This is a genomic window from Phyllobacterium brassicacearum, from assembly GCF_003010955.1.
GTDB lineage: Bacteria > Pseudomonadota > Alphaproteobacteria > Rhizobiales > Rhizobiaceae > Phyllobacterium > Phyllobacterium brassicacearum.
Genome location: NZ_PGGO01000006.1, coordinates 225,596 through 268,156, shown reverse-complemented (window position 1 = coordinate 268,156; position 42,561 = coordinate 225,596). Strand labels below are relative to the sequence as shown.

Sequence of the window (42,561 nt, the reverse complement as noted above, 5' to 3'; positions counted from 1 at the left end):
CTTTGACGTATCCATACCAATTCGGATAATCTGGTCCACGGACGGTCTCCTTCGATTGAGCTTTCAACGAACTCATTCTGGCACATTTGATGCCGTTGGGAGCCGTCCACCCCAACACGGGAAGGACAGCCATAGGATAAGCGAGGTTTTCGAGACGTGGATAAATAGCCACGACTATTTTGATGCAAAGGCGCTGTGCGTGGGTCGACAAGCTCACCATGAGGGAAGTGGGTTTATTGCAGGGAGCAAGGGACAGCAAGGCTGGGTGCCTTTCGCGACACTAGCGAGGGACTGCAACGCTGATGCCAGTCAGGGCGCCACCAATTACAGTTCAGGCTGACAGCCTGTCGCGACGCCTCCAGTTATCGTGCAGCCCACCACTTCCCTGATGGTGAGCCTGTCGAACCACGCACAGCGCCTTGGCCAAAGTATTTGGCGCGCGAGAAAAGAGCCAACCCGAAAATGAATACGCCACCCGCAGGCTGCCCCGCGGGTGGCGCAATTTCGATCCATTCAGATCAATCAGATCAGACGTCGGACTCGACTGCCGCGCGACGCTTCTTCACTTCGGCAACAATGCTTGCCGGTGAGAGATCGTTCGCAGTATCCGGAGCGGTTGATGCAGCGGCATTTTCGTCTGCTACACGCGGCTCGCGTGGACGGGCAGGACGACGACCGCGCGGTGCGCGACGTGGCTTTGCTTCTGCAACGTCCTCGGCTGCTTCGGAACCGCTTTCAACAGCTTGAACTTCCGGCTGAGGCTGAGCCTGGCGCTGGCTTACCGTATCATCGTCATAGGCGACCTCGGCAGGAGTACCTTCGATGATGGGCTGTGGACCGCTGCCATTGATTGCCTGGTGCACCACACGTTCTGGCCGGTCACGACGGTCTGAACGCTCCTGACGCTCTTGGCGATCCTGACGCTCTGTGCGCTCTTGGCGCTCTTGGCGTTCCGGCTCGTTGCCGTTGTTGCCCTCGTCCTCGAAGCCGATATCCTCATCCTGATCGTCGCGATCATCGCGATCGTCGCGCTGATACTGGACAGGCGCCTGTGCCTGCGCAGCGAGAATGATTCGATTGTAATGTTCAGCGTGCTGGAGATAGTTTTCGGCTATCACCCGGTCGCCGCTGCTCTGTGCATCACGTGCAAGAGTGGTATATTTTTCGGCGATGTGCTGAGCATTTCCCCGAATTTTAACGTCGGGCCCGTTGCTCTCATAATTGCGGGAAAGTGGATTGGGACCTTTGCTGCGGTTATTGTTGTTACCGCGTCCGCGCATGCGCCTATTCTGCTGTACTGGCCTCATACTTATCTCTTTTCAGAAAATCAGGGGCGCTAATTGCTCACCGTTTGAGTCAAAAAGCTTCGCTTCTCAATTGCCGACCTGAAGCGCGCCCCGCGCTTCAATCGCATCCAAAGTTCATAAAACTTTTGTGCTTCCGCAAAAACCATTTCCCCAAAGCTATTTTCCGAGGGGAAATCAAACACCCGGAAATTTCCGTATCAATTGCTTGATAGGCAGAACCAGATTTGTTCGGTTTAAAGCGGTAAGGCGAAACTAGCCGTCTTCACGGCAAATTCCAAGCCTTTTTTCAATCTTTTTGCACTGACGCAAACAAAAGTGCCCTTTCGTGCCCGCCAATATCGTTCTGAACACCCTTCAGAACAAAATTTTCCGCCGCAAATATTGCCTCAATGTCAGCGCGTTGTCCAAAACCAATCTCCAATGCGACCGCACCGCCGGTTCTCAAATGATGCCGGGCATGTCCGGCAATGATTCGGTATGGGATGAGACCATCCGGTCCGCCATCCAGGGCCCTGATCGGGTCGTGTAGCACAACTTCGCGTTGCAATCCGGCTATCTCAAGCGACGGTATGTAGGGCGGATTAGAAACGATCAGATCATAGGCGCCGGTTACATTGGCAAACCAGTCCGACCTCAGGGCTGCGAACCGATGTGACACACCTGTCAAATGGGCATTGGTGCGCGCCGTATCAAGTGCGCCTGCAGAAACATCGACGCCAACGGCGCGCAACTCTTTGAACTGGTCAAGCAACGCCAGGGCAATTGCACCCGTGCCCGTGCCAAGGTCAATCAGATCAGCGACGCCATGTTCGGCAATGCGCTGGCGCAGGAACGGGATCACCAGTTCCACAAGCGCTTCCGTATCCGGACGAGGCTCCAGCGTGTCTTGAGACAAGGCAAGTTCGATGCCGAAAAAGGCGCGCTTGCCGATGATGCGATGCACCGATTCACCATTAATTCGCCGGCTAAGTATCTCGTTCAATCGCATCAGAACCACCTGTTCGATGGGACGATCAGGATTGCGGATCGCCTCAAGCCGGTCGTATCCAGTCACCCACTCAACCAGAAGGCGAGCATCAAGATCAGCTGTTTCAATTCCGGCGGCCGTCAGCCTGGCCCGCGCCTGCCTGTGAATGTCGGCAAGGCCATGCCCGGTCATGGCGATCAGAACCCTTCATTCATCTGCGCAAGGAGCGCCGTCTGGTAGTCGGAGATCAGCGCGCCGATGAGCTCGTCGAGGTCACCTTCCATGATGCGGTCGAGCTTATAGAGCGTCAGATTGATGCGGTGATCGGTCACGCGTCCCTGCGGAAAATTATAGGTGCGGATGCGCTCGGAGCGATCGCCTGAGCCGACCTGGCTGCGCCGCGCCTCCGAGCGATCGCTATCGGCCTTCTGCCGTTGCATGTCAAACAGCCGCGAGCGTAACACCTGCATGGCCCGAGCGCGGTTCTGGTGCTGCGACTTTTCCGCCTGCACGACGACGATGCCGGACGGGATGTGCGTGATGCGAACGGCTGAGTCCGTGGTGTTGACGTGCTGGCCGCCTGAGCCCGACGCACGCATCGTGTCGATGCGGATATCCTCGGCGCGGATATCGATGTCGATCTCCTCGGCCTCCGGCAGGACAGCCACGGTTGCAGCCGAGGTGTGGATACGGCCGCTCGCCTCGGTATCGGGCACGCGTTGCACCCGGTGGACGCCGGATTCGAACTTGAGCTTGGCGAAAACGCCCTTGCCCGAAACCATGGCGATGACTTCCTTGTAGCCGCCTGCTTCACCGTCACTGGCCGAGATCAGCTCGACGCGCCAGCCATTCCCTGCTGCGTAACGCTCATACATGCGGAACAGGTCGCCGCCGAACAGGGCCGCCTCCGAACCGCCGGTGCCGGCGCGGATTTCGAGAATGGCATTGCGCTCGTCGGCAACATCCTTCGGCAAGAGCAGGACCTGGATATCCTTTTCAAGCTCCTCGATACGCTCCCTGATCTCCGGCAATTCGGCTTCCGCAAGCTCGCGCATGTCCCTGTCGGTCGCTGCGTCGTCCAGCATGGACTTCAAATCGTCAGCTTCGTTGCGGGCGCTCGTCAGGTCGCGGATTTTGGCAACAACGGGCTCGAGTTCGGAATATTCCGAAGCGAGCTTCACATAGGTATCTGAATCGGGATTGCTCGCCATCTGCGTCTCCATCATGGAGAAACGCTTCAGCAGCTGATCCATACGATCCTGCGGAATGGACATAAGTTTAGCCTCTAGAGTGGGACGCCGGCTCGCTCTGCGAACTTGGTGAGAACGTGGCGCAACGAACCCGTTTCGCCGTGATTGTCGATCGCATCCTTCAACTGGGTGCTGAGCTCACCGATATCGAGCGTGCCGAGCATGGCCTTGACCGGGCCAATCGCAGCAGGTGACATGGAAATGGAGCGGAAACCGAGGCCGAGCAGGGCCATGGCCGAAAGCGGCTTGCCGGCCATCTCACCGCACAGCGTAACGTCGGTGTGGTTCCGCTCACCCGCCTCGGAGATCTGGCGTAGAACCCGCAGGAACGGCACCGAGAGATTGTCAAAGCGATTGGTGATCATCGAATTTCCGCGATCGACGGCCATGACGAATTGGAACAGGTCATTCGAGCCGACCGAAACGAAATCCACCACGGACATCAACTCGTCGAGCTGCCAGAGCAGCGATGGAACCTCGACCATCGCGCCGATCTTGACCCGAGTCGGCAGGTCATAGGCAAAGCGCGACAGGTGCTGAACCTCGCGATTGATGAGCTCGCTCGCCTTGCGCACTTCCGCCACTTCCGTGACCATCGGCAGCATCAGCCGCAGCTCCCGCCCGCCCGCTGCCTTGAGCAGAGCACGGACCTGAGTACGCAACAATCCCGGACGGTCAAGCGTCAGGCGGAGCGCACGCCAGCCCATGGCCGGGTTTTCCTCCTTCACATTGCTGCGAAAATAGGGAAGCACCTTGTCGCCGCCGATGTCGAGCGTGCGGAACGTCACCGGCCGGTCACCAGCGGCTTCCAGCACCGAACGATAAAGCCGCTCCTGCTGTTCGGCGCGCGGGAAGGTCGAGGCCACCATGAACTGCAATTCGGTACGGAATAGCCCGATACCGGCCGCGCCAGCTTCGGCCAGTTGCGGCAGGTCGACGAGCAGGCCAGCATTCATCAGCAGTGAAATGGAGATACCGTCCTTGCTCACGGATGGCTTGTCCCGCAATTCCCGGTACAGGGCCTGCCGCTTGGCGCGGAACCGCACCTTCTCCGAGTAAGCTGCTTCGACATCGGACTGCGGACGCAGATGAACCCGGCCATCATCGCCATCGACAATGACCGCATCATTGTTTTCCGCCATGGACACGACGCCCTTGACCTGACCGGCAACCGGAATGCCCATGGCACGCGCGACGATCACCACATGGCTTGTGGCAGCACCGTCCTCGAGCACCAGGCCGCGCAGTCGTTCGCGCGGATAGTCGAGCAGTTCCGCCGCGCCCATGGAGCGGGCGATGATCACCGCATCCTTGGCCAGTGAACCGGCCATGGTCTTGACATCGCGGCCCATCAGCTGGCGCAGCAGGCGGTTCGCTAGATCGTCGAAATCGCTCAGGCGTTCCCGCATATAGGGATCGGTCAGGTGCATCATGCGAGCACGGGTGTCGCTCTGTACCTTCTCCACGGCCGCTTCGGCGGTCAGGCCGTTGCGGATAGCCTCTTCGAGGCGGCGCACCCAGCCGGTATCATGCGCGAACATGCGGTAGGCCTCGAGCACCTCGCGGTGCTCGCCCTCGAATGCAACGTCGCGGCGCGACAGCATGTCGTCGATCGAGATGCGCAAGGAACCGAGCGAGCTTTCAAGCCGGTCGATTTCCGCATTGATGTCTTCATTGAAAAGATTGGTAACCACGATGCGTGGCTCGTGCAGCACGACGTGACCCAGCCCGACGCCATCATTGAACGCGCTGCCGCTGAAACTCATCGGCTTGCCGAGGTCGAGCTCGACGCCTGGACGCGCCAGCCGCGGGATTTCGCCGGCCGCCACCATTTCGGCGAGCACCATCGCGGTGGTCTCAAGCGCTTCGACCTCGTCCTCACGGTAGACGCGCTTGGTCCGGTTCTGGACGACGAGAACGCCAAGCGTGCGCCCTGCCCTAAGGATCGGCACGCCGAGGAAGGAATTGTAGATCTCTTCACCCGTCTCCGGCAGATAGGCGAAGGCCGGGTGGGTCTGGGCATCGGTGAGATTGAGCGGCCGTGCGCTCGCAGCGATGGTACCGACGAGACCTTGCCCGAGACGAAGTTGCGCCAGGTGAACGGCAGACGGGTTCAGGCCTTCGGTAGCATAGAGTTCGAGGACGCCATCGGAGCGCAGCACATAGAACGAGCACACTTCCGCAACCATGTTCTGCGCGATTTCGCGAACAATGCGGTCAAGCCTCTCCTGCGGCTCAAGGGCCTCCGCCATCAACTCGCGGAGACGCTTCAGCATGACACGAGGGCCACTTATCTGCTCGCGCGTGGGCACTTAGAGCCTTTCTCCATAACAATATTGGCAAGGCCGGAATGACCTCACCAAATCAGTCGATCCATCATGTCAGTCGGCGCACATGCCGACAAACAGAATCTCGTTTTGCTAATGCTTATCCAGACCGTAGACAGAATGCAAAGTGCGCACGGCAAGTTCCGCATAGGGGCCATCAATCAGGATGGAAATCTTGATTTCCGAGGTGGTGATGGCACGGATGTTGATCCCCTTGTCGGCAAGCGCACGGAAAGCCGTCGCGGCAACACCCGCATGACTGCGCATGCCGATGCCGATGACAGAGACTTTGACCATGCCAGCCTCCGACTGGATGACGTCGAAGCCGATATCTTCCTTGACCTTTTCGAGAACCACTAGCGCCTTGTCGAGGTCGCCGGAAGGCACTGTGAAGGTCATGTCGGTCTTCGATCCGTCCTCGGAAATATTCTGGACGATCATGTCGACGTTGATATGCGCCTCGGCCAACGGCCCGAAGATACCTGCGGAAATGCCGGGGCGGTCAGCAACGCGCCGCAACGAAATCTGGGCTTCGTCCTTGGCATAGGCAATTCCGGTGACAACCTGCTGTTCCACGATCTCTTCCTCGTCGCAAATAAGTGTTCCGGGCGGATTGATCAGATCACCCATGCCCGGCGCATCGGGGTCTTCAAAGCTGGACCTGACAAATGTGCGCACTTTGTGCACCATGGCAAGCTCGACGGACCGCACCTGCAGTACTTTGGCGCCAAGCGAGGCCATTTCAAGCATTTCTTCGAACGAGATGCGTGACAGGCGCCGCGCCTTCGGTTCGACGCGCGGATCCGTCGTGTAGACACCATCCACGTCGGTATAAATATCGCAGCGATCGGCTTTCACCGCAGCGGCGATCGCAACCGCACTGGTATCCGAACCACCGCGCCCGAGCGTGGAAATCCGGTTGTCCGGGCCGATGCCCTGGAAACCGGAAATGACGGCGACCTGCCCTTCCTGGAACCGCTCGATCAGGAATGAACCGTCAATCTCAAGGATCCGGGCTGCACCGTGCGCGTTGTCCGTCTGGATCGGTATCTGCCAGCCCTGCCACGAGCGGGCATGAATGCCCATTGACTGCAAGGCAATTGCAAGCAGACCTGCGGTCACCTGTTCACCGGAGGCGACGATGGCATCATATTCGCGGGCGTCATGCATCGGTGACGTCTGGCGTGTCCAGGCGACGAGTTCATTGGTCTTCCCGGCCATCGCGGAAACGACGACCGCCACCTCATGACCTGCGTCAACTTCACGTTTAACATGGCGGGCCACATTACGGATGCGGTCGATATCGGCCACCGAAGTGCCACCGAATTTCATCACAATGCGTGCCATGGGAAGGTACCGTTCTGGAAAGCCTAAAACTGTATCGGAAAAGGACTGTTTGAAATGAAGCGGCCCTTTGCCAAATGAATGCGGCCTCCATAACCAAATTATGACGTGACTGCAAGAACAGGGGGTGATTTGCGCCGAGGATTGTCCCTTCGCCCATGATTTCGAATGTTTGACTGGGGTGCTATGTTGAGGGAATGACGCGCGAGGCAGCCCTAGCGAGAGCACAGGCTTATTTTGATTCCGGTGCTTTTCGGGAGGATTTGGCACGTCGAGTGCGCATGCCGACCGAGAGTCAGAACCCTGACCGTGCGCCAATGCTCATCGATTATATCGAGACGGAGATCAAGCCGGCCTTCGTGGCGCTTGGCTTTAGCTGCCGCACATTGTTCGAGCGCGAATGGCCATTCCTTTTTGCCGAACGCATCGAGACGCCGGAACAGACCACGGTACTAGGCTACGGCCATGGTGATGTGATCCGCGGGCTGGATGACGGCTGGGAAGAAGGACTATCGCCTTGGGAGCTGATCGAGCGTAACGGCCGGTGGTACGGACGCGGCGTTGCTGACAACAAGGGCCAGCATTCGATCAACATCGGTGCGTTGCGAGCTGTGTTGGAGGCACGTGGCACGCTCGGGTTCAATGCCAAATTTATCATCGAAATGGGCGAAGAGAAGCTGTCGCCCGGCCTGCGCGAACTTGCCACCACTCACAGGGAATTGTTCCGGGCCGACGTTTTTATTGCGTCGGATGGGCCGCGGTTGTCGACCGGGCGGCCGACTGTCTTCCTCGGCTCTCGGGGTGCAATCAGCTTCGATGTCTGGATTGATGCGCGCAAGGGCGGGCACCATTCTGGCAATTGGGGTGGCCTCCTTTCCGATCCGGCTATTCAACTCGCACACGCACTGGCAAGCATCACCGGGCCGACGGGTCAGATTCACATTGCAGAGTGGCTCCCGAAGGGTATCCCGGACAGTGTCCGGCATGTTCTCGCCGACTGCGAAATGGACACCAGCGCCGATGAACCGAAGATTGACCCTGCCTGGGGCGAGCCTGGCCTAACGGCGGCAGAAAAGCTGTTCGCATGGAGTTCGTTCGCCGTGCTGGCTTTCGAGGCCGGCAATCCGAAGACACCCGTTGGTGCAATTCCTCCACGCGCCTGGGCCCGCTGCCAATTGCGTTTCGTCGTCGGGGTCGATGTCGCGGACGTGCTCCCCGCCCTTCGCCGCCATTTCGATCGCAATGGGTTCCAGAACGTACAGATTGCGCAAGCAGGCGATGAAGTTTTTTATGCAACACGGCTCGACCCGGAGCATCCCTGGGTCCGTTGGGCCGTGGACTCGATTTCTCGCACCACGGGTACGAAACCGGCGATCCTGCCAAACCTTGGAGGCTCCCTGCCCAATGACGTATTCTCGGACATCCTGCAACTTCCGACGATATGGGTGCCGCACTCCTATCCGGGGTGCTCGCAGCATGCACCAAACGAGCATCTTCCTCTCAGCATAGCACGCGAGGGCCTTGAACTGATGGCCGGGCTCTACTGGGATCTCGGCGAGCCGGGTGTCCCGGCATAGCGTTTTTATTATGACGAGAGGCTGCCGATGGTGGGCACTTCGCGCAAACGAGAGCAGGGTTACTCGAATCCGCGATCTTCCAGAACGTCCGCCGAGATGTTGCGGCCCGCCATAAAAAATGCCCAAAATCAGCACGGCATCCGATGTTACCGAGAAAGCGATGCTAGTACTACGCCTGTAGCCCACTATACGCACACCCTCCATGATGTCGTTACGAATTGTGCCGCGCTTTGGAAAGGCCGAAAAGCCAAGACAGAAGTCTTGAATCCCGGCCATGAACGACCGCGGCCTTTCCGGACTCGCGACGTCATGAATATAGTCGCGTAGTTCAACTAGCTCCTGCTCAGCCCGCGGGTGGAACAGGACCCTGTATTTCATTCCTCATTTTGCTTTCGAGGGACGAATCCGGGCCTCAAGGTTGGCGAAAACATGCTCTGCTGGAACAGCAAGTGCAGGATTCTCTCGAAGTTCCGTAAGCCGGTTGGGTATTTCTTTGCGCAACCAGCTTTCTCTGGCTTCCTCGTAGTCCTCGAGCATCCGCAACCCGGCCCGCACAACTTCACTGGCGTTGTTATAGCGACCGGATTCGAGCTGTTTCTTGATGAATTGTTCATAATGCTCGTTCAGTGCAATGCTTGTCATGGCGGACGGGCCCCGCGTCGGTTCCAATTGTAGAAATAATTCAGTCACTGACAATAGATACTAAAGGATAACAAAAGTTGATACAACGTATCGTCCCAAAATTCGGGCCTTGACATTCTTTGCCGGAAGAGGCCACTCGAAGCGCAACAATGAGGACAGGGCAATGGTGACCGCAGAACGCAGTACAATCGATGCCGCAGAAGTCGAGCGCTTTTCGCGCATGGCGGCAGAGTGGTGGAACCCGCAAGGCAAATTCCGCCCCCTGCACAAATTCAACCCCACACGTCTTGCCTACATCAAGGAAAAGGTCTGCGCCCACTACGGCATTGATCCGAACAGCCCAACCCCATTTGCCGGCCTGCGTCTGCTCGATATCGGCTGCGGCGGCGGCCTGCTCAGTGAACCCATGGCCCGACTCGGTGCCAGCGTCGTCGGCGCCGATGCCGGCGAAACCAACATCGAGGTTGCAAAGATTCACGCTGCGCAGAGCGGCCTCGCCATCGATTACCGTGCAACGACGGCGGAAGCATTGGCGGAAGCCGGAGAACAATTCGACATCGTGCTCAACATGGAAGTCGTCGAGCACGTCGCCGACGTCGAACTCTACATGTCCGCCTGTTCGCAAATGGTGAAACCGGGCGGCATGACCTTCGTCGCCACCATCAACCGGACATTGAAGGCCCTTGGCCTCGCCATCTTCGGTGCCGAGTATGTGCTGCGCTGGCTGCCGCGCGGAACGCACCAATATGACAAACTGGTTCGTCCCGAAGAACTCGAAACCGCGCTGACGCGCGCTGGACTTGATGTCGTGGAAAAGGTCGGCGTGACCTACAACCCGCTCGCCGACAGCTGGAACCGTTCCCGCGATACGGACGTCAACTACATGGTCCTGGCAACGAGGCCCTAAGCCGCCTTCGCTGCCATGCGCTGGGCTTTCGTGGTCATCAAAACGCCGATGGTAATGATGACAGCGCCAGCCCATGTCGCCACCTGATAGACCTCTCCCAGAAACAACGTCCCGGCGAGCAGCGCCACGGCCGCACCGACATAGCCGATCTGGCTGAGGTAGACTGGACCGCCAACGGCCTGAAGCCGGAAATACAGCGCAAACATGCAGGCCGACGCCACAACCTGGAAAAACACCAGCCATGGCACGCTACCCAGTGGCTCAACGGGAAATGTGCCGGTCATATAAAAAATGATCGGGATAAGCAGCAAGGCCGTCGTCAGGTGACTGCCGGCAGCAAGTTCGGTTGGGTCGGCACCTTCCGGCCAGTCAATGGTGCGATAAACGTTGCCCAAGGCGAGCAGCACAGGAATAAGCAGGCCAATGCCCACCCAGAGAGGATCGGCTGGCTGTCCAACCTGGCCCCGCGTGAATCCCACGAGAACTGCCCCGGCAAAGCCGACGAAAATGCCGAGAAGGCCGAGAAGATCGGGCCTGCGCATCTTGAAGAGAATCGAAAGCAGCAGGGTGAACACCGGCGATAGCGTATACATGATCCCCGTGTATCCCGAACCGAGATGCGGGATTGCCGACAGGGTCATCAGGTTGGGCACGGCATAGGAGATCAGTGCAGCAACGAGGTAGTAGCGCAGCATATGCGCATCGAAGCGAGGCCGCTTTCCCATTATGAGAAACGCCGCAAGCAGTACTGTACCGGCACCCGTTGAGATGATGAATGCCCATAGTGACGGCGCTATGCCCGCCGCGAATGCCAGCTTGCCGAATGGCAGCGTCAAACCGAGAAAAGTGCCCGTCAGGACGAGCAGCACGGCGGCAGAATTCAGAAATGACATGGAGAATCACCCGATGGGTTCAGTTCGGACTGAGTACCATAGAGATTGGCCTTATCCCCGCAAGATCAATTGTGGTCTTCCGGGAAGACCGGAAGCGGCATCACATCAACGCCGTCATCGAGCAGGGACTTGACCTCCTCGCCCGAGGCTTCGCCATAGATTCCGCGTTTCTCGACCTCGCCGAAATGGATCTTCCGGGCCTCCTCAGCAAAGTCGCTGCCGACATAATCGGCATTTTCGCGGACCTTCTTGGTCATTTCCTTGAGCTCGGTCACCATCTTGCTCATCGCAACGGCCATCTTTTCCTTTTGCCGCCCGGTGGTGACCGAAGGCGCCATCAGGGCCTTCTCGACCTTGTGCGAACCGCAAACCGGACACGTGACAAGCCGCTTTTCGGCTTGCGCGTCGAAGTCATCATTGTTTCGAAACCAGCCTTCAAAGTCGTGGTCGTGGTCACAATGAAGCGAGAACCGGATCATGATGCTGCTTCGAGGCGTGTCCTCTGGCCGTGATTTTCCACGACCAGTCCAAAGGGACGCGCATTCTTCAGGTTCGGCACCTTCGCCCGGGCAGCAGCGCTCAAGGCCGGATCGATATCCGCGACGATGACCGCCGGATCTGCATGATCGGCTTCGGCCAGCACTTCGCCCCATGGCGCGACAATCACCGAATGGCCGTGGGTCTCACGGCCGTCTTCGTGAACGCCACCCTGGGCGGCCGAGATCATGAATGCGCCATTCTCGATAGCGCGGGCGCGCTGCAGCACATGCCAATGCGCTTCGCCGGTCTGGCGCGTGAAGGCAGCAGGCGCCGTGATCACCGATGCGCCGGCCACGGCCTGGGCGCGGAACAATTGCGGGAAGCGGACATCATAGCAAATCGCAAATCCGAGCCGCGTGAAGGGAAGATCGATCACCACTGTGTCGGCGCCCGGCGCGTAGACAGCAGATTCGCGCCAGCTCTCGCCATTGTCGAGATCGACGTCGAACATGTGGATCTTGTCATAGCGGGTTAGAACCGAGCCATCCGGCCCAAAGAGGAAAGCGCGGTTGGCGATCTTGCCGTCGTCGCGGGCGATGGCGGTCGAGCCGATATGAAGATGAATTCCGTGCTTTGCCGCAAGTTCCGAAGCGGTGCGAACGATGACATCGTCGCTCTCGGCCTTCAGCACGTTCTGCAGCGACTTGCGATCGCGTTGCAGCGCACCGGTCATTTCCGGGGTCTGCACGTAGACGGCGCCCTTGCCGACCGCATCGGCGACATATCCGGCGAGATCGGCAGCATTGCGCCGCGGGTCTACGCCTGAGCGCATCTGGATGGCGGCTGCACGAAATGAACTCATGTCACAATCCTCAAACGAGTTCGCCGGTCTTCAATAAACTGTCGAGACGGCCCTGATTTTCCAGCGCATAGAGATCGTCGCAACCGCCTACATGCGTTGTGCCAATGAATATCTGCGGAAACGTCGTCCGGCCATTGGCGCGCGCCAGCATATCCTGCCGGACCGACGGCTCGATCGATGCATTGTGCTCGACAAAGCCCACGCCCTTTTCCGAAAGAAGGCCCTTGGCGGCTGTACAATAGCCGCAACCGTTACGCGTATAGATAGTCACATCGACCATTCGAATACTCCAGTTCGCCCTCTATATAGGCATCAAAACTTCAGGCGAAAAGACCCGTTCTTTGCGTGAGAACCACGTCACACAGACAATTCTTGCCCCAGAACCCGGCCAAAAGTGAGACATCAACCTTCGATGCGCCACCTCTCAGCAAGGCGCGCGATGCTGCCTTGACGGTTGCACCGGTTGTGTGGACGTCGTCGATCAAGAGAACGCTACGTCCGCGCACCTTGATCTCCTGTGCATCCGGCACCCTAAACGCGCCGCGCACATTGAGCGCACGCTCATTTGCGCCGAGGCCAACCTGCTGCCTGGTTTGCCTGACACGTTTCGGGGCATCCGGATCGAATGGCTTGCCGCTCAACCGCGCCAGATGACGGGCGAGTTCGGCCGATTGATTGAACCTGCGCAACCAGAACCGGCGCGCGTGCAGGGGCACCGGCACGATGATATCGCAATCGTTCAATAGTTCACTGCCGGCCCGCAGCATCCACCGCGCCATCCACGGTCCGAGGTCGGTGCGGTCATTGTATTTGAGACGGTGAACCATGTCGCGGATGACACCCTCATGCATGGCGACCGAACGGGCGCGGCGGAACGGCGGTGGATCGGCAATCGCCTCGGCAGACAAGATCTCAGCCCCTAGATCATGGCTGAACGGAATGCCGAGCACCGGGCAATAGGGCTTGTCGATAAAGCGCACTTTGGACCAGCAGCCGCCACACAGCGTTCCCGGCTCAGCGACGTGTCTGTCACAGCCTGCGCAAACCGGCGGAAACAGCGGCCGGAACAACTGATTGGTTGCTGCGCGCGTGAAGAGACGTGCAGTTGACCCGAGAGTTTTCATTGCAATTCGATCCAAGGCGACGCATCTACCTTAAAGAATATACATAGATCAGAGAAATTCGGAATGGATCAGCACCAGGTCTTCGACCGCAATCTACTGCTGGCAAGGCGCCTGCGCGCCCTCAAGCAGCATGGGAATTCCGCGGATTTCCTGCTTGCTCGCGCCGCCGACGATCTGGAAGAGCGCTTGTCCGCCGTCGAGCGCACATTTGATATTGCCGTCGACCTCGCCAGCCATACGGGGCTGGCGGCAGAGGCGCTGCAGCGATCTGGCAAGGCCGGCACGATCGTGCGTATTGAACAGGCGCGGCAGTTTCTGGGTAATGCGTTTCCGGCAATCGTCGCAGATGAAGAGATCCTTCCGCTCAAACCTGCAAGCATCGACCTGATCGTTTCGTTGCTCTCCCTGCACATGACCAACGACACGCCGGGTACGCTCTTGCAAATTCGCCGGGCACTGAAACCGGACGGCCTGTTTCTCGGTGCGATGGCCGGCGAAAACACGCTTGCCGAATTGCGTGAATGCCTACTTGCCGCCGAAAGCGAAATCTTCGGTGGAGCCTCGCCACGCGTCGCACCCTTTGCGGATGTTCGCGATGCCGGCGGACTACTGCAGCGCGCTGGCTTCACCCTGCCCGTGACCGATATAGAGACCTATACGGTGCGCTACGACTCGGCCTTCGCCCTGATGCGCGACCTGCGCGCCATGGGCATGCAAAACGCCCTCGTCGGTCGTTCGCGGCGGCCCATGACCCGGCACTTCTTCATGCGGGTCGCTGAAATTTACGCGGAACGCTTCAGCGATCCCGACGGCCGGGTCAGGGCGACTTTCTCGTTCATATGGATGTCCGGCTGGGCTGCGCACGAATCGCAGCAGAAACCGCTGAAACCGGGCTCGGCCAAAGCCTCGCTCGCGGATTTTCTCAAGGATGTGGAAACAGTCGAGAAGAAGTAGCCCTGAGCCCGCTCGAAAAGTCACTGCGGTGAGGCTCACCGCAGTGGAGTTTTCTCAGCAGTCGCCGGTCTTTGAGCCGTCATTGTCGATAATGCAGACAGCATTCGGTGACCGCTGCAGCACGCTGCGGCGAACCGTATAGGTCGACGGCGCCGGATCGGCCCTCTGGATCGAACCCGTGGCCATCTCGTCGATGGAGCGCCCGGTCGAATAGTCGACCACGGCTTGCGAACCGCGATCGGCAAGCGGCGCGATAATGAGGGCGAGTGCAATTGCTGCTGACCCGAACAGGAGCGTGATCCGCAACAGGCCCATCCCTGCGCCTGCAAGAGTTCTCGCAAGCGACAACTCACCGTCGCGATAATCGTTATTACGCCCCATGCCCCACCTGAAATACGTATTCAGAATTCTCTAAAAGTCGCTCAATCAGGTGAAGGAGTCATTAACAATTGGGAAAGAATGCAGTTTCCGGTTGAAACTCACAGGAGATCGATCAGGAAGGGAATGAGCGGGATATCCGCCGGCGGCATCGGATAGTCGCGCATGTCTTTCGGCTTCACCCATTTCAGCGTCTGACCTTCCATCGGACGCGGGATGCCTTCATAACGCCTGCAGATGAACAAAGGCATCAGGAGATGGAAGGTCTCATAGGTATGGCTGGCGAAAGTCAGCGGTGCGAGACAGTCCGGTTTGACCGTGATCCCCAACTCTTCGTGCAGTTCGCGGATCAGGCTTTCCTCGGGCGTTTCACCCGGATCGACCTTGCCGCCCGGGAATTCCCAGAGACCGGCAAGCGACTTGCCCTCCGGACGCTGCGTCAGCAGCACCCGGCCATCGGTATCGACCAGCGCACATGCGGTCACAAGCAGGATAGGATGCGCGCTCATGTGCCGGGCGCCTGCCTGTAAGCATAACGATACGCTTCGCGGAAACCCATGTGTTCGTACAGCTTGATGGCACCGGTGTTGGCGATTTCGACCTGTAGCCACGTCTTTTTGGCGCCGTGTTGCATGGCCCACTTCAATGCTGACTTGATGATGGTGCGGCCCAGCCCGGCGCGACGCCGGTTTTCCGCAGTCCCGATGTTGAACAACCCGGCAAGTGTGCCGTCATGCACGCAAATCGCGGTCGAGACCGGCACCGAACCCTCTTCGATGACGAACAGACCCTTGGACGGCCGGATGGCATTGATGACCTCGAACAGGCCTGGCTTGAGCGCGGAACTCTCACCCTGCACCTGCAATGCCGCATCAATGAACCGGCCGATATCCTTCAATGGTATCTGGTCGAGTGCGTTGGACAGATCGACTTGGGCGAGATCCGCAGTCATGACCATGGATTCGTCGAAACGTGCCCAGCCCTGGTTTTCCAGGTAGTCGTCGAGCGCCTTGGGGGCGAGTGGCGATAGCCGGAAAACCGGTGGCCTGCCATAGGCACGGAACCGTTGGGCGGCGCGTTCGACCCGCTGTTCCATATTGTCGGTATCGCCGGGATCGAGCGGATTGACGGAGTTCAGCCGCTTGGATGGGTGGCTCGCGGTCATGCGGATGGCCCAGCTTCCGTCATAGTGGACAGAGGAAGCCGGCCATGCCCGGAATCCGACCGCCTCAATCTGCCTGATCTGCGCTAACTGCATGCGTGATCCTTCGAAAGAGAATGGTTCAGCTGCGATAGTCGCCGTTGATCGCCACATATTCCTTGGTCAGGTCGCAGGTCCACACCGTTGCCTTGCCTTTGCCGAGACCAATATCGACGCGGATCTTGATGTCATCGTTCTTCATATAGGCAGATGTCGCTTCTTCCGAATAGTCCGGATCGCGTTCGCCGTCGCGCGCAACGCGGATGTCGCCGAACCAGATAGCCAGACGGTCGCGGTCCGCTGGCTCGCCGGCCTTGCCGACAGCCATGACGATACGGCCCCAATTGGCGTCCTCGCCAGCAGCAGCAGTCTTGACCAGCGGTGAATTGGCAATCGACAATGCGATGCGCTTGGCCGAGCGCGCAGACGTTGCGCCCGTCACGGTAATTTCCAGCATCTTGCGCGCGCCTTCGCCGTCACGCACTACCTGCAAGGCGAGGCTTTTCAACACGCGATCGAGCGCTTTGCTGAAGTCCTTCAGCCGTTTGTCCTTGAGCTTTGTCACCCGCTCAGCCCCGCGCTCGGCCGCCGATCCGGTTGCAAACAGCAGCAGCGTATCGGACGTGGACGTATCGCTGTCGACGGTTACCGAATTGAAGCTCTTGCCGACCGACTTCGACAGCAGCTTTTGCAGGACATCCGATTCGATCGGCGCGTCCGTGACGACAAAGGACAGCATCGTCGCCATGTCCGGCGCGATCATTCCGGCGCCCTTGGCGATTCCGTTGATCGTCACCGGAACCCCGCCTAAAAGCACGGTTTCCGTCGCGAACTTCGGAAATGTATCGGTCGTCATGATGGCGCCGGCGGCTTCCTGCCAGCGCTCCGGCAGCGCTGCCTTGGTCATGTCTCCAAGGAGATGGTTGAACTTTCCGGCATCGAGCGGCTCGCCGATGACGCCCGTCGAAGCGAGAAAAACTTCACCCGGCTTGCAACCCGCAGCCTTTGCCGCCGCAGCTGCCGTCATCCTGGTCGATTCCCGGCCCTTCTTGCCCGTAAAGGCGTTGGCATTGCCGGAATTGACGACGACGGCCCGCGCTTTGCCGCCCGCCAGGCTTTCGCGGCAAAAATCAACCGCAGCCGAGGGACATTTCGACTTCGTGAACACGCCGGCGACCGCCGCTGGCTTGTCGAAGACGATCATCAGCACGTCGGTCCGGCCCTTGTATTTGATACCGGCCTCGGCCGTCGCGATCCTTACTCCGCGAATTTCCGGCATTGCCGGATAATGTTTCGGTGCCAGAGGGGAGACGGCTGTCGACATCGGTTACCTCGAAAGAATGCTTCGCAACGTTGGGCGTGGATATGAAAGAAAAGGCCCGGCATCAATGCCGGGCCTTCGCAAGATTACTGCTGTGCTTCGGTGGCGGCCTTGATCGCCTTTTCCGTTTCCGGATCGGTGAACTCTACCTTCAGATCGCCACGGTCCTTCTTGACCAGCTCCATATAACGCTCACGGATAAGGATCGACTTCACCTGCTCCTTGACCTGGTCGAATGCCGGCGGCTGCTGAACGCGCTTGTCTTCCAGCTTGATGATATGGAAGCCGAACTGGGTCTGCACCGGCTCCTTGGTGTATTTGCCGATCTCGAGCGCCGTGGCGGCCTTTTCGAATTCCGGCACCATCTGGCCCGGGCCGAAGTAGCCCAGATCACCGCCCTGCGCGGCCGACCCATCGGTCGACTTTTCCTTGGCGACTTCCTCGAAGGATGCGCCGCCATCGAGCTGCTTGATGATTGCTTCGGCTTCTTCCTTGGTCTTCACCAGGATATGGCGTGCACGCACCTCATTCTGGGGAGGCATGGCCGCGATTTCCTTGTCGTAGCGGGCGCGGATATCGGCGTCGGTGATCTTGTCGACAACCTGCTGCTTGAAGTAGTCATTGTGCAGGGCGCGATCCCGCAGGAACTGCATGCGGGCCTTGAATTCCGGTGTCTGGTCCAGCTTCTCGGCCTCGGCCTTGGCTGCCAGCGACTTGATGTCGATGATCGCAGTCAAAGCGGCCAAACGCCGCTGGTCGTCAGGCAAGCGTGCAAACTGCGGGTCGAGGTCTGCGGAAATCTGGTCGACGTCCTTGACTGTGATCTTGGCGCCGTTGATCGTGGCGAGCACCTTATCAGGATCTACCGGGGCAGCTGCAGGGGCGGCCGGAGCGGGCTTGGCAGCATCCGTTTTGCCGGCGTCCTGGGCCATTGCCACAGAGGAAATACCGGTCAAAAATACAGCAGCAGTCATAAATGAAAGGGTTTTGCGCAATTGGTTCATGGGTCAATTTCTCCTTGGGAGGACCGGTACGGGCTATGATTACGGCAGAATTTTGCCATGAAGGAGCGATCAACTGCTTAGCGCTTCTACATTGACATCATTCGAGCCCCCTCTTATCTGTCCATCGGCTTTGCGTCCAGATAGCTTGGTAACAGATAAGCTAGGTCGTAAACTCATTATAGGATCGACAATGGCGCCTTTTCAGGCATTTTCATGCCAGGCATCGGATGCCTCAATGCCGGGCTATCCTGGCAAAACGAATTAGAGAGGACCAGGGATGGTCAGTTTCGGCGGCCTCGCCCGCAAGATTTTCGGCTCCTCCAATGAGCGCCGCGTCAAGAGCTTCAAACCCCGCGTTGATGCGATCAATGCGCTTGAAGCAGAAATTTCATCGCTTACCGACGAGCAACTGAAAGCGAAGACTGCCGAATTTCGTGCAAGTCTCGCCGAGGGAACGAAGCTCGATGATCTGCTCGTTCCGGCTTTCGCCGTCGTACGCGAGGCGGCCAAGCGCGTTCTTGGTATGCGCCCCTTCGACGTGCAGCTCATCGGCGGCATGGTCCTGCACAATGGCGGGATCTCGGAAATGCGCACCGGTGAAGGCAAGACGCTGGTTGCAACCTTGCCGGTCTATCTCAATGCGCTTGAAAGCAAAGGCGTCCATGTCGTCACAGTCAACGACTATCTCGCCACCCGCGATGCGCACTGGATGGGGCAGATCTACAATTTCCTCGGCCTGACCTACGGCATCATCGTCCATGGTCTCGACGACGAGGAACGCGCCGCCGCCTACAATGCCGACATCACCTATGCCACCAACAATGAGCTGGGCTTCGATTATCTGCGCGACAACATGAAGTATGAACGCGCGCAGATGGTACAGCGGCCGCATAACTATGCGATCGTCGACGAAGTCGACTCGATCCTGGTCGATGAAGCGCGCACGCCGCTGATCATTTCCGGTCCGCTGGACGATCGTTCCGACTTCTACAATCTCATCGATACGTTCATCCTGCCATTGGCGCCCGAAGATTACGAAATCGACGAGAAGCAGAAGACCGCGATTTTCACCGAGGAAGGCACCGAAAAGCTGGAGAACCTGCTCAAGGAAGCGGGTCATCTCAAGGGCGAGGGCCTTTACGACATCGAGAACGTTGCCGTCGTTCATCACGTCAACAACGCGCTGCGGGCCCACAAGCTTTTCCAGAAGGACAAGGACTACATTGTCCGCAATGACGAGATCGTCATCATCGACGAATTCACCGGCCGCATGATGCCTGGCCGCCGCTTCTCGGAAGGCCTGCATCAGGCGCTCGAGGCGAAGGAGCATGTGACGATCCAGCCGGAAAACCAGACGCTGGCTTCGATCACCTTCCAGAACTATTTCCGCATGTACAAGAAGCTCGCCGGCATGACCGGCACGGCCTCGACTGAAGCGGAAGAATTCGGCAACATTTACGGCCTCGAAGTCACGGAAATTCCGACCAATCTGCCCGTTCAGCGTTTGGACGAGGATGATGAGGTCTACCGGACTGCCGAGGAAAAATACAAGGCGATCATTCGCGATATCCGCGATGCAAGCGCCAAGGGCCAGCCGATTCTGGTCGGCACCACATCGATCGAGAAGTCGGAACAGCTTGCCGAACGCCTTCGCAAGGAAGGCTTCAAGGACTTCCAGGTTCTCAACGCCCGCTACCACGAACAGGAAGCCTACATCGTGGCACAGGCAGGCGTTCCGGGCGCCATCACCATTGCTACGAACATGGCCGGCCGCGGTACCGACATCCAGCTCGGCGGCAATCTGGACATGCGCATCAAGCAAGAGCTTGACGACATGCCGGATGGCGACGAGCGCAAGGCCAAGGAAGTTGCCATTCGTGAGGATATTGCCCGCCTGAAGGAAAAGGCGCTTGCCGCCGGCGGCCTCTACGTCCTTGCCACCGAACGGCATGAAAGCCGCCGCATCGACAACCAGCTGCGCGGCCGTTCCGGTCGTCAGGGCGACCCCGGCCGTTCGAAGTTCTTCCTGTCGCTGCAGGACGACCTGATGCGCATCTTCGGCTCCGAGCGCATGGACGGCATGCTGCAGAAGCTTGGCCTCAAGGAAGACGAGGCCATCGTCCATCCCTGGATCAACAAAGCGCTGGAGAAGGCTCAGAAGAAGGTCGAAGCGCGCAACTTCGATATCCGCAAGAACCTTCTGAAATATGATGACGTGATGAATGATCAGCGCAAGGTGATCTTCGAACAGCGCATCGAGCTGATGGACAGTACATCCTTGAGCGAAACCACCAAGGAAATGCGCGAGGACGTGATCGACGACCTGATCTCGCGTCATACGCCGGAAGGTGCGTACGCCGAGCAGTGGAACATCAAGCAGCTCGACGAGGATGTCCGCAACATTCTCAATCTCGACCTGCCTGTTACAGAATGGGCTCTCGAAGACGGCATCACGCCGGATGACATCCGCGAACGCCTGACCGAGAACGTCGAGAAAGCGGCCGCCGATCGCGCAGAACGCTTCGGGCCCGAGATCATGGCCTATGTCGAGAAGTCGGTCATTCTGCAGACGCTCGACGCCTTGTGGCGTGAACATCTCGTCAATCTCGATCATCTGCGCTCTGTCGTCGGCTTCCGCGGCTACGCGCAGCGCGATCCGCTGAACGAGTACAAGACCGAAGGCTTCGAGCTGTTCCAGACGATGCTGGTGAACCTGCGCCAGAACGTGACGACACAGCTGATGCGTGTCGAGCTCGTCCGGGAAGCAGCAAGTGCCCCCGAACCGGCGCTGCCGGTCATGGAAGCCCATCATATCGATGGCTTTACCGGCGAAGACGATTTCGGCGAAGGCAGCTTGGTCGCGGTGCAGGAGGATCTGCGCGTCGTTGACCCTGCAGATCGCGATCCCAACAATCCTCGCACCTGGGGCAAGATTGGCCGCAACGAGGCCTGCCCCTGCGGCTCCGGCAAGAAATACAAGCACTGCCACGGCGCTTTCGTTTGATTATCCAAAAGGCCGCGTGCACAACGCGGCCTTTTCTCTTGTTCCAGCAGCACGCCCGTTGACTTTTCGAACCGTTTCTAAAGGTTTACGGATTATGGGTCGAGCATTGGAAACGAGTGGAGCTGCCCTTGCGATTTTCTGCGGCGAGAACTGCAGACCGGTTTTTGCCGGATAGACTGTCACAGCCGCTTCGTCCCTGGCTCCTTCGCCTGGATCAGGTGCTCGACGGGTCAACGGAACACGCTGTTGCGCAACGGGTTTCCCTGATCGCTTTCCTCGTGCGCATCGTCAGTGCAGCAATCGCTCTTGTTTCCCAGGTCATCTTCGCGCGCTGGATGGGCCAGTTTGAATACGGCATCTTCGTCCTGGTATGGGTAACGGTCGTCATTCTCGGCAACCTGTCGTGCCTTGGTTTTCAGACCACCGTCATCCGGTTTGTGCCCGAATACCTCGAACGCCAGCAACTCGATCATCTGCGCGGTATCCTGTTTACCAGCAAGGCGTTCGCCCTCACTCTGACGACCTGCATCGCGATGACCGGCGCGGGTCTGGTCTATTATTTCCGCGACGGAATTGAACCCTACTATGTCGCACCCTTCATCATTGGCTTCATCTGCCTGCCGATGATTGCGCTCGGTGACACACTAGACGGGACTGCCAGGTCGCGGTCCTGGGCACTTGTCGCCCTGACCCCCACCTATATCATCCGCCCGGTTCTTACCCTGGTCGTGATGAGTATAGCCCACGTCGCAGGATTGCCTCCGACCGCCGTGGTCGCAGTCGTATCGGCAATCATCGCGACCTATGCGACCACACTGCTGCAATTGTTTGTCGTCAACCACCGGTTCAAGGCGGTCGTGGTCCCCGGAGCCAGGCAGATCCGCTTTGGCGAATGGTTCTCCGTCTCGCTGCCGATCTTCCTGGTCGAGGGATTTTTCTTCCTGCTGACCAATGCCGACGTTCTGATGGTTGGCCGCTACCTGGAACCGGACAAGGTAGCGACCTATTTCGCGACCGTGAAACTGCTTGCGCTCGTGCATTTCGTCTATTTCTCCGTCAAGGCCGGTGCCGCACAGCGCTATTCGGAACTGATGCACACCCATGACCATGACCAGCTGGCGCAATTTGCACGGGACACCGCGCGCTGGACCTTCTGGCCCTCGCTGGCGATGGCGATTGTCCTCCTCCTTCTCGGCAAACCATTGCTTTACCTGTTCGGCGCCCAGTTCACCGACGGCTATCCACTGCTGTTCATTCTGGTGATCGGCGTCGTCGCCCGCGCTTCGGTCGGCCCGGCGGAGAGCCTGCTGAATATGGCCGGCAAGCAGAAAATCTGCGCGACGGTCTATGCTGTCACACTGATTGTTAACATCTGTCTCAGCATTCTGCTGATACCGGTCTATGGTCTGGCAGGTGCCGCATGCGCGACAGCCTTCTCCATGGTGTTTGAGGCGATGACGCTGGCGGTGACCGTCTACAAGTGTCTGAACATCAACATGTTCGTATTTGCCGGCAGGACGAGTGCAAGACCTGCAGCGCATAACCCCGAAAATCTTCTTTGATTTTTGGTAAGGATTATACGCCATTAAAAGTGTTACTGCGTCCTTTGTGAGTCCCAAGGGACGCACGGCGCAGTAAGGAAGAAATCTGATGGCAGCCATACCGCTTCTCGAAGAATTGGCCGGAGGCCCCTCGGCGCAGATCCTTGCGCAACTTTCGGGATTCGATGCGTCACCCGATGCGGCCAAGCAGATTGAGGAATCCCTTGGCAATCGCGGCGTCCCGCGCAAACTGTCCGTCTATTCGGCCTCCGCCGGCTTCGAGCTGCTGCAGGAACTGGACTATCTGACTTACCGGACGGTCGAGCCCAATATCTTCTTCAATCCGCGCTTCCTGGCACCCGCCATGCCCCGTCTCGACGACCGGCAGGTCCGTTTCATGGTGATGCGCGATGAGAACGACATCAAGAGCCGTCTGCGCTTCCTCATGCCCTATACGATCGAGCGGCCGGGCTTCACCGTATCGGCATCGATCATCCGCGCCTGGGCGACACCCTTCGGGCCGCAGGGAACGCCGCTCATCGACCGCGATGACCCGATGGGCGTGCTCAATGACCTCTTCAATATGCTGGCACGCAAACATCTCAAACTTCCCGAAATCCTGGTATTACCGGACATGCTGCTGAACCGCACGGCGGCACAGCTCATCCGCACCGTTGCAATGGATCGCGATCTTCCGTTGATGACGGTGAACCAGGTCGAGCGCCCCTTCCTCGAAAGCGAAAAGGAAGGCGAGGACTATCTGGGCGAGGCTATCGGCACCCGCCACGCCAAGGAATATCGCCGGTTGTGGCGGCGTCTTTCCGACAAGGGCAAGCTGACCTACAGGGTGAGCCGCAGCGAAGACGATATCCGCGTCAAGCTGGAAGAGTTTCTTGCGCTTGAAGCCAGCGGCTGGAAGGGTCAGCGCGGTTCGGCGATGGCCGTCGACCGTTTTCGGGCCGCCTTCGCCCGCGAGGCCGTCAACAACCTCGCCGCCCGCGATCTGGCCCGCATCCACACGCTCGAACTTGACGGCAAGACCATTGCCGTCCTGGTCGTCTTCGTCGAAGCGGGGGAGGCATGGACCTGGAAGACCGCCTATGACGAGAGCCTTGCGGCCTATTCGCCCGGCGTTCTCCTGATGATCGAGATGCTGAAGAACCATCTGGATGATCCGAACATCGATCGAACCGACTCCTGCGCCGTGCCAGACCATCCGGTGGCCTCGCGCCTCTTTCAGGAGCGTGAATCGATCGGCACACTGGTGATCGGGTTGACGCCGGCCGCCGATCGCGCGGCGCGGCAGGCCGCATCACAACTTCACCTCTACCGGCGAACCCAGAATTTCGCGCGCATTGTCCGCGAACGGCTGCGGGACCTGACGCGGCGCAAGTAAACTTTTCGCGAATTTGCGCCTGACCGGGCCGGACGTGATAGGCTGTCCTGTCAGAAATCGACTTTTCATCATCATTGATGCGGTCCGCACGGATCCGGACATCATTGCTGGAGGGTTGAACCAAGATGCGTATCGCGCTGTTGGTGGCAACGGCATTGTTGGTGTTGGCTGGCTGCGCTTCGTCGGGAAACGTCAGCCCGCTGGTATTCTGTGATGCTCCCGGCGAGTTCAAGTCCACGGTCACCACCCATTGCACGCCAAGGCTCGGCCACAAATACTGAAATTTCCACTGCTGCAAATCCTGTTTGGAAAGGGTTGAACACATGACACGTATTGCGATGTTTTTGGCAGCTGTCCTGGCGATCCTTCCCGGCTGCACCTCGTCCGGCAACGTCAGTCCCCTGGTGTTCTGCGACCGGCCCAGCGATTACGGCGCCAAGGTGTTCACCAATTGCACGCACCGCGTGAACGAGTATTGAACTTCTCCATCGGACGCAGCTAATCGGGGGATGAACGGATGCGACTTCCCGCCAATGCAGGCGGGAGCGAGCTTCGGGCTCAGCGCCGTCAAGGAGCAGTTCGCCGAGGCCATCAGGAAACAACACGGGCAGTAAACGAACCTGCGGCTTCCGGTATGCCCCTAGCGGATGTACCGGAAGGACGTATACGCATGGTCGTCATTGAGAAATATGGGCTTTTTGCCCCGTTGTTGGTGCCCCCGGAAATCCGCTACTCTGCCACCTTCGGAGTCATTTCACACAACCGAAGGCAAGCCTGTGGAATTCCTGCACAATAGCGCTTCATTCATCGAACCATACATACAGCAATACGGGCTCTATGCGATCTTTGTCATCGTATATCTTGAATCGCTGGGAGCACCGCTTCCCGGCGAAAGTGCACTTGTCGCGTCATCGCTTCTTGCAGTACGAGGCGACCTCGCAGTCACCAACCTGTTTTTCACCGTCTGGGCGGCCGCCGTACTTGGCGACAGCACCGGCTATGCCATCGGGCATTTTGGTGGCCGGCCGCTCCTGCAGCGATATGGCTGGCTCGTCAAACTCACGCCGGAACGGCTTGAAGAGCTGGAACAACTGTTCCGGCGTCGCGGAGCCATCATCGTCTTCAGCGCGCGTTTTGTCGTTGTGCTGCGGCAGTTGAACGGGCTGGTGGCGGGTTCGGTGGGAATGCCATGGCACAGTTTCATCCTGGCAAATATCCTTGGCGCCGGGCTCTGGGCGGCTGTCTGGAGTTTTGGACCGTATTTTTTCGGGGGCATGTTCCATGCGGTCTCGCGTTAAATGCCGCTGAGACCAAGCGGACGCCCTTGGGCGCCCGCTTTAGTGCTTATCATTCGCCGGCACGACGCTCGGCGCTCATCTGTTTAACCTGCTGGACGAGCTGCTCAAGGTTATAGCTCGCAGGATCCTGCATTGGCGGGTAGTCGACATAGCTCTGGAGTTCCTTCAGCCAAAGAACTTGCCCGATCGGCAGCAGGTTCCAGTCATAGATGTATGCGGTAACCGGCCCGGCAGCGTTCCGCCCTGACCCATAAGCGTCTTTATCTGCTGTCCGACGACGTTTCGAACGGGTCGCGCTTGATATTGACGACCTGGGTCCAGTGATAGGGAACTACCCCATTAAGGAAGCCTTCCGGTGAATCAGACACCATCGCGAAATACATCTTCCAGTTCTTGTAGCGGACGGCAGATGGGTCCTTGCCGGAATAATAGAAAAACGTATCTCGGGCGGATTCATCCGATTTACCTTCAAGATATTCGCGCTGGTTGACACCGTCGAGCGTGGTCTTGACGATGCCGGGATAGGTTCCTTTTTCAATCTGTGCCTTCAGCTCATTAGCCTTTGGACCGCCGGCGATGTCGACGAGGGTGGGCAGCCAGTCGAGCGAGGCGAAGATGTCGTTCTTCACGGTTCCGGGCTCAATGTGGCCAGGCCAGCGTACGACCAGTGGTGCACGCATGCCGCCTTCCCAGGTGGTCAGCTTGCCACCCTTGAACGGGTGGTGCCGCCGTCGGGGAAGGTGATGGTCTAGGCCCCATTGTCTGTGGTGAACGCGATAATGGTGTTATCGAGCTGCCCCATCTCATCGAGTTTTTTCAGCACGTAGCCAATGTTATCGTCCATCTGCTTCATGCCGGCTTCGTTGACGCCCCAGTCCTTGCCGCCGGGTTCGCCCACCATGCCCATGTATTTGTCGTTCACGACGGTGGTGACATGCATGCGCGCGGGGTTGTACCAGACGAAGAACGGCTTGTTCGTCTTCTTCGGATCATTGCGGTCGAGGAAGTCGATGACATGGCTGGAGATCTCCTCGATCGATGCGGTGTTCTTTATTCTTGGAACGCTCTTCTATCGCAGCCAGCGCACACGTTTCTTTCGCCAGATCAAGAACGCCAAAAACGAACAGGCTGCGCTGCTCGCCGTTCAGGAGCAGTTCGGTCTGGATGAGGAGCCGCTCGCCGCCCGTCCGCAAGATCGGGCTTTGCTCTATCAATCCATCCTCGCGCTTGCCACGCATTCGCAGCCCGTTCGTATGCGCCTCACACGCGCAGACTTCATCTCGGCCTTCTGCGTCTTCGTTCTTGTAGCGGCAACCGCAGTTCCTGCCGTTATTCCGTTATTGCTGATTGAAAATTCGTTCCTTGCGCTTCGCACAAGCAATCTCGTGCTCGTGCTGCTGCTGTTCATCGTCGGTTATACATGGGCACATTTTACCGATGCCCGGCCGATCTACGTGGGGCTGTCGGTCATGGTGTTGGGAATTGTCCTGGTTGGCATCGCCGTCGCACTCGGCGGTTAGGTCAGCCAGGGCGGATCGTGCTGCCTTCCTGCCGGGGCCAAAGCAGCGTTGTCATGAAGATCGCATAGGCAATGGCCACCAGTATGTAAGTGACCCGGGTGGAGAAGGACTCAGCGGCAGACCCAGGAAGCGGTGACACGCCGGTTCCGAAGACGAGTTGGAAGATCGTCAAGGCGCCCGCGTAAAGTTTGGCTGCTGGCGCATGCATGGCGGCACGGCCGCCAAATACCAAACCGGCAAGCAGCACCAATAAAAAGAGGAAAATGAGGGACGGCCGCACCTGAAGCAGCCCGAATGCGACGGACGCAGCTACGCCTCCAGTGATATTGGTTATCACGATCCCCAAGGCCGCGCGGGTACTGGCCGCGGCGTCGAATTGTGAGAGCAGTGACACGACTGTTATGGGAATGACAATCGCCGTGGCCAGCCCTTCGCGTGTCAGACAGGCAACCACTGCGATCAGGAGTATGGCGGTGTTGGCGGCAGCGTAGTGTGCCGCACGCGGATAGGTGGCCGCCGTTGGCGCTTTAAGGGCGGGGCTACCTTTGTCCGGGATAAAAACATAGGCCGCCCACATCAAAAGCATACCGGTCACCACGCTCTGAACGAGGATCATAAGAATGGTGTCGCCGAGATCCTCGTTCAGAATTGTGAGGAGCGGCACCATAACCGCAATGACCAGGACAAGAAAGATTGTGGGGCCGCCCTTGCCATTGGCCTGCTGGTAGAAACATCCGAAATAAATCAGACCGAGCAGGAGCAGGAGGACGGGCGGTTTGTCGCCGGTCAAAACCGTTACGAATTGCAGAAGTGCTCCGACGACAAGGATCAGCACTGTGACTGCCAGCGCCTTTTGCAACGGCATAGGGCGGGAACTTGAGATCAGAAACTGTGCGGCAAACAATGGTCCAAGGAAAGGGATGATTGCGCCCGAATAGACCATCCAGGAAAAGCCGACAGCAACGGCGAGTGCTATGCGCAGACCCTTGCGCTTTACATTAGCGCGGTCCTCCTCGTACGAAAGATGCGTGTCAGCTGACATAGGTGAGGACCGACAGAATTCGGATCCAGATGCTGCCGAGCGCATTGGTGACCGGATGGTCCCCGGTGTAGATAACCACATTCGCCTGTGAACCATACCGCACGCCCTTGGGCCGCCCCTCGTCGAGAACCAGGCGGATGGGAAAGCTCTGCGGTGTTCTCACCCATCCCGTGTCCGTGGAAATCTTTGGCAAGCCTGTCGCTGGGTCAACACTTCCCTGAGCCACCCCCAACCCTACGCCTTCAACTGTGGCGGCGAAAATCTGACCGGGGAGAACATCGAAAAGCACCTCCGCACGGTCGCCTGCGGCAACCATCTCAAGGCTGTTTTCCTTGAACGCGGCCGTGATCCAGATCGTGCCGGTGTCGATGAAGGTCAGTGCACTCTCGCCAGCGCTGAGCATGCCACCGACGGAAAGCTGAAGATTGGTGACGACGCCTTCCGCCGGCGCTGAAACCGTGGTGCGCAGCAGGTCAAGCTGAGCGGTTTCGAGCGCCGCGAGCGCCTCCTTCAGCTGCGGGTTGTCCTTTCCTGCGGGTCCAAGCTCCTCCCGAGCCCGCGTGAGATCGGCTTCGGCGGCATCCACGCCTGCATCTGCCTGATCCAGCGCGGCCGCGGCCTCATCATACTTCGCTTGGGCGTAGATACCGCGCCTGACAAGTTCCATGGCACGGGTGGCTTGATCCTGGACGTTGACGCGGACTGCCTTCGTCTCAACCACCTTGGCCTGCGCGACATCGACGGACGCCGTCGAAGCGCCGATCGTCTGACCTACCCCTGCAAGGCGTGCTTCCGCCTCCGCAACGGCAAGCCGGTACTGTTCCGGGTCAAGGCGAAACAGCATCTGGCCGGGCGTCACCGCGCTGTTGTCGGTCACGCCCACTTCGATAACCCGCCCGGTAACCTCCGGAGCTACGCCGACCACATATGCACTGACGGTCGCCTGCGAGGAAGAAGGGGTGCGCCGCTCCATGAAAACTGTGACGACGAACAGAAGGAGAGCGACCAGGAGCACAGTAATTGCAACTGTACGCTGCGGGTTTTTCTCTTTCAGAGGCGCACCCGCTGTATTCGGAGCATCATGAGGGGCCCCAGTTGCATCCGACGCCATGACGTTCCCCCCCCAAGATCACACGGCCGTCGTGCCGGGCTCTCCCTGCGCCAGCACCTGCCTTGGAATGACAATTTAGTCCTAAGCTGTCGCCATCGCAACGGGCTCCGGTGCGATGCCTGGGTCCAAGGAATTCTCATAACCGCGCCAGGCCGAGGCCAAATCGGACTTCTCAAAGTGCCTGCCCGAGGGGCCGTCCAGCGAGCACTTTTGCGTCTGTCTTGCAGGAAGGCCGAAACAGGTAAATAATCGACCAAAATACCGAGCTACCTGGGAAATCCAGATTGGCTGGGAAGGGGGGCAACCATGGAGCCGAACGTGACAATCCCTGAGCGCGCGCCGTCGCTCTTGAGAATGCTCGACGCAGCACTTCAGATCGGACTGGTAGCTTTACTGATCTTTGCCTGTAGCCGCATCATATTGCCCTTTACTGGCATCCTGCTCTGGTCGGTGATCCTCGCGGTCATGCTCTATCCTCTGCACCAACGCTTGGTCGCCCGGGTCGGCAATCGCTGGTCGGCGACGTTAATCGGGTTGGTCAGCGTTGCGCTGATGCTGGTACCATTGGTCATGGTGGTGACGTCGCTTGGATCTTCCATACTGGAGTTCGTCTCGGGCTTGCAAGACAGCAGTCTGACGGTGCCGCCGCCGCCGCCATGGCTTGCCGATCTGCCGCTGGTCGGCCAGAAACTGACCGAGACATGGGCGCTCGTCGCGACAAACATGCCGGCGGCGCTTGCCAAGTACGGCAAGATGCTGGGTGGAATTGCATCATGGCTGGCGTCGTTCGCGGGCGGTTTGGCCGCTGGACAACTGTCGTTCGTGCTTTCGTTCGCAGTCGCTGCCGTGCTCATCGCCTATGGCGAAGGCGCCACCGATTTCGCCAGCCGCCTGTTGGAACGTATCACCGGCAGCAAGGCACAGGGCCCCCGGCTGGTTGCGATGACCGGCGCTACGATCCGCGGTGTGGCGGTCGGCGTAGTCGGCGTAGCTGTCATCCAGTCGCTGCTGATCGGGATAGGCTTTTTTGCGATAGGTCTTTCGTCGGCCGGTGTTTTGACGCTTGTGGTGCTGTTGTTTGCCATCGTGCAGGTGCCTGCGTTGCTGGTAACGTTACCTGTCATAGCCTATGTTCTTGCGACGGAAGCGACCACGCCGGCGATCATCTTTTCGATCTGGACCGTCATTGCCGGGCTCAGCGACAACCTCCTCAAGCCATTGATGCTCGGCCGTGGACTTGAGGTTCCGATGCCGATCATTCTCATTGGTGTGATTGGCGGCATGATCGCTGACGGGCTTCTGGGTCTGTTTGTGGGTCCTGTGCTCCTGGCCGTTGGCTACGTACTGCTCATGGAGTGGCTGCGGTACGATCCCATCGAGGGCAGGTCGCGAGTTGAAGATGCGCGGCCATGATCGCCGTGATTGCTCTCGAGTTGCTGGCGAACTGAACCAACACGGACAGCCACAACGCCCGTAAACCCGGGCTTTTTCAACATTCTGTGAATTGGGGGAAGTTCTTGAAACGCTCTGTTGGTGCCCCCTGCCGGAATCGAACCAGCACTCCTTTCGGAACCTGATTTTGAGTCAGGCGCGTCTACCAATTCCGCCAAGGGGGCTGCCTAAAGCGCGAGGTCAGGGAAATCCCGAGACCGTGAAAGCCAAATACATGCAGAGGCCGCCTTCGGTCAACACCAATCAGTCGTTTTCCTGACGATAACGCACTCGTGTGTTGCCGCGCCCGCACAACGCCAGTAGAGGCGACATTCGGCATCTCACGAAAGTGCGGACCGGATTGCAAAATTTGAGTGAAACGATTCCATTTGGATGCAGTTTGCTCTAAGAGGCCTTTTTGGAAAGTCGCTGCGGCGAGGCATATGGCGCGGTTTTTGAGACCCGGAGCGCAGCGTACATAGAGTACGTGAGCACCGGAAGCGCAGAAAACCTCGTCAGATGACCGTCGCAATAGAGTTTCCAGACGGTCTCTAAGGAACACCGGCTTTCCCGAATAATCTCCCCGACAGGAACCGATTAATGCTGCGCAGACTTTACGATTGGACGATGTCTCTTGCCGCACGCAAATCAGCGGAAGTCTGGCTCGCCATCATCGCCTTCGTCGAAAGTTCGGTGTTCCTCGTGCCTGCCGATGTGCTTTATCTGCCGATGGCCCTCGCACGGCCGGAGCGGGCCTATCGCTATGCGCTCGTGGCAACGCTCGCTTCTGTTCTCGGCGGCATTGCCGGTTGGCTTCTCGGCTATTATGCCTATGAAACGCTGGCCAAGCCCATCCTCGAAATGTATGGCAAGCTCGACGCCTTCGAGCAGCTGCGCGGTTCGACCAGCGCCGATGCCATCCTGCTTCTGCTGATCACGTCGGGCCTTGCGCATCTGCCGCCGATCAAGGTCGTCACTATTCTTTCCGGCGCCGCCGCGATCAATATCTGGGTCTTCGTCGTATCGGCGATCATCGCACGCGGCGCGCGCTTCTTCTTCCTTGCCTGGCTGCTTCGCCGTTATGGCGAACCCATTCGCCATTTCATCGAAAAGCGGCTGGGCCTGATCGCAAGCGCGGCAGCGGCTGTCCTAATTTTGCTCTATGCCGTGTTCCATTATTATCTGTAGACCAGTTCGAGAGGACGTCAGAACATCATGACCACGGCCAGCACTTCCGCCCATTTCAAGACAGCGACCTTTCTCGTGCTGGCCATGATCGTGACCGTCGGGTCCGCACTCGGCTTCCAATATATCGGCGGCTATCTGCCCTGCAAATTGTGCCTGGAACAGCGCTATCCCTATTATGCGGCCATTCCGTTGATGGCGTTCGCCGTCGCCTCGTCCAGCCTGAAGTGGCCGGCGGGCCTCACCCGGCTTTTGCTGGCGCTGGGTGGCGTTCTGATGCTCATCGGCCTCGGACTTGCCATTTTCCACGCGGGCGTCGAATGGAAGTTCTGGGCTGGCCCGACCGATTGCACCGCCGTCGCGATGTCGATCACCACCGATGCGGGCAGTCTCCTCAACGATCTCAACGCCGTTCACCCGCCCGCATGCGATACGGCGGCGCTGCGCGTCCTCGGCTTGTCCTTCGCCGGCTGGAACGCCATCGCCAGCCTCATTTTGATGGTCATTGCCTTCCGGGGCGCAGCGAAGGCGTAGGGAACCTCCATCACCGCTGTTGAGATCATCTGAGAATTCAGCCCGGTGAGTCAGCTGGTGCGGTGTTCGGGAACCGGAGCGCAGCGTACACATAGTACGTGACACCGGAAGCGCAGAAAACCACACCGGATGGCCATCGGGCTGAATTGGCAGAGGTCTCAGGGCTCGAGTTCGACATCCCAGTAAAGATAATCCATCCAGCTTTCATGCAGATGGTTTGGCGGGAAGAGCCGGCCATTATTGTGCAGGTCGTGCACGGTGGGTTGGTAGGGCCTCTGGCGGGGCCACATCTTCGCACGATCCGGCATCAGGCCGCCCTTGCGCAGATTGCAGGGTGAACAGGCCGCCACGACATTTTCCCAGATCGTTTCACCGCCAGCGCAACGTGGCACAACGTGGTCGAAGGTGAGGTCTTCTTCGGAACCGCAATATTGGCATTCGAACCGGTCGCGCAGGAACACGTTGAACCGTGTGAAAGCCGGATTGCGCGAGGGCTTTATGTAAGTTTTGAGCGACACCACGCTGGGTAGCCGCATGGCAAATGAGGGGGAAGAAACCTCGTGTTCGTACTCGGCAACGATGTTCACACGGTCGAGGAAAACCGCCTTGATCGCGTCCTGCCAGGACCAGAGCGACAAGGGGTAATAACTGAGCGGACGATAATCCGCGTTGAGTACCAATGCCGGTAACCCGTCCGGCGAGACGGCTATTGTCAAGGAATCAAACTCCCAATCCAACCATCAGGCCCCATTATTGTAAGCTGGACGTGACAGGAATGTGAAGCGAATTGCTGTCTTTGTTGAGGAAAAACCCCGTTATTTCAACTTCATGTAATCGGTGTGCCATCGCGGCCACGGGTTGCGGCGTAGTAAGCCCAGAAAAGCCGGGCCGCGACACCGCGCCAGGGCGACCAGCGCTCGGCAAACTGCCGCAGGGCCTTTGAGTCGGGTCGCACTGATTCGGCGAATGCATGGGCATAGGCGTGCTGCAGCGCCACATCGCCCGACGGAAACACATCGGCATGGCCTGCGGAAAACAGGAGATAGACTTCCGCCGTCCACGGGCCGATCCCCTTCACGCTCGTCATCGCGGCCATGGCTTCGTCGATTGGCTGCTCGCAAAGGCCGTGGAGATCGAGCTCTCCAGCGATGATGGCTTCGCTGATGCGCGCGAGTGTCGCCTGCTTGGCGCGCGACAGGCCGGCAAGACGCCAAGCCTCTTCGCCTGCCGCGAGATAGTTTTCCGGCGTCAAGGGTTCAATGAGACCGGCCAGCCGGTTCCAGATCGAAGCAGCGCTCGCCTTGGAAACCTGCTGTGACACGATCACCGAGGCAAGGCTCTCAAATCCCGGCTCCGAGCGGCGCAGCGGCAACGGCCCTGCCCTTGTCGCGATCGCGCCAAGCTCGGGATGGGTTTGCAGCAAGGCCTCCAGCCCCTCGGCAATGTCATCAAGCGTGTCTATCCTGCGCATATAGTTTGCCGCTCACTTTGCATCGTTTCGCAAACACCGTATCAATTGCTTCGATACCCACGCAAGAACGCCAGCTCACTCTCATGACAGCTCCTGTCTTCCGTTTCGCCCCCAGTCCCAATGGCCATCTGCATCTTGGCCATGCCTATTCGGCACTGCTGAATCTGCGGATGGCGCGCGCCATGAAAGGACGACTGCTGCTGCGTATGGAGGATATCGACCGTGAACGCTGTACGCCGGAGCTGGACCAAGCGATGCTGGAGGACTTGCACTGGATCGGATTAGATTGGGAATTGCCGGTTCGCCGCCAGTCAGAGCACTTTGCGGTCTATAGCGAGGCCCTGGACAAGCTGATCGGAATGGACCTTGTCTATCCGGCGTTTCTCAGCCGCGGCGATATCAAACGCGAGATCGAGAAGAGCGCCGGTGGCAAAGACAACTGGCCGCGTGATCCTGATGGCACGCTGCTCTATCCGAACGCCGACCGGCAGCTCTCACAGCGTGAACGCGACAGGCGAATCGGTGAAGGGCGCCTCTTTTCCTGGCGCCTGAACATGGATCGCGCGGTCGAGCTGTTGCGCGTACCGCTCTCATGGACCGAGTTCGCGCCGGAGCATACCGTCCTGGCCCGGCCGCAGGATTGGGGCGACATCATCATCGCGCGCAGGGACATGCCGACGAGCTACCATCTTTCCGTCGTGATTGACGATGCACTGCAGGGGATTACCCATGTCGTTCGTGGCAGGGACCTCCTGCATGCCACGAGCGTCCATCGCCTCCTGCAGCATCTCCTCGGCATCGAACCGCCGCTCTATCACCATCACACCCTGATCCTTGATCGCGACGGCCAGAAACTGGCAAAGAGCCGCAAGGACACATCCCTGCGGGATCTGCGCGAACAGGGAAAGACCCGTCAGGACATATTCGATCAGGTCGGATTGTGATCTATCGCCAGCGCCGATTCCGGTATAGACAAGCACCCGTTGCATCCCTCGACCCGGTTCCCCGCCATGCCCGTTCGTTATTTTCCCGCCCTGTTCGTTGTGCTCTGGGCCACCGGTTTCATCGGCGCCCGCTATGCCATGCCGTACATGGAGCCATTCCTGTTCCTGACGGCGCGGTTCCTGATCGCGGGGGCAATCCTTGGGGTCTGGGTGGTCCTTGCCGGCAATCACTGGCCGAGCAAGCGTGGTGCCATGCATGCGATCATCGCCGGCTGCTTGATCCACGGCGTCTATCTCGGTGCGGTATTCTGGGCCATCCACAATGGCCTGCCCGCCGGCATGTCCGCACTTGTGGTCGGGCTGCAACCCCTGATCACGGCGCTGATTGCCGGATTGGCGCTTGGCGAGAAAATCCAGCCGCGCCATTGGGCCGGACTTGCCGTCGGATTCTACGGCGTTGCCATGGTGCTCTGGCCCAAACTGTCGATCTCGGCGGACGGCATCACACCGGCGACAGTCTCCGCGTCGATCCTGTCGGTTATCGCCATCAGTGCCGGCACGGTCTGGCAGAAACGATTTGTCGGCGCAATCGACCTGAAAGCCGGGACAACACTGCAATATCTCGGCGCAGCGGTGCTAACGGGCGTGTTTTCACTGCTGTTTGAGACGCACGTCGTCATCTGGTCAGGATCGCTGGTATTCGCCATGTTATGGCTGGTCTTCGTCCTGTCGATCGGCGCAGTGCTGCTCCTGATGATTCTCATCAATCAGGGCGCCGTGTCGAAGGTGGCCTCATTATTTTATCTGGTGCCGGGCGTTACTGCCCTGATGGCCTATGCGCTGTTCGGCGAGACACTGACATTGTTCCAGCTGTTCGGCATGTTGATTGCCACGCTGGGCGTCGCACTGTCGACTGGTCAGAGGCGCTCCGCTGCCTTGCCTTCGCGGTAACGGATGATCGCCGCATTGATTTCAGCGCCGATGATGAAGATCGCCGCGATGATATACAGAAAGACGATCGCTGCCATGATCGAGGCAAGTCCCGCATAGGTCGAGACATAGGACGCGAAGGTTTCGAGATAACTGGCAAAGATTGCCGCGCCTGCGGTCCACGCGATCAGCGTAAGCACGATGCCGGGCAGGATGTCGACGAAGCGCCTGCGGCCGGCGGGCAGCCATAGATGCACCACCAGGAGGCCGATGATGAGCACTGCTGTCGCAATGCAATAGCGCCAGAAGCCGATCGTGCCCGAGACCAGCGTAATTTCGGGTATCCATCTTTCGGCAATGCGCACTGCCAATGGCGCCAGCACCAGCAGAAAGCTGATAGCCATGATGCCAATGGTTGCGACAACGACGTAGCCAAGGCTCTGCAGGCGGCAATAGATGATCGAACGTGTATCGATGACCCGGTAGGCCCGGTTGAGCGCAACGCGCAATGCCTCGATGCCGTTGGAGGCAAAATAGGCGGCTGCGATCACGCTGATCGTCAAGAGTCCGCCGCGCTGGACATTGAGAACATTGCGCACTTCATGGGCAATGGGCGTTGCGATCACCTCCGGCCAGGTATCGAAGATCACGTGCACGGCGGTGTCGGTGAACGCGCTGGCGCCGAGAAAACTGGCAAGCGCCGTAGCAAAGATGAGGAATGGAAATAGCGCCATCATCCCGGACAGCGCGACGTGGCTGGCCAGCGCCCAACCATCATCGGTCAGGAAATGCCCCAGCGCATCGACGGCAACACGCCGGAGAAAACCATATAGTTTACGCATCAAAGATGTTTTGCCCCCTTGATCCGCGAGATTGCAAGGCGTTGGCGAATATGTGAAGTCTTTTTATTCAATCGATCGATATGAAACACTCGGTAAGATGGCCAGTTCCAAAACGATTTTGATTACAGGATGTTCCAGTGGCATCGGCGCCCATTGCGCGCGGGCATTGAAGACAGATGGCTGGACAGTCTTTGCCACGGCAAGGCAGCCTTCGGATATCGACGCGCTGAGGGCGGATGGCCTGTCTGCCCATTATCTCGATTATCGCGAGCCGGACTCCATCGCCGCCCTTGTTGAAGCGGTGCTGAAGGAAACCGGCGGCACGCTCGACGCGCTCTTCAACAACGGGGCCCATGCCTTGCCGGGCGCCGTGGAAGACCTGCCGCTCGCCGGGCTACGGGAACAGTTCGATGCCAATTTCTTCGGCTGGCACGAACTGACACGCCAAGTCGTTCCCGTCATGCGCAGACAGGGTCACGGGCGGATCGTCCATTGCTCGTCGATCCTTGGCCTGGTGCCGATGAAATGGCGTGGCGCTTATGTTGCATCCAAATTCGCGGTCGAAGGGCTGATGCTGGTGCAGCGCATGGAACTGGAAGGCTCCGGCATTCATGTCTCGCTGATCGAGCCGGGTCCGATCGCGACGCGCTTCACCTTAAACGCGCTCATGCAGAGCAAAAAGTACATCGATGTTGAAAATTCCGTCCACCGTGACGCGTATCGCAGGCATATCGCGCGCTTGGCAGGCGGCGGATCCAAGTCGAAATTCAAGCTTGGCCCCGATGCAGTGTACGCCGTGCTCAGGGACGCATTGGAAAGTCCGCATCCGCGCCCCCATTATCTGGTGACGCGCCCGGCAAAAATTACCGATTTCGCCCGCAGATTTCTGTCAAAGCGTGCGCTATATCGCATGCTCGCCAGCCAATCATGATAAGATCAGCCGGGACAGACTTGAAAGACCGGCTGGTGGAACGGAATTTGACATTTGAGACCCACCTTGCAGCAACGCATGTGCTCAAATGTCCAAATTCAAAGTTCCACTAGAATTACATAGTTACCAATGGTCCTTTGATTCTGGCATTCGTAAAAGGGTCCTGCAGGATTGGGATACGAATGTCAGAATTGGACCATTGGTCTGAAAGGAAATACCCATGGATATCATCTTCAAGTTTCTGGCAGTCATCGCCATTGCCGCGGTGACCATCGTGCTTCTCGTTGGCCTGCGCAACATGATGAAGGGCGGCGACGCCAACTTCTCCAACAAGATGATGCAGCTGCGCATCTTCCTGCAACTGATCGCCATCATCCTCATCGTCGGCGCGCTCTATTTCCACCGCGCGGCCGGTTAGGGCGCCTCCAATGGTAAAGCTGAACAAGATCTACACACGAACCGGCGATGACGGCACGACCGGGCTAGGCAGTGGCGAGCGGCGGCTGAAGCACGATTTGCGCGTGGAAGCCTACGGCACTGTGGATGAGGCGAATTCCTGCATAGGCCTGGCCCGGCTCTACACGGAGAAGGATTTTCCCGAGCTCGACGCCATGCTCATGCGCATACAGAACGATCTCTTCGATCTTGGAGCGGACCTGTCGACGCCCGACACCGGCGAGACGCTTGCCTACGAACCACTGCGGATCATCGATACCCAGGTTCTGCGCGTTGAAGCTGACATCGACCAATTGAATGCCAATCTTGCACCGCTGCGCTCTTTCGTGCTGCCGGGCGGCTCGCCCGCATCCGCGGCGCTGCACCTTGCACGGACCGTTGCCCGCCGCGCCGAGCGGCATATGGTCGAACTCACGCAGAAGCCTGACGAGACGGTCACCCCAGCCGCTCTGAAATACATCAACCGCGTGTCGGATTTTCTCTTTGTTGCCGCCCGCGTGGTCAATGACAATGGCGCGAAGGACGTGTTATGGGTGCCGGGTCATAATCGCTAAATGCGAAGAATCACTGAGGCAGGGGACCGGCGCCGATGTTCATTCCATTGTACGACGCCAACCGTCTCAAACATGTCAGGCTGCAATACGTGACACTGTCTCTCATCGTCCTGAACGCCGTAATCTTTGGTCTGGTGGCGCTGTTTGACTACGGTGGACAGGCGGCATCTGTTGCATTTGGCTATATTCCCGCCGTCGCTCACGAACTGGTCGTGCGCCCGCCGCAATACGACTACATTCCCGAGGGCTATACCTACATTACCTACACGTTCCTGCACGGCGATATCTACCATCTTGGCGGTAATATGCTCTTCCTCTGGGTCTTTGGCGACAATGTCGAAGACGCGATGGGACATAGAAAATTCCTCATCTTCTATTTTCTTTGCGGAGCGGCCGGTGCCTTTCTGCACGGCCTCGTCTTTGCCGATTCACAAGGGCCGTTGATTGGCGCGTCAGGTGCGATTTTCGGCGTCGTCACGGCGTATCTCATGCTGCACCCGCGGGTATGGGTCTGGGTATTTGCCTTTGGCCGCATCCCCTTGCCGCTTCCCGCGGTCTATCTGCTCGCCCTCTGGATTGCCGAGCAGTTCTTGCTGGTGTTTGTGCACGGCGACGAACGCATCTCCTGGTCGGCGCACATCGGCGGCATCATTGCAGGCGCATTGCTGGTCGGCATTTTCAAACGCCGCAGCATACCTCTGTTCGATCGTCCGGTCGCCTCACCCAAGGCCGTTGTCGTCGACAATCAGCTCGGCAAGGATCCTTCGCGTGGTCAATGACAATGGCGCCGGGGACGTGTTATGGGTGCCGCGTCATAATCGCTGAGGCAGGGGACCGGCGCCGATGTTCATTCCGTTGCATGACGCCAACAGTCTCAAATACATCAAGCTGCAATATGTGACGCTGTCACTGATCGCCATCAACGTGCTCGTGTTCGCCCTGATGAGCATCTCGGGCGACTACGCAAAAGCTGCTTCAATAGGACTTGGCTACATCCCTGCGGTGGTTCACGACCTGGCAGTCCTGCCTGCAAACTACGATTTCGTTCCACCGGACTGCACGTACATCACCTACGCGTTCCTGCATGCCGACATCTTCCATCTCGGCGGCAACATGCTGTTCCTCTGGGTGTTTGGCGACAATATCGAAGATGCGCTGGGACATATCAAATTCCTGATCTTCTATCTCCTCTGCGCCGCCGCGGGAGCGTTTCTGCATGGCGTGATCCTGCCCGATTCCGACGCGCCGCTGATCGGGGCCTCAGGGGCCATTGCCGGCATCGTCTCCGCCTATCTTCTGCTGCATCCGCGCGTGAAGGTCTGGGTGCTTGCTTTCGGACGCATTCCCTTCCGTATACCGGCGCTCTATCCGCTTGTGCTTTGGGTCGTGACGCAATTCGCAATGCTTGCATGGGGCGGTGACGAGCAAGTGTCGTGGCCGGCCCATATCGGCGGCATCATTGCCGGCAGCTTGCTCATCGTCATCTTCAAGCGCCGGAATGTGCCCCTGTTCGACCGCGCCATCGTTTCCCCGCGCGCCGTCGTCGTGGACAACCACCCCGAACCAGCGGCACCGGAAACAGGGCCCATCAAGTGGGGACGATAGGCTCCGGCCATTCAATCGGTTGAAGTTTCCATAAGACATGACTCGCGCATTGACCTTTACGTCAACCATAATTACGGTCCCGCGCAACTCAGACACCCATGTGTCGTTTTTTTCACCTCAATGTCGGCATCCGGCAAGCGGGTGCTATAATGAGGCAGTTAAATCTGCCTTTCGTTCATAGAGAGGGAGTCCCCCATGAAAGTCCTCGTACCGGTAAAGCGGGTAGTCGATTACAACGTGAAGATCAGGGTAAAAGGCGACGGCTCCGGCGTTGAACTTGCCAACGTGAAAATGTCGATGAACCCGTTCGACGAAATCGCGGTCGAGGAAGCTCTGCGTCTCAAGGAAGCCGGCAAGGTCGAGGAAGTGGTTGTCGTATCGATCGGACCTGCGCAGGCGCAGGAAACCATCCGCACTGCGCTCGCTATGGGTGCCGATCGAGGCATTCTCGTCAAGGTTGACGATATCGTCGAGCCGCTCGCTGTTGCCAAGATTTTGAAGGGCGTCGTTGACGCCGAACAGCCAAAGCTGGTCATCCTCGGCAAGCAGGCGATCGACGACGATGCCAACCAGACCGGCCAGATGCTTTCGGCCTTGCTCGGCTGGAGCCAGGGCACCTTCGCATCGAAGGTCGAACTCGGCGGCGACACTGCCAAGGTTACGCGCGAAGTCGACGGCGGCCTGCAGACCATCGAAATCAAGCTGCCGGCGATTGTCACCACCGACCTGCGCTTGAACCAGCCGCGCTATGCCTCGCTGCCGAACATCATGAAGGCCAAGAAGAAGCCGCTGGATGAAAAGACCGCTGCCGATTACGGCGTCGACACCAAGCCGCGCCTCAAGGTCATCAAGACCGAAGAGCCAGGTGGACGCAAGGCGGGCGTCAAGGTCAAGGATGTGGCTGAACTCGTCAGCAAGCTGAAGAACGAAGCCGGCGTTCTCTGATTTAAAGGATAAGGAATTTCACCATGGCTATTCTTCTTTTTGCCGAACATGACAATGAGACCCTTTCCGACCAGACCGCCAAGGCGCTGACGGCAGCGCTTGCCATCGGCCCAGACGTTCATGTTCTGGTGGCAGGCAAGGGCGCCAAGGGCGTCGCCGAGCAGGCTGCCAAGCTGGCGGGCGTCAAAAAGGTTCTCCTCGCCGACAGTCCGGATCTGGAAAACCGCCTTGCCGAGGCAAGCGCTGCGCTCATCGTTTCGCTCGCCGGCAATTATGACACGATCATTGCGGCGGCCACCACCAACGGCAAGAACATCCTGCCGCGCGTTGCTGCCCTGCTCGACGTGATGCAGGTCTCGGACATCATCGAGGTGATCTCGCCCGATACGTTCAAGCGCCCGATCTATGCCGGCAACGCCATCCAGACCGTGCAGGCGACTGACGCCAAGAAGGTGATCACCGTGCGCACCGCAACCTTCGCGGCCGCTGGTGAAGGTGGTTCGGCTTCCGTCGAGAATGTTTCAGCAGCCGCTGATCCAGGCCTGTCGAAGTTTGTTGAAGCCAAGCTGTCCGGCGGCGATCGTCCGGAACTGACGTCGGCCCGGATTATCATCTCCGGTGGCCGTGCGCTCGGCTCGAACGAGAAGTTCAAGGAAGTGATCCTTCCCGTTGCCGACAAGCTCGGCGCTGCCGTTGGTGCTTCGCGTGCTGCGGTGGACGCTGGCTACGCCCCGAACGACTGGCAGGTTGGCCAGACCGGCAAGGTCGTCGCTCCGGATCTTTACATCGCTGTCGGTATCTCCGGTGCGATCCAACATCTGGCCGGCATGAAGGACTCGAAAGTCATCGTCGCGATCAACAAGGACGAAGAAGCACCGATCTTCCAGGTGGCGGATTATGGCCTCGTCGGCGATCTCTTCGTCATCCTGCCGGAGCTTGAAAAAGCACTTTGAATCTAATTCCAGATTTGAAATGAAATTATCTGGCCGGGGTAGACGAACGCTACCCCGGCCATTTAGTTTGTGTGATATATGTAGCGAATGAACGGGATGGAAACATGGCTGGCACGATCAAGACCGTAGGCATTATTGGCGCAGGGCAGATGGGCTCGGGGATCGCTCACGTATGCGCCCTCGCCGGATACAATGTCTTGATGCATGACCAGTCGGCCGAACAGATCGAAAAGGGCATCGCCACCGTAAACGGCAACATGGCCAGGCAGGTTTCCCACGGCAAACTCGAGGATGCGCAGCGGGCGAAGGCCATGACTCACATTCGCCCCG

43 protein-coding genes, 1 tRNA gene and 2 pseudogenes (1 of these 46 running past the window's edge) are annotated in these 42,561 nt (G+C 58.7%); 23 read left to right on the top strand and 23 right to left on the bottom strand.

From position 1 onward, the window contains the following. Positions 1–527 precede the first annotated feature (527 nt). The 5 genes from CU102_RS10580 to CU102_RS10560 all read right to left on the bottom strand — a co-directional run bounded on the left by CU102_RS10580 (position 528) and on the right by CU102_RS10560 (position 7,198). Entirely contained in the window at positions 528–1,307 is a 780-nt protein-coding gene (locus tag CU102_RS10580) for a DUF4167 domain-containing protein (RefSeq protein WP_106711042.1), read from the bottom strand. 286 nt (positions 1,308–1,593) lie between these two features. Then, positions 1,594–2,466 (bottom strand): peptide chain release factor N(5)-glutamine methyltransferase, encoded by an 873-nt coding sequence (gene prmC / locus CU102_RS10575; protein WP_106711041.1) that lies wholly within the window; start codon positions 2,464–2,466, stop codon positions 1,594–1,596. A 5-nt stretch (positions 2,467–2,471) separates the two neighbouring features. Further along, positions 2,472–3,548, bottom strand: a complete 1,077-nt coding sequence (prfA, locus tag CU102_RS10570) for a peptide chain release factor 1 (protein ID WP_106711040.1) — start codon at positions 3,546–3,548, stop codon at positions 2,472–2,474. 11 nt (positions 3,549–3,559) lie between these two features. Then, entirely contained in the window at positions 3,560–5,800 is a 2,241-nt protein-coding gene (gene ptsP, locus CU102_RS10565) for a phosphoenolpyruvate--protein phosphotransferase (protein WP_106711077.1), read from the bottom strand. A 144-nt stretch (positions 5,801–5,944) separates the two neighbouring features. After that, positions 5,945–7,198: an aspartate kinase gene (locus CU102_RS10560; protein WP_106711039.1), complete on the bottom strand. Its 1,254-nt coding sequence runs from the start codon at positions 7,196–7,198 to the stop codon at positions 5,945–5,947. A 194-nt stretch (positions 7,199–7,392) separates the two neighbouring features. On the opposite strand from CU102_RS10560, the gene CU102_RS10555 reads away from it, so the two are divergent. Then, positions 7,393–8,772 (top strand): M20 family metallopeptidase, encoded by a 1,380-nt coding sequence (locus CU102_RS10555; protein WP_106711038.1) that lies wholly within the window; start codon positions 7,393–7,395, stop codon positions 8,770–8,772. A gap of 381 nt (positions 8,773–9,153) precedes the next feature. Here the strand turns inward: CU102_RS10555 and CU102_RS10545 are convergent, their stop codons facing one another. Next, positions 9,154–9,414: a type II toxin-antitoxin system ParD family antitoxin gene (locus tag CU102_RS10545; RefSeq protein ID WP_106711037.1), complete on the bottom strand. Its 261-nt coding sequence runs from the start codon at positions 9,412–9,414 to the stop codon at positions 9,154–9,156. A 163-nt stretch (positions 9,415–9,577) separates the two neighbouring features. On the opposite strand from CU102_RS10545, the gene ubiG reads away from it, so the two are divergent. Then, entirely contained in the window at positions 9,578–10,321 is a 744-nt protein-coding gene (gene ubiG / locus CU102_RS10540) for a bifunctional 2-polyprenyl-6-hydroxyphenol methylase/3-demethylubiquinol 3-O-methyltransferase UbiG (protein ID WP_106711036.1), read from the top strand. Here ubiG and CU102_RS10535 read toward each other — a convergent pair. The 5 genes and pseudogenes from CU102_RS10535 to CU102_RS10515 form a co-directional block, all read right to left on the bottom strand. Then, positions 10,318–11,214, bottom strand: coding sequence for a DMT family transporter (locus CU102_RS10535; protein ID WP_106711035.1), 897 nt, complete (start codon positions 11,212–11,214; stop codon positions 10,318–10,320). The two genes, ubiG and CU102_RS10535, sit on opposite strands and share 4 nt — an antisense overlap. Positions 11,215–11,279: 65 nt before the next feature. Continuing rightward, a complete protein-coding gene (locus CU102_RS10530) occupies positions 11,280–11,693 on the bottom strand; it encodes a DUF1178 family protein (RefSeq protein WP_106711034.1) in 414 nt (137 codons plus the stop codon). Next, positions 11,690–12,556, bottom strand: a complete 867-nt coding sequence (locus CU102_RS10525) for a carbon-nitrogen hydrolase family protein (RefSeq protein ID WP_106711033.1) — start codon at positions 12,554–12,556, stop codon at positions 11,690–11,692. The genes CU102_RS10530 and CU102_RS10525 overlap by 4 nt, the downstream gene beginning before the upstream one ends. A 10-nt stretch (positions 12,557–12,566) precedes the next feature. Beyond that, positions 12,567–12,836 carry a glutaredoxin 3 gene (grxC, locus tag CU102_RS10520; RefSeq protein ID WP_106711032.1) on the bottom strand — a complete coding sequence of 90 codons (270 nt, stop codon included), beginning with the start codon at positions 12,834–12,836 and terminating at the stop codon, positions 12,567–12,569. A gap of 77 nt (positions 12,837–12,913) precedes the next feature. Beyond that, positions 12,914–13,680: pseudogene (locus CU102_RS10515) on the bottom strand (ComF family protein). A 63-nt stretch (positions 13,681–13,743) separates the two neighbouring features. Between CU102_RS10515 and CU102_RS10510 the strand changes: the two are divergent. Next, entirely contained in the window at positions 13,744–14,634 is an 891-nt protein-coding gene (locus tag CU102_RS10510) for a methyltransferase domain-containing protein (protein ID WP_106711030.1), read from the top strand. Positions 14,635–14,688: 54 nt separating this feature from the next. Here CU102_RS10510 and CU102_RS10505 read toward each other — a convergent pair whose 3' ends face one another. From CU102_RS10505 to CU102_RS10485, 5 genes are all read right to left on the bottom strand, one after another. After that, a complete protein-coding gene (locus tag CU102_RS10505; RefSeq protein WP_106711029.1) occupies positions 14,689–15,015 on the bottom strand; it encodes a hypothetical protein in 327 nt (108 codons plus the stop codon). 98 nt (positions 15,016–15,113) lie between these two features. Beyond that, on the bottom strand, positions 15,114–15,521 hold the full coding sequence (locus CU102_RS10500; protein ID WP_106711028.1) for a (deoxy)nucleoside triphosphate pyrophosphohydrolase: 408 nt from the start codon (positions 15,519–15,521) through the stop codon (positions 15,114–15,116). After that, positions 15,518–16,270, bottom strand: a complete 753-nt coding sequence (locus CU102_RS10495; protein WP_106711027.1) for a GNAT family N-acetyltransferase — start codon at positions 16,268–16,270, stop codon at positions 15,518–15,520. Before CU102_RS10495 ends, CU102_RS10500 begins: the two co-directional genes overlap by 4 nt. A 25-nt stretch (positions 16,271–16,295) precedes the next feature. Beyond that, the gene (gene argJ / locus CU102_RS10490) at positions 16,296–17,537 is read right to left on the bottom strand and encodes a bifunctional glutamate N-acetyltransferase/amino-acid acetyltransferase ArgJ (protein ID WP_106711026.1); all 1,242 of its coding nucleotides are present in this window, start codon (positions 17,535–17,537) and stop codon (positions 16,296–16,298) included. Positions 17,538–17,620: 83 nt separating this feature from the next. Continuing rightward, the gene (locus tag CU102_RS10485) at positions 17,621–18,538 is read right to left on the bottom strand and encodes a peptidylprolyl isomerase (RefSeq protein WP_106711025.1); all 918 of its coding nucleotides are present in this window, start codon (positions 18,536–18,538) and stop codon (positions 17,621–17,623) included. 277 nt (positions 18,539–18,815) lie between these two features. Between CU102_RS10485 and secA the strand changes: the two genes are divergently transcribed. The 6 genes from secA (at position 18,816) to CU102_RS10460 (ending at position 25,777) form a co-directional block, all read left to right on the top strand. Further along, entirely contained in the window at positions 18,816–21,542 is a 2,727-nt protein-coding gene (secA, locus tag CU102_RS10480) for a preprotein translocase subunit SecA (RefSeq protein WP_106711024.1), read from the top strand. Between the two features lie 128 nt (positions 21,543–21,670). Then, positions 21,671–23,104 (top strand): lipopolysaccharide biosynthesis protein, encoded by a 1,434-nt coding sequence (locus tag CU102_RS10475; protein ID WP_106711076.1) that lies wholly within the window; start codon positions 21,671–21,673, stop codon positions 23,102–23,104. Positions 23,105–23,192: 88 nt separating this feature from the next. Next, the gene (gene bspF / locus CU102_RS10470) at positions 23,193–24,479 is read left to right on the top strand and encodes a type IV secretion system effector crotonyl transferase BspF (RefSeq protein WP_106711023.1); all 1,287 of its coding nucleotides are present in this window, start codon (positions 23,193–23,195) and stop codon (positions 24,477–24,479) included. 125 nt (positions 24,480–24,604) lie between these two features. Continuing rightward, positions 24,605–24,760, top strand: coding sequence for a hypothetical protein (locus CU102_RS29790; RefSeq protein ID WP_166648509.1), 156 nt, complete (start codon positions 24,605–24,607; stop codon positions 24,758–24,760). Positions 24,761–24,802: 42 nt separating this feature from the next. After that, on the top strand, positions 24,803–24,958 hold the full coding sequence (locus tag CU102_RS29785; protein ID WP_166648510.1) for a hypothetical protein: 156 nt from the start codon (positions 24,803–24,805) through the stop codon (positions 24,956–24,958). Between the two features lie 297 nt (positions 24,959–25,255). Further along, positions 25,256–25,777 (top strand): DedA family protein, encoded by a 522-nt coding sequence (locus CU102_RS10460; RefSeq protein ID WP_245425283.1) that lies wholly within the window; start codon positions 25,256–25,258, stop codon positions 25,775–25,777. Between the two features lie 49 nt (positions 25,778–25,826). On the opposite strand, the pseudogene CU102_RS10455 reads toward CU102_RS10460, so the two are convergent. After that, positions 25,827–26,810, bottom strand: a pseudogene (locus CU102_RS10455) (sulfatase-like hydrolase/transferase); the annotation flags it as partial. On the opposite strand from CU102_RS10455, the gene CU102_RS10450 reads away from it, so the two are divergent. Beyond that, complete coding sequence (locus CU102_RS10450; protein WP_106711020.1) at positions 26,716–27,297, top strand: VIT1/CCC1 transporter family protein; 582 nt, start codon at positions 26,716–26,718, stop codon at positions 27,295–27,297. The pseudogene CU102_RS10455 and the gene CU102_RS10450 overlap by 95 nt on opposite strands. A 1-nt stretch (position 27,298) precedes the next feature. On the opposite strand, the gene CU102_RS10445 is transcribed toward CU102_RS10450, so the two are convergent. Together CU102_RS10445 and CU102_RS10440 are read right to left on the bottom strand one after the other, a co-directional pair. After that, positions 27,299–28,339, bottom strand: a complete 1,041-nt coding sequence (locus CU102_RS10445) for a DUF2955 domain-containing protein (RefSeq protein WP_106711019.1) — start codon at positions 28,337–28,339, stop codon at positions 27,299–27,301. Next, complete coding sequence (locus CU102_RS10440; protein ID WP_106711018.1) at positions 28,329–29,450, bottom strand: HlyD family secretion protein; 1,122 nt, start codon at positions 29,448–29,450, stop codon at positions 28,329–28,331. Before CU102_RS10440 ends, CU102_RS10445 begins: the two co-directional genes overlap by 11 nt. A 318-nt stretch (positions 29,451–29,768) precedes the next feature. Here CU102_RS10440 and CU102_RS10435 point away from each other — a divergent pair, with 318 nt between their 5' ends. Further along, on the top strand, positions 29,769–30,863 hold the full coding sequence (locus CU102_RS10435; RefSeq protein ID WP_245425282.1) for an AI-2E family transporter: 1,095 nt from the start codon (positions 29,769–29,771) through the stop codon (positions 30,861–30,863). 118 nt (positions 30,864–30,981) lie between these two features. On the opposite strand, the gene CU102_RS10430 is transcribed toward CU102_RS10435, so the two are convergent. Continuing rightward, positions 30,982–31,066, bottom strand: a tRNA-Leu gene (locus tag CU102_RS10430). A 415-nt stretch (positions 31,067–31,481) separates the two neighbouring features. On the opposite strand from CU102_RS10430, the gene CU102_RS10425 reads away from it, so the two are divergent. Both CU102_RS10425 and CU102_RS10420 read left to right on the top strand, forming a co-directional pair. Further along, the gene (locus CU102_RS10425; RefSeq protein ID WP_106711016.1) at positions 31,482–32,069 is read left to right on the top strand and encodes a YqaA family protein; all 588 of its coding nucleotides are present in this window, start codon (positions 31,482–31,484) and stop codon (positions 32,067–32,069) included. A 27-nt stretch (positions 32,070–32,096) separates the two neighbouring features. Next, on the top strand, positions 32,097–32,600 hold the full coding sequence (locus tag CU102_RS10420) for a disulfide bond formation protein B (protein ID WP_106711015.1): 504 nt from the start codon (positions 32,097–32,099) through the stop codon (positions 32,598–32,600). 158 nt (positions 32,601–32,758) lie between these two features. On the opposite strand, the gene CU102_RS10415 is transcribed toward CU102_RS10420, so the two are convergent. Both CU102_RS10415 and CU102_RS10410 read right to left on the bottom strand, forming a co-directional pair. Next, entirely contained in the window at positions 32,759–33,316 is a 558-nt protein-coding gene (locus tag CU102_RS10415; RefSeq protein WP_106711075.1) for an HNH endonuclease, read from the bottom strand. Between the two features lie 110 nt (positions 33,317–33,426). After that, positions 33,427–34,071: a DNA-3-methyladenine glycosylase family protein gene (locus CU102_RS10410; protein ID WP_106711014.1), complete on the bottom strand. Its 645-nt coding sequence runs from the start codon at positions 34,069–34,071 to the stop codon at positions 33,427–33,429. 83 nt (positions 34,072–34,154) lie between these two features. Here CU102_RS10410 and gluQRS point away from each other — a divergent pair, with 83 nt between their 5' ends. Both gluQRS and CU102_RS10400 read left to right on the top strand, forming a co-directional pair. Further along, complete coding sequence (gene gluQRS, locus CU102_RS10405) at positions 34,155–35,015, top strand: tRNA glutamyl-Q(34) synthetase GluQRS (RefSeq protein WP_106711013.1); 861 nt, start codon at positions 34,155–34,157, stop codon at positions 35,013–35,015. 66 nt (positions 35,016–35,081) lie between these two features. After that, entirely contained in the window at positions 35,082–35,966 is an 885-nt protein-coding gene (locus CU102_RS10400; protein WP_106711012.1) for a DMT family transporter, read from the top strand. Here the strand turns inward: CU102_RS10400 and CU102_RS10395 are convergent. Beyond that, positions 35,933–36,787 carry a YihY/virulence factor BrkB family protein gene (locus CU102_RS10395; RefSeq protein WP_106711011.1) on the bottom strand — a complete coding sequence of 285 codons (855 nt, stop codon included), beginning with the start codon at positions 36,785–36,787 and terminating at the stop codon, positions 35,933–35,935. The genes CU102_RS10400 and CU102_RS10395 overlap by 34 nt on opposite strands. Before the next feature lie 97 nt (positions 36,788–36,884). Between CU102_RS10395 and CU102_RS10390 the strand changes: the two genes are divergently transcribed. The 8 genes from CU102_RS10390 to CU102_RS10355 form a co-directional block, all read left to right on the top strand. After that, positions 36,885–37,718, top strand: coding sequence for an SDR family oxidoreductase (locus CU102_RS10390; RefSeq protein ID WP_106711074.1), 834 nt, complete (start codon positions 36,885–36,887; stop codon positions 37,716–37,718). A 220-nt stretch (positions 37,719–37,938) separates the two neighbouring features. Continuing rightward, positions 37,939–38,136, top strand: a complete 198-nt coding sequence (locus tag CU102_RS10385; RefSeq protein WP_106711010.1) for a twin transmembrane helix small protein — start codon at positions 37,939–37,941, stop codon at positions 38,134–38,136. A gap of 10 nt (positions 38,137–38,146) precedes the next feature. Continuing rightward, positions 38,147–38,728 carry a cob(I)yrinic acid a,c-diamide adenosyltransferase gene (locus CU102_RS10380; protein WP_106711009.1) on the top strand — a complete coding sequence of 194 codons (582 nt, stop codon included), beginning with the start codon at positions 38,147–38,149 and terminating at the stop codon, positions 38,726–38,728. A gap of 35 nt (positions 38,729–38,763) precedes the next feature. Continuing rightward, positions 38,764–39,507 carry a rhomboid family intramembrane serine protease gene (locus tag CU102_RS10375; protein ID WP_106711008.1) on the top strand — a complete coding sequence of 248 codons (744 nt, stop codon included), beginning with the start codon at positions 38,764–38,766 and terminating at the stop codon, positions 39,505–39,507. Between the two features lie 64 nt (positions 39,508–39,571). Next, on the top strand, positions 39,572–40,333 hold the full coding sequence (locus CU102_RS10370) for a rhomboid family intramembrane serine protease (RefSeq protein ID WP_106711007.1): 762 nt from the start codon (positions 39,572–39,574) through the stop codon (positions 40,331–40,333). 195 nt (positions 40,334–40,528) lie between these two features. Next, positions 40,529–41,278 (top strand): electron transfer flavoprotein subunit beta/FixA family protein, encoded by a 750-nt coding sequence (locus CU102_RS10365; protein ID WP_106711006.1) that lies wholly within the window; start codon positions 40,529–40,531, stop codon positions 41,276–41,278. 23 nt (positions 41,279–41,301) lie between these two features. Next, complete coding sequence (locus tag CU102_RS10360; RefSeq protein ID WP_106711005.1) at positions 41,302–42,231, top strand: electron transfer flavoprotein subunit alpha/FixB family protein; 930 nt, start codon at positions 41,302–41,304, stop codon at positions 42,229–42,231. 104 nt (positions 42,232–42,335) lie between these two features. After that, positions 42,336–42,561 carry the start of a 3-hydroxybutyryl-CoA dehydrogenase gene (locus CU102_RS10355; RefSeq protein ID WP_106711004.1) on the top strand. It continues 656 nt past the right edge of the window, so 226 of the gene's 882 nt are visible here — the first part of the coding sequence; the start codon lies at positions 42,336–42,338; its stop codon lies beyond the right edge, outside the window.

What these genes read in the sequence shown, in the direction of transcription:
- CU102_RS10385 (WP_106711010.1), top strand. Translation starts at nt 37,939, where the DNA reads ATGGATATCATCTTCAAGTTTCTGGCAGTCATCGCCATTGCCGCGGTG.
- CU102_RS10505 (WP_106711029.1), bottom strand. Translation starts at nt 15,015, where the DNA reads ATGGGGCGTAATAACGATTATCGCGACGGTGAGTTGTCGCTTGCGAGA.
- CU102_RS10370 (WP_106711007.1), top strand. Translation starts at nt 39,572, where the DNA reads ATGTTCATTCCGTTGCATGACGCCAACAGTCTCAAATACATCAAGCTG.
- argJ (WP_106711026.1), bottom strand. Translation starts at nt 17,537, where the DNA reads ATGTCGACAGCCGTCTCCCCTCTGGCACCGAAACATTATCCGGCAATG.
- CU102_RS10525 (WP_106711033.1), bottom strand. Translation starts at nt 12,556, where the DNA reads ATGAGTTCATTTCGTGCAGCCGCCATCCAGATGCGCTCAGGCGTAGAC.
- CU102_RS10555 (WP_106711038.1), top strand. Translation starts at nt 7,393, where the DNA reads ATGACGCGCGAGGCAGCCCTAGCGAGAGCACAGGCTTATTTTGATTCC.
- CU102_RS10560 (WP_106711039.1), bottom strand. Translation starts at nt 7,198, where the DNA reads ATGGCACGCATTGTGATGAAATTCGGTGGCACTTCGGTGGCCGATATC.
- CU102_RS10420 (WP_106711015.1), top strand. Translation starts at nt 32,097, where the DNA reads ATGACCACGGCCAGCACTTCCGCCCATTTCAAGACAGCGACCTTTCTC.
- CU102_RS10530 (WP_106711034.1), bottom strand. Translation starts at nt 11,693, where the DNA reads ATGATCCGGTTCTCGCTTCATTGTGACCACGACCACGACTTTGAAGGC.
- CU102_RS10400 (WP_106711012.1), top strand. Translation starts at nt 35,082, where the DNA reads ATGCCCGTTCGTTATTTTCCCGCCCTGTTCGTTGTGCTCTGGGCCACC.
- CU102_RS29785 (WP_166648510.1), top strand. Translation starts at nt 24,803, where the DNA reads ATGACACGTATTGCGATGTTTTTGGCAGCTGTCCTGGCGATCCTTCCC.
- CU102_RS10500 (WP_106711028.1), bottom strand. Translation starts at nt 15,521, where the DNA reads ATGAGCGCGCATCCTATCCTGCTTGTGACCGCATGTGCGCTGGTCGAT.
- CU102_RS10425 (WP_106711016.1), top strand. Translation starts at nt 31,482, where the DNA reads ATGCTGCGCAGACTTTACGATTGGACGATGTCTCTTGCCGCACGCAAA.
- prmC (WP_106711041.1), bottom strand. Translation starts at nt 2,466, where the DNA reads ATGACCGGGCATGGCCTTGCCGACATTCACAGGCAGGCGCGGGCCAGG.
- CU102_RS29790 (WP_166648509.1), top strand. Translation starts at nt 24,605, where the DNA reads ATGCGTATCGCGCTGTTGGTGGCAACGGCATTGTTGGTGTTGGCTGGC.
- grxC (WP_106711032.1), bottom strand. Translation starts at nt 12,836, where the DNA reads ATGGTCGATGTGACTATCTATACGCGTAACGGTTGCGGCTATTGTACA.
- CU102_RS10495 (WP_106711027.1), bottom strand. Translation starts at nt 16,270, where the DNA reads ATGCAGTTAGCGCAGATCAGGCAGATTGAGGCGGTCGGATTCCGGGCA.
- CU102_RS10450 (WP_106711020.1), top strand. Translation starts at nt 26,716, where the DNA reads ATGCGCGCGGGGTTGTACCAGACGAAGAACGGCTTGTTCGTCTTCTTC.
- prfA (WP_106711040.1), bottom strand. Translation starts at nt 3,548, where the DNA reads ATGTCCATTCCGCAGGATCGTATGGATCAGCTGCTGAAGCGTTTCTCC.
- CU102_RS10445 (WP_106711019.1), bottom strand. Translation starts at nt 28,339, where the DNA reads ATGTCAGCTGACACGCATCTTTCGTACGAGGAGGACCGCGCTAATGTA.
- CU102_RS10365 (WP_106711006.1), top strand. Translation starts at nt 40,529, where the DNA reads ATGAAAGTCCTCGTACCGGTAAAGCGGGTAGTCGATTACAACGTGAAG.
- gluQRS (WP_106711013.1), top strand. Translation starts at nt 34,155, where the DNA reads ATGACAGCTCCTGTCTTCCGTTTCGCCCCCAGTCCCAATGGCCATCTG.
- CU102_RS10545 (WP_106711037.1), bottom strand. Translation starts at nt 9,414, where the DNA reads ATGACAAGCATTGCACTGAACGAGCATTATGAACAATTCATCAAGAAA.
- CU102_RS10485 (WP_106711025.1), bottom strand. Translation starts at nt 18,538, where the DNA reads ATGAACCAATTGCGCAAAACCCTTTCATTTATGACTGCTGCTGTATTT.
- CU102_RS10360 (WP_106711005.1), top strand. Translation starts at nt 41,302, where the DNA reads ATGGCTATTCTTCTTTTTGCCGAACATGACAATGAGACCCTTTCCGAC.
- CU102_RS10580 (WP_106711042.1), bottom strand. Translation starts at nt 1,307, where the DNA reads ATGAGGCCAGTACAGCAGAATAGGCGCATGCGCGGACGCGGTAACAAC.
- CU102_RS10410 (WP_106711014.1), bottom strand. Translation starts at nt 34,071, where the DNA reads ATGCGCAGGATAGACACGCTTGATGACATTGCCGAGGGGCTGGAGGCC.
- CU102_RS10395 (WP_106711011.1), bottom strand. Translation starts at nt 36,787, where the DNA reads ATGCGTAAACTATATGGTTTTCTCCGGCGTGTTGCCGTCGATGCGCTG.
- CU102_RS10375 (WP_106711008.1), top strand. Translation starts at nt 38,764, where the DNA reads ATGTTCATTCCATTGTACGACGCCAACCGTCTCAAACATGTCAGGCTG.
- CU102_RS10380 (WP_106711009.1), top strand. Translation starts at nt 38,147, where the DNA reads ATGGTAAAGCTGAACAAGATCTACACACGAACCGGCGATGACGGCACG.
- ubiG (WP_106711036.1), top strand. Translation starts at nt 9,578, where the DNA reads ATGGTGACCGCAGAACGCAGTACAATCGATGCCGCAGAAGTCGAGCGC.
- CU102_RS10510 (WP_106711030.1), top strand. Translation starts at nt 13,744, where the DNA reads ATGGATCAGCACCAGGTCTTCGACCGCAATCTACTGCTGGCAAGGCGC.
- CU102_RS10535 (WP_106711035.1), bottom strand. Translation starts at nt 11,214, where the DNA reads ATGTCATTTCTGAATTCTGCCGCCGTGCTGCTCGTCCTGACGGGCACT.
- CU102_RS10390 (WP_106711074.1), top strand. Translation starts at nt 36,885, where the DNA reads ATGGCCAGTTCCAAAACGATTTTGATTACAGGATGTTCCAGTGGCATC.
- bspF (WP_106711023.1), top strand. Translation starts at nt 23,193, where the DNA reads ATGGCAGCCATACCGCTTCTCGAAGAATTGGCCGGAGGCCCCTCGGCG.
- secA (WP_106711024.1), top strand. Translation starts at nt 18,816, where the DNA reads ATGGTCAGTTTCGGCGGCCTCGCCCGCAAGATTTTCGGCTCCTCCAAT.
- CU102_RS10440 (WP_106711018.1), bottom strand. Translation starts at nt 29,450, where the DNA reads ATGGCGTCGGATGCAACTGGGGCCCCTCATGATGCTCCGAATACAGCG.
- ptsP (WP_106711077.1), bottom strand. Translation starts at nt 5,800, where the DNA reads ATGCTGAAGCGTCTCCGCGAGTTGATGGCGGAGGCCCTTGAGCCGCAG.